Origin of the sequence: Modicisalibacter sp. MOD 31.J (assembly GCF_020147985.1) — a bacterium.
GTDB lineage: Bacteria > Pseudomonadota > Gammaproteobacteria > Pseudomonadales > Halomonadaceae > Modicisalibacter > Modicisalibacter coralii.
In genome coordinates this window covers 338,872-395,938 of sequence record NZ_JAGXFF010000003.1, presented here as the reverse complement: position 1 = coordinate 395,938, position 57,067 = coordinate 338,872, and the positions used below count along the sequence as shown (strand labels likewise).

Annotated in this window: 52 protein-coding genes (2 of these 52 running past the window's edge); 18 read left to right on the top strand and 34 right to left on the bottom strand. The window is 67.5% G+C overall.

Annotated elements, in window-relative coordinates; genetic code table 11:
- Both KGR00_RS12460 and thpR read left to right on the top strand, forming a co-directional pair.
- On the top strand, positions 1-1,795 hold the 3' portion of the coding sequence (locus KGR00_RS12460; RefSeq protein WP_224418437.1) for a multidrug efflux RND transporter permease subunit. Its footprint begins 1,391 nt before the window's first position; the window shows 1,795 of its 3,186 coding nt (coding positions 1,392-3,186); the start codon falls outside the window, past its left edge; it ends in the stop codon at positions 1,793-1,795.
- A 34-nt stretch (positions 1,796-1,829) separates the two neighbouring features.
- A complete protein-coding gene (thpR, locus tag KGR00_RS12455) occupies positions 1,830-2,366 on the top strand; it encodes an RNA 2',3'-cyclic phosphodiesterase (RefSeq protein ID WP_224418438.1) in 537 nt (178 codons plus the stop codon).
- 15 nt (positions 2,367-2,381) lie between these two features.
- Here the strand turns inward: thpR and KGR00_RS12450 are convergent, their stop codons facing one another.
- Positions 2,382-3,257, bottom strand: a complete 876-nt coding sequence (locus tag KGR00_RS12450; RefSeq protein WP_224418439.1) for an SDR family oxidoreductase — start codon at positions 3,255-3,257, stop codon at positions 2,382-2,384.
- Positions 3,258-3,328: 71 nt separating this feature from the next.
- Here KGR00_RS12450 and KGR00_RS12445 point away from each other — a divergent pair, with 71 nt between their 5' ends.
- The 4 genes from KGR00_RS12445 (at position 3,329) to KGR00_RS12430 (ending at position 8,015) form a co-directional block, all read left to right on the top strand.
- A complete protein-coding gene (locus KGR00_RS12445) occupies positions 3,329-4,255 on the top strand; it encodes a hydrogen peroxide-inducible genes activator (protein WP_129139706.1) in 927 nt (308 codons plus the stop codon).
- On the top strand, positions 4,252-6,333 hold the full coding sequence (recG, locus tag KGR00_RS12440; RefSeq protein ID WP_224418440.1) for an ATP-dependent DNA helicase RecG: 2,082 nt from the start codon (positions 4,252-4,254) through the stop codon (positions 6,331-6,333). The genes KGR00_RS12445 and recG overlap by 4 nt, the downstream gene beginning before the upstream one ends.
- Before the next feature lie 66 nt (positions 6,334-6,399).
- Positions 6,400-6,561 carry a hypothetical protein gene (locus KGR00_RS12435; RefSeq protein ID WP_162500838.1) on the top strand — a complete coding sequence of 54 codons (162 nt, stop codon included), beginning with the start codon at positions 6,400-6,402 and terminating at the stop codon, positions 6,559-6,561.
- Entirely contained in the window at positions 6,549-8,015 is a 1,467-nt protein-coding gene (locus tag KGR00_RS12430) for an ATP-binding protein (RefSeq protein ID WP_224418441.1), read from the top strand. Before KGR00_RS12435 ends, KGR00_RS12430 begins: the two co-directional genes overlap by 13 nt.
- A gap of 145 nt (positions 8,016-8,160) precedes the next feature.
- Here KGR00_RS12430 and KGR00_RS12425 read toward each other — a convergent pair whose 3' ends face one another.
- Complete coding sequence (locus KGR00_RS12425; RefSeq protein WP_224418442.1) at positions 8,161-8,349, bottom strand: Lrp/AsnC ligand binding domain-containing protein; 189 nt, start codon at positions 8,347-8,349, stop codon at positions 8,161-8,163.
- Between KGR00_RS12425 and KGR00_RS12420 the strand changes: the two genes are divergently transcribed.
- The gene (locus KGR00_RS12420; protein ID WP_224418443.1) at positions 8,348-9,391 is read left to right on the top strand and encodes a zinc-dependent alcohol dehydrogenase family protein; all 1,044 of its coding nucleotides are present in this window, start codon (positions 8,348-8,350) and stop codon (positions 9,389-9,391) included. The genes KGR00_RS12425 and KGR00_RS12420 overlap by 2 nt on opposite strands.
- Positions 9,392-9,424: 33 nt before the next feature.
- On the opposite strand, the gene yccS is transcribed toward KGR00_RS12420, so the two are convergent.
- The 4 genes from yccS to KGR00_RS12400 form a co-directional block, all read right to left on the bottom strand.
- Positions 9,425-11,644 (bottom strand): YccS family putative transporter, encoded by a 2,220-nt coding sequence (yccS, locus tag KGR00_RS12415; RefSeq protein ID WP_224419839.1) that lies wholly within the window; start codon positions 11,642-11,644, stop codon positions 9,425-9,427.
- Between the two features lie 254 nt (positions 11,645-11,898).
- The gene (locus KGR00_RS12410) at positions 11,899-12,255 is read right to left on the bottom strand and encodes a hypothetical protein (RefSeq protein ID WP_129139710.1); all 357 of its coding nucleotides are present in this window, start codon (positions 12,253-12,255) and stop codon (positions 11,899-11,901) included.
- A 106-nt stretch (positions 12,256-12,361) separates the two neighbouring features.
- Positions 12,362-12,739: an HU family DNA-binding protein gene (locus tag KGR00_RS12405; protein ID WP_267899211.1), complete on the bottom strand. Its 378-nt coding sequence runs from the start codon at positions 12,737-12,739 to the stop codon at positions 12,362-12,364.
- Between the two features lie 7 nt (positions 12,740-12,746).
- A complete protein-coding gene (locus tag KGR00_RS12400; protein WP_224418444.1) occupies positions 12,747-13,907 on the bottom strand; it encodes an FAD-dependent oxidoreductase in 1,161 nt (386 codons plus the stop codon).
- A 90-nt stretch (positions 13,908-13,997) separates the two neighbouring features.
- Between KGR00_RS12400 and KGR00_RS12395 the strand changes: the two genes are divergently transcribed.
- From KGR00_RS12395 to phoR, 4 genes are all read left to right on the top strand, one after another.
- Complete coding sequence (locus tag KGR00_RS12395) at positions 13,998-14,540, top strand: chorismate lyase (protein ID WP_224418445.1); 543 nt, start codon at positions 13,998-14,000, stop codon at positions 14,538-14,540.
- A 30-nt stretch (positions 14,541-14,570) separates the two neighbouring features.
- Positions 14,571-15,470, top strand: a complete 900-nt coding sequence (ubiA, locus tag KGR00_RS12390) for a 4-hydroxybenzoate octaprenyltransferase (RefSeq protein ID WP_224418446.1) — start codon at positions 14,571-14,573, stop codon at positions 15,468-15,470.
- A 142-nt stretch (positions 15,471-15,612) separates the two neighbouring features.
- On the top strand, positions 15,613-16,302 hold the full coding sequence (gene phoB / locus KGR00_RS12385; protein ID WP_129139713.1) for a phosphate regulon transcriptional regulator PhoB: 690 nt from the start codon (positions 15,613-15,615) through the stop codon (positions 16,300-16,302).
- Between the two features lie 9 nt (positions 16,303-16,311).
- Positions 16,312-17,631 (top strand): phosphate regulon sensor histidine kinase PhoR, encoded by a 1,320-nt coding sequence (gene phoR, locus KGR00_RS12380; protein WP_224418447.1) that lies wholly within the window; start codon positions 16,312-16,314, stop codon positions 17,629-17,631.
- A 42-nt stretch (positions 17,632-17,673) separates the two neighbouring features.
- On the opposite strand, the gene KGR00_RS12375 is transcribed toward phoR, so the two are convergent.
- From KGR00_RS12375 to KGR00_RS12340, 8 genes are all read right to left on the bottom strand, one after another.
- A complete protein-coding gene (locus KGR00_RS12375; protein WP_224418448.1) occupies positions 17,674-18,831 on the bottom strand; it encodes an ABC transporter substrate-binding protein in 1,158 nt (385 codons plus the stop codon).
- A 38-nt stretch (positions 18,832-18,869) separates the two neighbouring features.
- Positions 18,870-19,658 (bottom strand): ABC transporter ATP-binding protein, encoded by a 789-nt coding sequence (locus KGR00_RS12370; RefSeq protein ID WP_224418449.1) that lies wholly within the window; start codon positions 19,656-19,658, stop codon positions 18,870-18,872.
- A complete protein-coding gene (locus KGR00_RS12365; protein ID WP_224418450.1) occupies positions 19,658-20,710 on the bottom strand; it encodes an iron ABC transporter permease in 1,053 nt (350 codons plus the stop codon). Before KGR00_RS12365 ends, KGR00_RS12370 begins: the two co-directional genes overlap by 1 nt.
- A 293-nt stretch (positions 20,711-21,003) precedes the next feature.
- The gene (locus KGR00_RS12360; protein ID WP_224418451.1) at positions 21,004-22,800 is read right to left on the bottom strand and encodes an alkaline phosphatase family protein; all 1,797 of its coding nucleotides are present in this window, start codon (positions 22,798-22,800) and stop codon (positions 21,004-21,006) included.
- Positions 22,801-22,832: 32 nt separating this feature from the next.
- Positions 22,833-23,984: a mandelate racemase/muconate lactonizing enzyme family protein gene (locus KGR00_RS12355; protein ID WP_224418452.1), complete on the bottom strand. Its 1,152-nt coding sequence runs from the start codon at positions 23,982-23,984 to the stop codon at positions 22,833-22,835.
- Positions 23,981-25,504, bottom strand: a complete 1,524-nt coding sequence (locus tag KGR00_RS12350; protein WP_224418453.1) for a tripartite tricarboxylate transporter permease — start codon at positions 25,502-25,504, stop codon at positions 23,981-23,983. The genes KGR00_RS12355 and KGR00_RS12350 overlap by 4 nt, the downstream gene beginning before the upstream one ends.
- Before the next feature lies 1 nt (position 25,505).
- Positions 25,506-25,943: a tripartite tricarboxylate transporter TctB family protein gene (locus KGR00_RS12345; RefSeq protein ID WP_224418454.1), complete on the bottom strand. Its 438-nt coding sequence runs from the start codon at positions 25,941-25,943 to the stop codon at positions 25,506-25,508.
- A 34-nt stretch (positions 25,944-25,977) separates the two neighbouring features.
- The gene (locus KGR00_RS12340; protein ID WP_224418455.1) at positions 25,978-26,907 is read right to left on the bottom strand and encodes a tripartite tricarboxylate transporter substrate binding protein; all 930 of its coding nucleotides are present in this window, start codon (positions 26,905-26,907) and stop codon (positions 25,978-25,980) included.
- A gap of 476 nt (positions 26,908-27,383) precedes the next feature.
- Between KGR00_RS12340 and KGR00_RS12335 the strand changes: the two genes are divergently transcribed.
- A complete protein-coding gene (locus tag KGR00_RS12335; protein ID WP_224418456.1) occupies positions 27,384-28,367 on the top strand; it encodes a LacI family DNA-binding transcriptional regulator in 984 nt (327 codons plus the stop codon).
- 121 nt (positions 28,368-28,488) lie between these two features.
- Here the strand turns inward: KGR00_RS12335 and KGR00_RS12330 are convergent, their stop codons facing one another.
- The 11 genes from KGR00_RS12330 to KGR00_RS12280 all read right to left on the bottom strand — a co-directional run bounded on the left by KGR00_RS12330 (position 28,489) and on the right by KGR00_RS12280 (position 41,757).
- Positions 28,489-29,280, bottom strand: a complete 792-nt coding sequence (locus KGR00_RS12330; protein WP_224418457.1) for an ABC transporter ATP-binding protein — start codon at positions 29,278-29,280, stop codon at positions 28,489-28,491.
- Between the two features lies 1 nt (position 29,281).
- Positions 29,282-30,310, bottom strand: coding sequence for an iron ABC transporter permease (locus KGR00_RS12325; RefSeq protein ID WP_224418458.1), 1,029 nt, complete (start codon positions 30,308-30,310; stop codon positions 29,282-29,284).
- Positions 30,303-31,289, bottom strand: a complete 987-nt coding sequence (locus tag KGR00_RS12320) for an iron ABC transporter permease (RefSeq protein ID WP_224418459.1) — start codon at positions 31,287-31,289, stop codon at positions 30,303-30,305. The genes KGR00_RS12325 and KGR00_RS12320 overlap by 8 nt, the downstream gene beginning before the upstream one ends.
- Entirely contained in the window at positions 31,286-32,218 is a 933-nt protein-coding gene (locus KGR00_RS12315; RefSeq protein WP_224418460.1) for an iron-siderophore ABC transporter substrate-binding protein, read from the bottom strand. The genes KGR00_RS12320 and KGR00_RS12315 overlap by 4 nt, the downstream gene beginning before the upstream one ends.
- Before the next feature lie 10 nt (positions 32,219-32,228).
- A complete protein-coding gene (locus KGR00_RS12310; RefSeq protein WP_224418461.1) occupies positions 32,229-34,283 on the bottom strand; it encodes a TonB-dependent receptor in 2,055 nt (684 codons plus the stop codon).
- 281 nt (positions 34,284-34,564) lie between these two features.
- Positions 34,565-35,290 carry a sulfate transporter CysZ gene (gene cysZ / locus KGR00_RS12305; protein WP_224418462.1) on the bottom strand — a complete coding sequence of 242 codons (726 nt, stop codon included), beginning with the start codon at positions 35,288-35,290 and terminating at the stop codon, positions 34,565-34,567.
- Between the two features lie 83 nt (positions 35,291-35,373).
- Positions 35,374-36,102, bottom strand: a complete 729-nt coding sequence (gene phoU / locus KGR00_RS12300; protein WP_224418463.1) for a phosphate signaling complex protein PhoU — start codon at positions 36,100-36,102, stop codon at positions 35,374-35,376.
- A gap of 22 nt (positions 36,103-36,124) precedes the next feature.
- A complete protein-coding gene (gene pstB, locus KGR00_RS12295) occupies positions 36,125-36,898 on the bottom strand; it encodes a phosphate ABC transporter ATP-binding protein PstB (protein ID WP_224419840.1) in 774 nt (257 codons plus the stop codon).
- Positions 36,899-36,985: 87 nt separating this feature from the next.
- The gene (pstA, locus tag KGR00_RS12290) at positions 36,986-38,530 is read right to left on the bottom strand and encodes a phosphate ABC transporter permease PstA (protein WP_224418464.1); all 1,545 of its coding nucleotides are present in this window, start codon (positions 38,528-38,530) and stop codon (positions 36,986-36,988) included.
- Positions 38,527-40,683, bottom strand: a complete 2,157-nt coding sequence (locus KGR00_RS12285; protein WP_224418465.1) for an ABC transporter permease subunit — start codon at positions 40,681-40,683, stop codon at positions 38,527-38,529. The genes pstA and KGR00_RS12285 overlap by 4 nt, the downstream gene beginning before the upstream one ends.
- A gap of 75 nt (positions 40,684-40,758) precedes the next feature.
- Positions 40,759-41,757 carry a phosphate ABC transporter substrate-binding protein gene (locus KGR00_RS12280; protein WP_224418466.1) on the bottom strand — a complete coding sequence of 333 codons (999 nt, stop codon included), beginning with the start codon at positions 41,755-41,757 and terminating at the stop codon, positions 40,759-40,761.
- A gap of 108 nt (positions 41,758-41,865) precedes the next feature.
- Here KGR00_RS12280 and KGR00_RS12275 point away from each other — a divergent pair, with 108 nt between their 5' ends.
- Positions 41,866-42,273, top strand: coding sequence for an acyl-CoA thioesterase (locus KGR00_RS12275; RefSeq protein ID WP_129139726.1), 408 nt, complete (start codon positions 41,866-41,868; stop codon positions 42,271-42,273).
- Between the two features lie 2 nt (positions 42,274-42,275).
- On the opposite strand, the gene KGR00_RS12270 is transcribed toward KGR00_RS12275, so the two are convergent.
- Both KGR00_RS12270 and uvrD read right to left on the bottom strand, forming a co-directional pair.
- A complete protein-coding gene (locus tag KGR00_RS12270) occupies positions 42,276-43,367 on the bottom strand; it encodes a TRAP transporter substrate-binding protein (protein WP_224418467.1) in 1,092 nt (363 codons plus the stop codon).
- 175 nt (positions 43,368-43,542) lie between these two features.
- Positions 43,543-45,765 (bottom strand): DNA helicase II, encoded by a 2,223-nt coding sequence (gene uvrD / locus KGR00_RS12265; protein ID WP_224418468.1) that lies wholly within the window; start codon positions 45,763-45,765, stop codon positions 43,543-43,545.
- A gap of 205 nt (positions 45,766-45,970) precedes the next feature.
- On the opposite strand from uvrD, the gene KGR00_RS12260 reads away from it, so the two are divergent.
- Positions 45,971-47,053 (top strand): glycosyltransferase family 92 protein, encoded by a 1,083-nt coding sequence (locus KGR00_RS12260; protein WP_224418469.1) that lies wholly within the window; start codon positions 45,971-45,973, stop codon positions 47,051-47,053.
- A gap of 6 nt (positions 47,054-47,059) precedes the next feature.
- Here the strand turns inward: KGR00_RS12260 and hexR are convergent, their stop codons facing one another.
- Positions 47,060-47,932, bottom strand: coding sequence for a transcriptional regulator HexR (gene hexR / locus KGR00_RS12255; RefSeq protein WP_129139730.1), 873 nt, complete (start codon positions 47,930-47,932; stop codon positions 47,060-47,062).
- Between the two features lie 304 nt (positions 47,933-48,236).
- Here hexR and KGR00_RS12250 point away from each other — a divergent pair, with 304 nt between their 5' ends.
- Entirely contained in the window at positions 48,237-48,437 is a 201-nt protein-coding gene (locus KGR00_RS12250) for a hypothetical protein (RefSeq protein ID WP_129139731.1), read from the top strand.
- 60 nt (positions 48,438-48,497) lie between these two features.
- On the opposite strand, the gene KGR00_RS12245 is transcribed toward KGR00_RS12250, so the two are convergent.
- Both KGR00_RS12245 and KGR00_RS12240 read right to left on the bottom strand, forming a co-directional pair.
- Positions 48,498-49,838 (bottom strand): sodium-dependent transporter, encoded by a 1,341-nt coding sequence (locus tag KGR00_RS12245; protein ID WP_129139732.1) that lies wholly within the window; start codon positions 49,836-49,838, stop codon positions 48,498-48,500.
- Positions 49,839-50,211: 373 nt separating this feature from the next.
- Positions 50,212-51,090 carry a DUF72 domain-containing protein gene (locus KGR00_RS12240; RefSeq protein ID WP_224418470.1) on the bottom strand — a complete coding sequence of 293 codons (879 nt, stop codon included), beginning with the start codon at positions 51,088-51,090 and terminating at the stop codon, positions 50,212-50,214.
- Between the two features lie 323 nt (positions 51,091-51,413).
- Between KGR00_RS12240 and KGR00_RS12235 the strand changes: the two genes are divergently transcribed.
- Entirely contained in the window at positions 51,414-52,547 is a 1,134-nt protein-coding gene (locus tag KGR00_RS12235; RefSeq protein ID WP_224418471.1) for an MltA domain-containing protein, read from the top strand.
- A 14-nt stretch (positions 52,548-52,561) separates the two neighbouring features.
- On the opposite strand, the gene KGR00_RS12230 is transcribed toward KGR00_RS12235, so the two are convergent.
- From KGR00_RS12230 to KGR00_RS12220, 3 genes are all read right to left on the bottom strand, one after another.
- Positions 52,562-52,906, bottom strand: a complete 345-nt coding sequence (locus tag KGR00_RS12230; protein ID WP_129139735.1) for a hypothetical protein — start codon at positions 52,904-52,906, stop codon at positions 52,562-52,564.
- 220 nt (positions 52,907-53,126) lie between these two features.
- Positions 53,127-53,669 carry a DUF308 domain-containing protein gene (locus tag KGR00_RS12225; protein ID WP_203234823.1) on the bottom strand — a complete coding sequence of 181 codons (543 nt, stop codon included), beginning with the start codon at positions 53,667-53,669 and terminating at the stop codon, positions 53,127-53,129.
- Between the two features lie 90 nt (positions 53,670-53,759).
- Positions 53,760-55,172, bottom strand: coding sequence for a PLP-dependent aminotransferase family protein (locus KGR00_RS12220; RefSeq protein ID WP_224418472.1), 1,413 nt, complete (start codon positions 55,170-55,172; stop codon positions 53,760-53,762).
- 90 nt (positions 55,173-55,262) lie between these two features.
- Between KGR00_RS12220 and KGR00_RS12215 the strand changes: the two genes are divergently transcribed.
- Entirely contained in the window at positions 55,263-55,778 is a 516-nt protein-coding gene (locus tag KGR00_RS12215) for a carboxymuconolactone decarboxylase family protein (RefSeq protein WP_224418473.1), read from the top strand.
- Positions 55,779-56,119: 341 nt separating this feature from the next.
- Here the strand turns inward: KGR00_RS12215 and KGR00_RS12210 are convergent, their stop codons facing one another.
- Complete coding sequence (locus tag KGR00_RS12210; RefSeq protein WP_224418474.1) at positions 56,120-56,272, bottom strand: hypothetical protein; 153 nt, start codon at positions 56,270-56,272, stop codon at positions 56,120-56,122.
- Positions 56,273-56,471: 199 nt separating this feature from the next.
- Here KGR00_RS12210 and KGR00_RS12205 point away from each other — a divergent pair, with 199 nt between their 5' ends.
- Positions 56,472-57,067 carry the 5' portion of a GTP-binding protein gene (locus KGR00_RS12205; RefSeq protein ID WP_224418475.1) on the top strand. Its footprint extends 496 nt past the window's final position, so 596 of the gene's 1,092 nt are visible here — the first part of the coding sequence; the start codon lies at positions 56,472-56,474; its stop codon lies off the right edge, out of view.

Here is a 57,067-nt window from a genome sequence, read left to right as displayed (position 1 = left end):
CGGCCAGTTCTATCGCCAGTTCGCGGTGACCATCGCCATCTCCACGGTCATCTCGACGATCAACTCGCTGACGCTGTCGCCGGCCCTGGCGGCGATGCTGCTCAGGCCCCACGATGCGCCCAAGGATCGCCTGACGCGGGTGATCGACGCCCTGTTCGGCTGGCTGTTCCGGCCTTTCAATCGGCTCTTCAACGCCGGCTCCGAGCGCTACCGGGGCGTGGTGTCGCGCAGCCTGAAACGCCGCGGCGCGGTGTTCGTGATCTATCTGATCCTGCTCGGGGCCACCGGCTATCTGTTCAAGACGGTGCCGCCCGGGTTCATTCCGGTGCAGGACAAGATGTACCTGATCGCCGGCGTCAAGCTGCCCGAGGGCGCCTCCCTCGAACGCACCGACGCCCTGCTGCGCCAGGTCGTGGATATCGCCATGCACACCGATGGGGTCGAGCACGCGATCTCGTTCCCGGGGCTCAATGCGCTGCAGTTCACCAACACCTCCAACACCGGCCTGGCGTTTCTGACCCTGACGCCGTTCACCGAGCGCACCCGCACGGCAGCGGAGATCAATGCCGAGCTCGCCGGCAAGCTCGGCGCGCTCAAGGATGGCATCGCCTTCTCGTTCATGCCGCCACCGATCCTGGGGCTCGGCAACGGCTCCGGCTATCAGCTGTTCCTCGAGGATCGCGGCGGCCTCGGCTACGGCCCGCTGCAGGAAGCGGTCAACGCCTTCCAGGGGGCGGTGATGCAGACCCCGGGGATGTCCTATCCGATCACCAGCTATCAGGCCAACGTGCCCCAGCTCGATGCCGACGTCGACCGCTTGAAGGCCAAGTCCCAGGGGGTGGCGGTGGCCGACCTCTTCGACACCCTGCAGACCTATCTGGGCTCGACCTACGTCAACGATTTCAACCAGTTCGGCCGCACCTGGCAGGTCATTGCCCAGGCCGACGCCCCCTACCGCGACAGCGTCGAGGACATCGCCCGCCTGCGCACCCGCAACGCCCAGGGCGAGATGGTGCCGATCGGCTCGATGATAAAGGTCCACCAGACCTTCGGCCCCGACCCGGTGCTGCGCTTCAACGGCTACCCCGCCGCCGATCTCGCCGGCGAAGCCGACCCGCGAGTGCTCTCCTCGCCCCAGGCGATGGCCGAGCTGACCCGGATCGGCGCCCAGGTGCTGCCGGCGGGGATCGACTTCGAGTGGACCGATCTCAGCTATCAGCAGGCGACCCAGGGCAACGCCGCGCTGATCGTGTTCCCGCTGGCGGTGATGCTGGTGTTCCTGGTGCTGGCCGCGCTCTACGAGAGCTGGACCCTACCGCTGGCGGTGATCCTGATCGTGCCGATGTGCGTGCTCTCGGCGCTGATCGGGGTGCGCCTGGTGGGCGGCGATACCAATATCTTCGTCCAGGTGGGGCTGGTGGTGCTGATCGGGCTGGCGTGCAAGAACGCGATCCTGATCGTCGAGTTCGCCCGCGAGCTGGAGCTCGAGGGTCGCGAGACCGTGGCCGCGGCGCTGGAAGCCTGCCGTCTGCGCCTGCGCCCGATCGTCATGACCTCGATCACCTTCACCGCGGCGGTGATACCGCTGGCGCTGGGCCACGGCGCGGGCGCCGAGGTCCGCCAGGCGCTGGGGGTCGCGGTGTTCGCCGGCATGCTCGGGGTGACCCTGTTCGGCCTGCTGCTGACCCCGGTGTTCTATGTCGCGCTGCGCAAGCTGGCCGGGCCGCTGAAGCACGCCCATGCGTCTACGCTGGAGGGGGAGAACGTCGGGCAGCCGAAGGATGGCCACGCCTGACGCCCCATGCGCGCCAGACACCGGAGTCGACATCGTGACACAGCCCTATCGGCTCTTCTTCGCCCTGTGGCCGGACAGCGAGTTGCGCGACCGCCTGGTGACGCTGGCCCACGAGGCACGGCGCCATTGCGGCGGGCGCGCCACGCCGCCGGACAAGCTGCACCTGACGTTGGCGTTTCTCGGCGAAGCTGGCGCGGCGCAGGCCGAGTCGCTGACGGCGGCCACGCACCGGCTATGCATGGCGCCGGGCACCTGGCGGCTCGACCATGGCGGGCACTTCCGCGGCGGCGGGATCGTCTGGCTGGGCGGCGACGACGGCGCCGAGACACTGACGGCGCTGCACCGTCGACTCGCCGCGCTGGCCGAGGCGGCGGCCGGCCTGTCGGTGCCGTCCGACCGGCCCTTTCGTCCCCACGTCACCCTGCGCCGACGCGCCAAGCCGCCACCCGTCGCCTGGCCGGAGGTCACCCTCGACTGGCACTATCGACGGGTGGCGCTGGTGGCATCAGGCCAGCGAGACGGCCAGCACCGCTATCGGACGCTGGCCGTCTCGGAGACAGCGTCTGGCTGAGGGACCGAGAAGAGATCAGGCCTTGGCGGGCTTGGCCGGGTCGGCGCTGGCCAGCACCTGGGCATAGCCCTCGCGGAAGGTCGGGTAGCGGAAGTGGTAGCCGGTCTCGCGCAGACGGGTATTGTCGCAGCGCTTGCTGGAACGGCGCTTGAGCGGCGACTGCATGGTCTCGCTGCTCTCGATGCCGAGGCGCTGGGCCAGCCAGGTGGTCACGTCGTGCAGCGGCACCGGTTCGCAGTCGCTGGCCAGATACAGCGGCTCGAGCGGCTGGTCGTCCAGGGCCCGGCCGATCAGGTGGGCGAGCACCCCGGCACAGTCGTCGCGATGGATGCGGTTGGTGTACATCGGCGGCACGGCAGCGGCCATGCGACCCTCGCGGACCTGCTGGATCAAGCGGTCGCGGCCGGGGCCGTAGATTCCCGAGAAGCGCACCACGGTGCCCGGCAGGGCGTGCTCGGTCAGCGCGCGTTCGGCGGTCAGCATCAGTTGTCCGGAGAAACCGCGCGGCTCGGTCGGCGAGGTCTCGTCGACCTGTTCGCCGTCCTGCTGGGCATAGACACTGGTCGAGGAGACGAAGAACACCCGCTTCAGCGCCTTGTCGCGCCGCTCGAGTTCGCCGAGTACCGCCTTCAGCCCGTCGGGATAGGCGGCCCGGTAGGCGCTCTCGTCGAAATGATCGGCGCTGGCCACGTAGACCACGATGTCGGCGTCGGGCAGCGACGCCAGCGCGGCCTCGTCGGTGAGGTCGAGAGCCAGCGGCTCGATGCCGGTCCCCTCGAGCGCCTGCGGGTGGCGCCGAACGCCGACCACACGATGGCCGGCATCGACGAGCAAGCGGCCGAGCGTCGTTCCGATGTCGCCACAGCCGAGAATCAGACTGGTATTCTTCACCTTTACCTGGCTCCTTGGTAAAAACGAAAGCATCCATTGTTGCAACAGGACAGCCCATTGCGGGCCACACCATGACTCTAACAGAACTTCGCTATATCGTAACCTTGGCGCAGGAGCGCCATTTCGGCCGGGCCGCCGAGCGCTGCTTCGTCTCGCAGCCGACGCTGTCCGTGGCCGTGAAGAAGCTCGAGGAGGAGCTCGGGGTGGCGCTGTTCGAGCGTTCCAAGTCGACGGTTCAGGTCACGCCGCTGGGCGAGAAGGTGATCGAGCAGGCCCAGCGCGTGCTCGAGCAGGCCAGCCTGATCCGCGAGCTGGCCAACGAAGGCAAGGATCAGTTGAGCAGCCCGATCCGCATCGGCGCGATCTACACCATCGGCCCTTACCTGTTTCCCTACCTGATTCCCGAGCTGTCGCGCAGCGCACCGCAGATGCCGCTGTACATCGAGGAGAACTTCACCGCCGAACTGCGACGCAAGCTGCGCAGCGGCGAACTCGATGCGATCATCGTCGCCCTGCCCTTCACCGAGGCCGACGTGGTCACCCGCGCGCTCTACGACGAGCCCTTCGAGGTGCTGATGCCCAGCGGCCACCCCTGGGCGCAGAAGAAATTCATCGACAAGGACGACCTGGCCCGCGAGCGCCTGCTGCTGCTCGGCGAGGGCCACTGCTTCCGCGACCAGATCCTCGAGGCCTGCCCGGCGATCGGCAGCCAGCTCAACAACCCGTCCAACACGCTCACCGCCGAGGGCGGCTCGCTGGAGACCATTCGTCACATGGTCGCCTCCCGGCTGGGCATCACGGTACTGCCCAGTTCGGCGATCGGCACCAACCACTACGAATCGGGGCTGCTGGAGAGCCGGCCGTTCGCCCCCGAGGCACCCAGCCGCACCGTGGCGATCGCCTGGCGCGCCAGCTTCCCGCGGCCCAAGGCGATCGACGCCCTGATCGAGGCCATCGAACGCTGCCGCCAGCAGCAGGCCGACCCCGTTCCGGCATGAATGATCTGGCGCAACCGGTCACCGAACTGACCGGCGTCGGCGAGGCGCTCGCCGCCAAGCTGGCCCGGCTGCGCGTCCAGACGATCGCCGACCTGCTGTTTCACCTGCCGCTGCGCTATCAGGACCGCACCCGGATCACCCCGATCGGCACCCTGCGCGCCGGCATGGAGGGCGTCGTCGAGGGCGAGGTGTCGGCCGCCGACGTGGTCAAGGGGCGCCGGCGCAGCCTGCTGGTGCGGCTCAAGGACGACTCGGGGATCATCAGCCTGCGTTTCTTCCACTTTTCGCCGGCCCAGCAGCAACAGTTCCAGCGCGGCGCCCACGTGCGCTGTTTCGGCGAGGCGCGGGCCGGCGCCACCGGGCTCGAGATCTACCACCCCGAGTACCGGTTGATCGGCACCGGCGAGGCGCCGGTCGAGGATCACCTGACGCCGATCTACCCCACCACCGAGGGGCTCACCCAACCGCGCCTGCGCGGGCTGATCGGCCAGGCGCTCAAGCGGCTCGCCGAGGCCCCCGAGGCGCTGCCCGACGGCATCCCCGAGCCGCTGCGCGAGCGCTTCCGCCTGCCCGGGCTCCACGAGTGCCTGCGCTACCTGCACGAACCGCCGCCGGACGCCGATCTCGAGCGCCTCGCCGAGGGCCGTCATCCCACCCAGCGGCGCCTGGCCCTCGAGGAGCTGCTCGCCCACCAGCTGAGCCTGCGCCAGGTGCGCCTGCGCATCCAGGCCGACGGCGCTCCCGCGCTGCCCTCGGGCCGCGGCCTGCAGGCGCGTTTCGTCGCCCAGTTGCCGTTCTCGCTGACCGGCGCCCAGCAGCGCGTGCTCGACGAGATCGCCCGCGACCTGGAGACCGAGTGCCCGATGCTGCGCCTGGTCCAGGGCGACGTCGGCTCGGGCAAGACGGTGGTCGCGGCGATGGCCGCGCTGGCCGCCATCGCCGGTGGCTGCCAGGCGGCGGTGATGGCGCCCACCGAGATCCTCGCCGAGCAGCATTTCCGCAACTTCCGCGAGTGGTTCGCGCCGCTGGGCATCGAGGTCGCCTGGCTCGCCGGCAAGCTCAAGGGCAAGGCGCGCCTCGATACCAAGGCGGCGATCGCCGACGGCCGCGCCCAGGTGGTGGTGGGCACCCATGCGCTGTTCCAGGAGGACGTCCACTTCCAGCGCCTGGGCCTGGCGATCGTCGACGAGCAGCATCGCTTCGGCGTCCACCAGCGTCTGGCGCTGCGCCAGAAGGGCGAGGCCGGCGGGCTGACCCCGCACCAGTTGATCATGACCGCCACGCCGATCCCGCGCACCCTGGCGATGAGCGCCTACGCCGATCTCGACCTGTCGGTGATCGACGAGCTGCCGCCGGGACGCACCCCGGTGCAGACCGTGGCGGTCCCCGACGAGCGCCGTCCCGAGGTGGTGGCGAGGATCCGCAACGCCTGCGCCGAGGGGCGCCAGGCCTATTGGGTCTGCACCCTGATCGAGGAGTCCGAGGCCCTGCAGTGCCAGGCCGCCGAGGCGACCCGCGACGCCCTGACCGAGGCCCTGCCGGAACTCGCCGTGGGGCTGGTCCACGGGCGCATGAAAGCCGCCGAGAAGGCAGCGGTGATGGCGGCCTTCAAGAGCGGCGAACTCGACCTGCTGGTCGCCACCACGGTGATCGAGGTGGGCGTCGACGTGCCAAATGCCAGCCTGATGATCATCGAGAACCCTGAGCGCCTGGGGCTGTCGCAGCTTCACCAGCTGCGCGGGCGGGTCGGACGTGGGAGCACCGAGAGCTTCTGCGTGCTGCTCTATCATCCGCCGCTGTCGGCCCACTCCCGGGAGCGCCTGGCGGTGATGCGCGAGAGCACCGACGGCTTCCGCATCGCCGAGAAGGATCTCGAACTGCGCGGCCCCGGCGAGGTGCTGGGCACCCGCCAGACCGGCCTGGCGCAGATGAAGATCGCCGACCTGGAGCGAGACCGCGACCTGCTCGAACGGGTCAGCCCGCTGGCCCGGGCGCTGCTCGAGGAAGCCCCGGATGCCAGCGAGCCCTTGATCCGGCGCTGGCTGGGCGACGAGGCAGGGCGCTATGGGCAGGTGTGAGGCATTTGCCTCGATACGCCATCACCCGCCTACAAGCCTCCCGCTGACCGATCCACAGGAGCACGCATGAGCGCGACCGAGCAATGCGACATCATTGAGCACAGTGTCAGCCCGCCACTGAGTGACCAATCATTTGCGGACACATTGCCCGCCGATGTCGTCATCGGTATGTCCTTGAGACCCACCGCCAATGACACGAACAACGGAGGCAAGGTATGCAGCCCGTGAATCGTGCTCGGGATATCGATCTGGTCGATGAATTACGCAGCCACCCCGAAGAATTGCCTTGGCTGGAGTTCAAGCAGGACAACATCGATCCGGACGTAATCGGCAAGCGCTGTTCCGCCCTCGCCAACGCGGCGCGCGTCGAGGGGCAAGATTGCGGCTATATGCTCTGGGGTATCGACGATGCCACGCATGCCGTGGTGGGCACCCGTTTCCAGCCCGACGGCCAGCGCGTCAAGGGGCAGGAGTTGCAGCTCTGGCTCGCCAATCAGCTGCAGCCCAGTATTGCTTTCACCTTTCGCGTGATCGATCATCCGGAAGGTCGAGTGGTCATGCTCGAGATCCCCGCCGCTACGACAGCGCCGATCGCTTTCAAGAATATTGCCTATATCCGCGTCGGTAGCACGACACCCAAGCTAGCCGACTATCCCGAGCGCTATAAGCAGCTCATCGAGTCTCTCCGTCCTTATGTCTGGGAATACGGCGTGGCACTGTCTTACCAGACGGGCGACGACGTACTGGCACTGATCGACTATGCCCAATATTTTCGCTACACGCGTCAGCCCCTGCCGGACAACCGGGCGGGGATCTTCGAACGCCTGTCCGCGGATCGGCTCATCGAACGCGATGTCGGCGAGCGATGGAACATCACCCACCTGGGTGCGATGCTTTTTGCCGTGCGCCTCGAGGACTTCGAGGCGTCGCTATCGCGCAAGGCGGTGCGCCTGGTCGTCTACGATGGCCACAACCGCGCCGCGACAGTCACCCACCGCCTGGATGGCAAGAAGGGTTACGCCTGTGGCTTCGAGGGGCTGGTCGACTATATCAACGATGTCGTACCGCATAACGAACACATCGGCCGAGCACGCCGCGAATCTCGACCACTGTTTCCTGAACTGGCCGTTCGTGAGCTGGTGGCGAATGCGCTGATTCACCAGGACATGACGATTACTGGAGCAGGCCCGCAGATCGAGATATTCCGTGACCGGATGGAAATCACCAACCCGGGGCGGCCATTGATCCAGGCAGAACGCATGATCGATCTGCCGCCGCGCTCTCGCAATGAAACGCTGGCTTCTCTCATGCGACGGATGAGATTCTGTGAAGAACAGGGCAGCGGCCTGGACAAGGTCGTTGCCGAGGTCGAGCTGTACCAGTTACCGCCCCCGCTGTTTCGAGAAGAGGGCGACGCCACGCAGGTAGTGCTCTATGGGCCGCGGAAATTCGCTGACATGACGCCTGACGAACGCGTTCGAGCCTGTTATCAGCACGCCGTGCTGAAGTTCTTGAGTGGCGGGGAGCGGATGAAAAACGCCACGCTTTGCCAACGTTTCGGCATCGATCCCAGAAACGCATCGCAGGCCTCGGCCGTGATCAGGAAGACGCAGGCAGCAGGACTGATCAAGGTTGCCGACCCCGATCACCCACGCGCCGGGTACGTCCCGGGCTGGGCGTGATTTCTTGATCGAGTTTTCATTCTGGGCGATACCGGCCCTTTCAACCCCTTTTAAAATTCATATAAAACAAAGACTTAAATACACCATCCATAGCAAATTTTCTTGATCGGGTTTTGATCGACGGGAAGCAGCACGGGCGTCTGTCTCAATCCAGCGGCAGCCGGTTGGTCGACTTCACCTCGCGCAGCGACAGGCTGGAGCGGATATTGGTCACCCCTGGCAGCCGTCGCAGCTCGCGCTCCACGAACTGGCTGTAGTCGTCCAGGTTCTTGGCCACGATGATCAGCAGGAAGTCGTCGCCCACTAAACCCTCCAGCGTACGAGTCATCGCCATGAAAGCCGTGGTCTTCGAAAGCTTCCAGACACCTCCCAGTATCCAGACCGTTCCCGATCCCTCTCCTGACCCCCACGGCGTGGTGGTGCAGGTGGAGGCATCGGGGCTGTGCCGCAGCGACTGGCACGCCTGGATGGGGCACGACAGCGACATCGTGCTGCCCCACGTCCCCGGGCACGAGCTGGCCGGCACCATCGTCGCGGTGGGCAAGGAGGTCACCCGCTGGCAGCCGGGGGCGCGGGTCACCGTTCCCTTCGTCAGCGGCTGCGGCGCCTGCAACGAGTGCCGCAGCGGCCACCAGCAGGTATGTCACCACCAGGTGCAGCCCGGTTTCACCCAGTGGGGCTCCTACGCCGAGTACACCAGCCTGCAGCATGCCGATCTCAACCTGGTCGCGCTGCCCGAGAGCATGGACTTCGCCACCGCCGCGGGCCTCGGCTGCCGTTTCGCCACCGCCTTCCGCGCGGTGGTCGATCAGGGCCGGGTCAGCGGCGGGCAGTGGGTCAGCGTCTACGGCTGCGGCGGGGTCGGGCTGTCGGCGATCATGATCGCCAGCGCCCTGGGCGCCCAGGTGGTGGCGGTGGATATCGACGACGCCAAGCTGCGCCTGGCGCGGGAACTCGGCGCCACGGCGACGCTGAATGCCACGCAGTGTGCGGATGTCGTCGCGGCGGTCCGCGAGCTGAGTCAAGGTGGCGCCCATGTCTCGCTGGATGCGCTGGGCAGCCGGCTCACCTGCCAGAACTCGATCCTGAGTCTGCGCACCCGCGGCAAGCACGTGCAGGTAGGGCTGATGGCGGGGGACCAGCAGTCGCCACCGCTGCCGATGCATCGAGTGATCGCCGAGGAGTTGGAGATTCTGGGCAGCCACGGCATGCAGGCGCACCGCTACGGCGCCATGCTCGACATGGTGCGCCACGGCCGGCTCGATCCGGCACGGCTGGTCGGCCAGCGTATTGGCCTGGCCGAGGCGCCGGCAGCGCTGATGGCGATGGATTCGTTCCAGGGTGTGGGGGCCACGGTGATCACCGACTTCCGCTAGGCCTGTCTGAAAAGGACGGTCCGAGAAGCCCCGTCAGGCCGGCTCGGCGGCCGGCGTCTCATCGTCGGCCTCGACCGGCCGGGCCACCAGCCGCGCGGCGGCCTCGCTCAGCGGCACCAGTTGCCGGCTGAGATGCAGCAACTGGGTCTGGACCACGCGACGTTCGTCGTCGGCGTCGTCCCGGGCGGCGGCGGGCTCGCGCTCGAAGATGGCGACCAGGGCGTCCTGCTCGTCACGCGGGTCGGCGATGGGCTCGCGGGCCTGCAGCCGGGCGGCGATGGCATCGAGGTCGTCGGCGAGTCGCCGCGCGGCGGCGTAGAGCTCAGCGTCGTCCGCACTGGCCACCAGGGTGCCGCGATGGGCCCCCAGCGCGGAGAGATACCCCAGCAGGGTGTGCGAGACGACCAGGAAGCGAAAGCCCTCGTCGGCGTCCTTCTTGCGATAGTGCCCGGGTTCCTGAAGCATGTTGCCCAGCACCGTGGAGAGCGCGGCGTCGGCATTGTGGGCGTTGCGTCGCGCCAGCCGGTAGGCGAGATCGTCCTGCTTGCCGCTCTCGTACTGGTGGATGATCTCGCGCAGGTAGGCGGTGCTGTCGGCGAGCGCCCTCGACGCGACCTTGTGCAGCCGGCGCCCCTGCCAGTCCGGCAGGATGAAGAACACCGCCAGCCCGGCGATCAGGGCGCCGACCAGGGTATCGAACAGGCGAGGCAGGATCAGGTCGAAGCCATCACCGACCTGGTTGAAGCTCGCCAGCACCAGCGTGGTGATGGCCGCGGTGGCGACGATGTAGTGGCGTTCGCGGTTGGCGAAGAACACCACGCCGGCGATGACCGCGATCAACGACTGCACCAGCGGGTCGGGAAACAGGCTGATCAGCGCCCAGCCGACCACCAGCCCCAGCACCGTGCCCTGGATCCGCTGGCGCAGGAAGCGCCGTGTGGCACCGAAGTTGGGCCGGCACACGAACAACGTGGTCAGCAGGATCCAGTAGCCCTGGGTCGGGTGCACCAGGTGCAGCACGGCGTAGCCCGCCAGCAACGCGATGGGCAGGCGCAGGGCGTGGCGAAAGGTCGGCGATCCCGGCGTCAGCTGCAGGCGCACGCGCTCCCAGGCGTCCGTGATGCTGCGCGGCGAGCGATCGAACAGACTGGCGTCCTGCTCGTCGACCGCCGCGTCCGGGTTCTGGGCGCTGGAAAGCTGATTCTCCAGCGTCGTCAGATTGCGCGCCAGGGCCTGCAGCGAGCGCAGCAACGGCGTCCAGTCCGGGTTGCGCTGCGCGCGCAGGTAGACGATCGAGGCGTGCAGATCCTCCAGGGCCTGTTCGCTCTGGTCGTGATCGAAGGGCTGGCGCAGCAGCAGGGCCCGGGCCAGCCGCTTGCAGGCGCGGCCCTGCTGGTCGAGCAGGCGCTGGCAGCGGAACAGCACGTCGTGGTGGAAGAAGGCCTCGGCCAGCGCCGAATAGGGGTAGTGCGAGGCGCTGACCCGTTCGTGGATGTCCTGGGCGATGAAATAGAGCCGCAGGTAGCGATTGAGCTTGCGGCTGCCGCGCTGGCCTTCCAGGCGCCGGAAGATCATCTCCTTGGCCTGGTTGAGGGCGGTGACGACGCGGCCGTTCTGGCGCGCCAGCGCCACCCGGCGCTCCTCGACGTCGAGCCCGCGCAATGGCTCGAACAGGGTCGCCTTGATGATCAGGTACTCGCCCAGCTCGCGATAGAGCTGAGCCATGCTCTGCTTGAGCGGCTGGCGCGAGAACAGCGCGCACCAGATCACCGAGATCAGCCCGTACCAAGCCGCCCCGCCGACCAGCAGCAGCGGCTGACGCCAGACATTCTCGCTGGTCCCGCCGTGCTGCTCGATGCTGATCATCGAGTAGACCGACAGGATCAACGTCGCCGAGGCGATGGTCGCGTAACGCGGTCCCACGGCGCCCAGCATGATGAAGACGAAGGCGGACAACGCCAGGCCGGGCGCGAACAACCATGGCCAGGGAAACAGCAGCTCCACCGAGAGCGAGGCGACGGCGAAACACACCAGCGTGACCAGCAGCGCCCGGACCCGCCCCTCCCAGTTGTCGTCGGTCTCGGCCAGGGCGCTGGCGATGATGCCGAGGAACAAGGGTATCGTCAGCGCGATCCGGTCCAGATGCCAGCCGAGGGCGATGGCGCCGCCGAGGGCGAGGAACACGCGCAGGCTGTAGGCGAACTTGTCGAGCGTCCACAGGCGACGCAGGGATTGGGCGAGCGAATCGGGAATCTCGGTATCTCCGGGTCGTGACCGTGGGGCACGCTTGCCTGCCGGGGCGGTGGCAGACACCTGGCGCGGCGCTGATGATCTTAGACTTTAGTATAACGTCTTGTGGCTTATCGGCGGCAACAGCGAGCGCTTTACCCGGGGCGGACACGCTGGGCGGGGACGCAAGGGTACCCAGTCCCACCTGAGCCGTGCGGTCTCGGCCGTCGGCCCGAGCCGGTTCCAGCGGCTCGGGCGCGCGGCCGCCAGGCGATTGGTCAGAGGTGCTTGAGCAGTGCCTGGAGGCGATTGAGATCCCGGGAATCGCCGACCAGCCGCAAGCGCCCGTCGATCAGGCCCTCGCGGAAGGCCCGCTGGGAGGGCTTCTTCAGGACCGCCAGGGCGGCCTCGGCGTCGCGAAAGCGCAGTTCCAGGTCGAGATCCACCGGCAGGCCCGGGGCGCTGGCGACCCGCTCGGCGTTCATCCGGTAGTGTCGGGCGATGGACAGATCCTCGGTGGCGATGCCCCAGTCCAGCCGACCGCGTTCGCGCAGGGCGTCGCGAAACGCCGTCCGGCGCCGCCGCGCACGCTTGAGCATCCAGCCGAGCAGCCACAGCATCAGTCGAAGCTTCATGGCGCATCCATGACGTCAGAGGAGGAAGGGAGAGCCGTCGCCTGGGCGACGGCTGGCGGGAGGGCCCGGACACGCTGACGGTACCGGGCTCTCTCCCGCGGCGGTCTTACTTGGAGACGGCGTCCTTGAGAGCCTTGCCGGCCTTGAAGGCAACGGTCTTGCTGGCCGGGATGGTCAGCGACTCGCCGGTCTGCGGGTTCTTGCCGGTACGGGCCGCCCGCTCGCGCACGGTGAAGGAGCCGAAGCCGATCAGTGACACGTCCTGCCCCTTGGCCACGCTGCCGGTGATCTCGTCGAGAATCACGTTGAGCACCTGACTGGCCTTGTCCTTGGAAAGATCGGCACGCTCGGCAATCGCCGCCGCGAGTTCTGGCTTGCGCATATAGCCCTCCTGAAATGTGGCAGTGAAGACGGCAGCCTCGACTACCGTGGGTCTTGTTGTTCGTGACTTAGGTCGACGCGAACCCGCAGGTCTGCGGGGTATGACGCAACTAGATTAGCAACGGCGGCGCGGCCCGCGCCAGTTCGACTTTCCGCCGCACGCAGCGTCCTGTCAACGCAAAGCCCAACAAACGTCCGTTCTCGTCTTCCGCCAGGGCACTGAGATCGACGTCCTCGCCCTCGATCCGCCAGCGGTGAGGAACTTCCCGCGGGGGCAGGGCGACCACCGGGCAACAGGGGGTCTTGACGATCACCGGCCAGGGCCCGTAATTCACCGCGGTGGGCGTGCCGGAGAGCGTCGCCGCCAGCGCCTTGGCACTCGCCTGCAGCGGCTGGACATACATGGCATTGACGCCGTCCACGCAGGCCACGTCGCCCAGCGCGTAGATCCCCGGCGCCGAGGTGCGCAGGTAGCGGTCGGTGTGAATGCCCGCCGCACTGCTGGTGATGCCCGCCCGCTCGGCGAGCGTCGTGCGCGGTGCGAGGCCGGTGGCCACCAGCACCAGGTCGGCATCCAGCGCATGGCCGTCGTCCAGGGGCAGGCACACGTCGCCACCGTCGAGTTTCGGGGCCGTCACGTGGCGCCCCAGATGCAGCGCGATACCGGCGCCGGCGAGCTCGCCGGCCAGCGCGTGGCCCAGCGGCTCGGGGAGCAGGCGCGCCAGTGGCGCGCGCTCGGGGGCGATCATCGCCACCGCGTGGCCGGCGGCGGCCAGGTCGTTGGCATATTCACAGCCCACCAGCCCGGCACCGACGATCGCCACCCGGGCCGGCCGGCCGACGGCCTCCAGCGCGGCGTGAAAGGCGCGGTAGTCGTCGAGATCGTTGATGGTGAAGACCCGTCCGGCGAGCGCCGCGTCGATGGTGAAGGGCGGTTGCGGCGCGGCGCCGGTGGCGAGCACCAGCTCGTCGAAGGCCAGCCTCTCGGTGCCGAGCTGCAGCTCGCACGCCCCCGGGTCGACGGCATCGACCCGGGTGTGGGTACGCACCACCAGGTTCAGTTCGTCGGCGAGCGCCAGCGCCGAGCGGCTGGCCAGGGCGTCGGGGGCCAGCCCCTTGGCGAAGCCGGTGGACAGCAACGGCTTGGAATAGTCGTCACCGCTGTCGGCGGTGATCAGGGTGATCGGCCGTTGCGGCTGGTGGCGACGCAGGGCACGCGCCAGGCCGAGACCGGCCATGCCGCTGCCGAGCAGGATCAGAGGTGAGCTCATGCGGTTCCCTGGCATGATGATTCGAGGGTGACGGGCAATGAATGCCGCCATGGTACACTATCGCGTCCCATTTCCGACCCGGAGGCCGCCGTGCCCGAGGCGACATCCCTCCCGGCGAACGTCCCCCACTGGCGCCCCGCCGCGGCCTGGCGACCGGCGATGAGCGCCGCCTGGTGGCGCTGGCTGGCCTCGCGCGACTCGCTGACCCGGCGGCTGATCGCCGCGGCGCCACAGGGCTTCGCGGTACGCCTGCTCGCCCAGCGGCTCACCTGCCCGCGCCGCGACGAGGCCGTCGCACTGGGCATCCCCGCAACGCGCTACGTATGGTGCCGCGAAGTCGCGCTGTGCAACGGCGACACGCCCTGGGTCGTGGCCCGCTCGGTGGCCCCGCTGGAGCGCCTGGGCGGCCAGCGTCTCGGCCAGCTCGGCGAGCGCTCGCTGGGCAGCTGGCTGTTCCGCCAGCCGGGTCTCGAGCGCGGGCCGATCGAGATCACCCGCAGCGCACCGCCCTTCCATCCCGCCACCGGCCCCTGGGGGCGCCGCTCGCGGTTTCGTCACGGCCGCTTCGAGGTACTGGTCCAGGAGTTCTTCCTGGCGCGCATGGCGGATGAACTGGCGCTACCCAGACGCTAGACTGGGCGACGTTTGCCACCGGAGATCACCATGTCAGACAGCCCGCGTCCCACGGGGGCGGCGCGTTTTCATCCCGCGCGCCTGCCCGCCTTCCTGCATTTGACCCGGCTCGATCGGCCGATCGGCACCTGGCTGTTGATGTGGCCCACGCTGTGGGCGCTGTGGATCGCCGCCGAGGGCCTCCCCGAGCGCGCGACGCTGCTGATCTTCGTCGCCGGGGTCTACCTGATGCGCGCCGCCGGCTGCGTGATCAACGATTACGCCGACCGTCACTTCGACGGGCACGTCAAGCGCACCCGCGACCGCCCGCTGGCCACCGGTCGCATCGGCGAAGGCGAGGCCCGGGCACTGTTCGTCGCGCTGGTGGCCGCGGCCTTCGTGCTGGTCTGCTTCACCAACGCCTTCACGGTGATGCTCTCGGTGGGTGGCGTGGCGCTGGCCTTCGTCTACCCGTTCATGAAGCGCTACACCCACTGGCCGCAGGCGGTGCTCGGCGCGGCCTTCTCGTGGGCGATCCCCATGGCCTTCGGCGCCGTCCAGCAGCAGGTGCCGGTCGACGCCTGGCTGCTGTTCTTCGCCAACGTGGCCTGGACGGTGGCCTACGACACCGAATACGCCATGGTCGACCGCGACGACGACCTGACGATCGGCATCAAGTCCACCGCGGTGCTGTTCGGCGCCTACGACAAGCTGATGATCGGCCTGCTGCAGCTCGTCACGCTGACGCTGCTGGCGGTGGTCGGCGCGCGCCAGGCGCTGAACGGCTACTTCTGGGTCGGCCTGGCGGCGATGGCGGCGATCTTCGTCTACCAGCAGTGGCTGATCCGCGACCGCTCGCGGGAGCGCTGTTTCCGGGCGTTTCTCAACAATCACTGGGCGGGGCTGGTGCTGTTCGCGGGGATCGGCCTGGCGCTGTGGCCGGTGGTGTGAGGCCGGCGTCGTGGCCAGCATTGCGCCCGCGGCACGTTTGTCACAAGCTTGTCACATTAGCGCGTTGTAATCGTCATCGTCCTGTCACTGCCGGATGCTCGCCAATGGAGGACGAGATCCGCCACCGCACGAGGCCAGGGGAATGACATCCAAGACCGTGCTCATCGTCGACGACGAGCCCTCCATTCGCGAGATGATCGCCGTGGCGCTGGAGATGGCCGACTACCGGGTACTGGAGGCCGACAACGCCCAGGACGCCCACGCCCTGATCGTCGACGACCAGCCCGACCTGCTGCTGCTCGACTGGATGATGCCCGGCACCAGCGGCATCGAACTGGCGCGTCGCCTCAAGCGCGAGGAGACCACCGCCGAGTTGCCGATCATCCTGCTCACCGCCAAGAGCGAGGAGGACAACAAGATCCTCGGTCTCGAGGCCGGTGCCGACGACTACATCACCAAGCCGTTCTCGCCGCGCGAGCTGGTGGCCCGGCTCAAGGCCGTGCTGCGCCGGACCACGCCGCGTGGCATCGAGGACGCCGTCGAGGTCGAGGGGCTGATGCTCGATCCGGCCAGCCATCGGGTGTCGTCCCACGGCCAGGCCCTGGAGATCGGCCCCACCGAGTACCGTCTGCTGCAGTTCTTCATGACCCACCAGGAGCGCGCCTATACCCGCGGTCAGTTGCTCGATCAGGTGTGGGGCGGCAACGTCTACGTCGAGGAGCGCACCGTCGACGTGCACATCCGCCGCCTGCGCAAGGCGCTGGGCGAACCCCACCAGCATCTGATCCAGACCGTGCGCGGCACCGGCTACCGCTTCTCGGCAAGAGGCTGACCCCGGCCGATGTACTACTGGACCAACGAACTCTGGCGACTGGCCTATCTGGTCGGTGGACTGGGGGCGTTGGGCTGGGTGCTCGATGCCCCCGGCTGGGGGCTGGCCGGCGGCCTGGGGCTGTTCGTGTTCATCCACCTGCGTCACCTGCGCGAACTCTACGTCTGGCTGACCTATCACCCCGGCCGCGAGCCGCCGGTGGGCAGCGGCGTGTGGGGGGACCTGTTCGACCGGCTCTACAAGTACCAGAAGACCCAGCGGATGACCCAGGAACGGCTGCGCGACGTGATCCGCCGCGTCCAGGAGTCCTCCGAGGCGATGCGCGACAGCGTGGTGATGCTCGACAGCCGCGGCGACCTGGAGTGGTGGAATACCGCCGCCGAGAGGATGCTCGGCTTTCAGACCCGCCACGACCGCGGTCAGCACATCACCAACCTGCTGCGCGATCCGCGCTTCGTCGACTACTTCTACGCCCGCGACTATCGCGAGCCGCTGACCCTGCCCTCGCCGATCCGCGACGACCTGGTCCTGCAGTTCCAGATCACTCTCTACGGCGACGACGAACGCCTGGTGATGGCCCGCGACATCACCCGCCTGCACCGCCTGGAGCAGATGCGCCGCGACTTCGTCGCCAACGTCTCCCACGAGCTGCGCACGCCGCTGACCGTGCTCGCCGGCTATCTCGAGACCTACACCGAGTACGCCGATCAACTACCGCCGCGGTGGCAGCGCGGGCTCACCCAGATGCAGGAACAGACCACGCGCATGCAGAATCTGGTCAACGACCTGCTGCTGCTCTCGCGGCTCGAGACCGATCACCAGACCGAGCGCTCCACGCCGGTGGCGATCGACGACCTGCTGGAAAGCGTGCGCCGGGATACCGTCGCGCTCTCGGAGGGGCGCCACAGCATCCATGTCGAGATCGAGGATCCGCGCCGGCTCTCGGGGGTCGAGCAGGAACTGCGCAGCGCCGTCTCCAACCTGGCGTTCAACGCCGTGCGTTACACCCCCGAAGACAGCACCATCACCCTGCGCTGGCGCGCCTGGCAGGACGGCGCCGCGCTGGAGGTCGAGGACGACGGCGAGGGCATCGATCCGGTGCACATCCCGCGGCTCACCGAACGCTTCTACCGCGTCGACAAGGGCCGCAGCGCCGCCACCGGCGGTACCGGCCTGGGTCTGGCGATCGTCAAGCACGTATTGCTGCGCCACGACGCACGCCTGGAGATCGACTCCAATCCCGGCGAGGGCGCGCTGTTCCGCTGCGTGTTCCCCGCCGAGCGGCTGATCGAGGCCGACCCGGCGCTGGCCGACGCACAGCGGGCCTGATGACCGTCGCTGTACTGGCGGCGATTCCAGCCATGGAGGAGATCACCTTGGTGTTGTCGGAGGAGTGGAAAGCGATGCTGCCGCGGGCAGGCGCCCCCAGAAGCGCCCGTCGCCACGGGTCAGCCCCGCCTCGTCGAGCAGGGCCGTGAAGGTGGCATCAGGATCGAGATCCTGGAAACGGCGTGGATGCAGCCACTTGGCGATCCGCTCCAGGGCGACGATGCCGAACGGTCCCTGGTGAAAGCCGTGCCACAGGGCATAGCAGCGCCCCTGGCGCACCGCGGTCAGTTGTGTCCAGCCGGGCAGCGTCTCGCTCAGATGGCGCAGATCGTCCGCGATCTCATCGGCCGAGACACCGATGCCGACGCGTATGCCGTCGCCGGCCGCCCACTGACCGGCGGTGTTGAGGATCACCTCCGGTGGGTGAGCGAGCACCCACTCCTGGCTCAGGGTGGCGCCGCTCACCGGTGCCAGCTCGGCGGCCAGATTGCGCCCGCCGGCCCGCTCGACCAGATCGGCCAGCCCGCCGTCGAGGTTAGTGCGACAGCAGTCGACCTTGAGCCCGGGGGCGATGCTGATCAGCACCTCGGGGCGATGCTCGATCCCGGTCAGGCGCCGGTCGATGCGCGCCAGATGCCGCTCGATCAGCCGATCGACCGCCTCGGCGCGAGACTCTACGCCCAGCGCTTCGCCCAACAAACGCAGGCTCTGTGGCGTGTCGCGCAGGGGATGACGATTGAACTCGGTGTACAGGTAGGGAATGCCCACCCCATCGAGCACATCGGCCAGTGCCGAGCCCTCGATGCGCGAGCGTCGCGAGAGATCGAAGATCACCAGGTCCGGGGACAGCGCCAGCAGCGCCTCGGCATCGAGTTCCGGCGTCGAGGTCCGACTCAGGGCCGGCAGCGCCTCCAGCGCCGGCCAGCGTCGCACCAGCCGCGCCGCCATGGCGGTGTCGAAGACGCTCAGCGGATAGGCCCAGCCGGCGAGCCGCTCGGCCGGCGCATCGAGCAGCGTGAGCAGCGAGTAGAGCTGGCGCGGCTGGGCCAGGAAGATGCGCTGGGGTGGCGCCTCGAGGCGCACCTCGCGCCCGGCGAGATCGGTGACCCGACGCGGCCAGGCGCCCGAGGCATCGGCAGCGAAGGAGGAGGAGCAGAGCCCGAGCAGCAGCCAGGCGAGGATAATCGGCACGAAACGCATGGATGACTCCGTCGAGCACAACAAGAAAGGCGCCTCTCCTATTCGGCGACCCCATCGGTGAGCACGACCGGACGCCCCTGGGAGCAGGTCTCGAGGCGCGCCTCGATGCCATAGGCGGCGCGCAGCGACTCGGGGGTGATCGCCGTGCGCGGCTCACCCTCCGCCAGCAGGCCGTCGGGGCCGAGCAGCAGCACCCGGTCGCAGTGACGCAGGGCCAGGTTGATATCGTGTAACGCCATCAGGCAGGTCGCCCGCCGTCGGGCGATGGCATCGCGCACCGCCTCGATCAGCGCCAGCTGCCAGCGCAGGTCCAGCGCGCTGGTCGGCTCGTCGAGCAGCAGCAGTTCGGGCTCGCGCACCAGTACCTGGGCCAGGCCGACCATCTGGCGCTGGCCGCCGGACATCGCCGCCAGCCGCTTGAACGCCAGGGCTCGCAGCGAGAGGCGATCGAAGACCGACTCGATCAGCGTCTCGACGGCCTCGCGGGAGAGCTCCGGCCGCGCCACCCGGCAGGCACTCGCCACCGCCTCATAGGCCACCAGGCTGGTGGCCTGCGGCAGGGTCTGGGGCAAATAGCCGACGTGGCGCATGCGCTGCACGCCGCGCAGGGCCGACAGCCCGATCTCGCCGAGACGGATCTCGCCCCCGGCGGGGCGCAGGCCGGCGAGGGCCTGCAACAGGGTCGACTTGCCCACGGCGTTGGGGCCCAGCACGCCGACCAGCGAACCGGCCGGCAGCGTCGGCAGGTCCAGCCCCTGGAACACCCGGCGGTCCCGATAGCCCGTCGTCAGCCCGCTGACCGTCAGTCCCGTCATCTTGATCGCCATCACCCCCCCTTGCGCTGGCCGAGCAGCAGGGCCAGGAAACAGGGAATCCCCACCAGCGAGGTGACGATGCCCACCGGCAGCGCCAGACCGGGCACCAGCGACTCGCTGGCCACGGCGGCCAGGGTCAGCATCAGCGCCCCGGCCAGGACGCTGCCCGGCAGATAGAAGCGGTGATCCTCGCCCAGGGCGAGGCGCGCCATATGCGGCGCCACCAGGCCAATGAAGCCGATGGTGCCGACGAAGGCCACCGCGGCCAGCAGGCTGACGCGCAGCAGCGCCGTGCGCCGCAGCCGCGTGACCGGCACGCCGAAGCTGCGGGCATGCTCGTCGCCGGCGCGCAGCGCGGTCATCGCCCAACTGCGGCGCATGGCGAACGGCAGGCACAGCGCCAGCACCGCGGCGAGAATCGCCACCCGATCCCAGGAGGCCCGGGACAAGCTGCCCATGGTCCAGAACATCAGCTGCTGCAGGGCATCGGGGCTGGCCACCAGCTGTACCAACGCATTGACGGCGTTGAGCACGAAAACCAGGGCGATGCCGAACAGCACGATGATCTCGCGGCTGGCGCCGTAGAGGCCGGCGACCGCGTCGATGGCCAGGATCGAGACCGTGGCGAAGACAAATGCCATGGTAGCGATGGCGTAGTTGGACGGGATGCCGAGGGTATCGACACCGAGCACGATCACCAGCGAGGCGCCCAGCGTCGCGGCGGCGCCAACACCGAGCGTGAAGGGGCTGGCCAGCGGGTTGTTGAGCACCGTCTGCATCTCGGCCCCCGCCAGGCCCAGGGCAGCACCGACCAGGGCCGCCATCAGCGCCCCCGGCAGGCGGATCTGCCAGACGATCGCCTCGTCCAGCGGGCCCAGGGCGCCGGGATCGGCCAGTACATCCAGCAGCGAGTGGAAGCTCAGCCCGGCCGGACCGGTCGCCACATCGATCGCCAGTGCCGCGAGCACGCCCATGCACAGCCCTGCCAGGATCAGGGTCCGCCCCAGGGTGAAGCGTCCGTACGCCAGCGCCAGTCGGGAGGTCCGCTGCGGTCGTCGTAACACGAAAGGTCTCTCATCGGTCAGGGAGCCAGGGGGCAGCACAGACCTTGCCCCGGCAAAGCCGGTCGGATGATAAATATTATCAAATGCAATTGCAAAAAATCATGAAAATGTGCCCCGCTCGCGAGGCACGAGCGGGGCGCGAGGTCAACGCAGCGGTGGGCAGCGCGACCCGCACCGGGGGTCAGCCGGCGGTAGGGGTTGTGCCACATCCGTACCGCGCCGGCCCGATGATCGAGGTTTCGACCGAAAGCAGGGCCAAGATGCCATCATTCTCGCAGCGCTGCGAAAGCCGCTCACGAGAGAGGTCGCCCGGATGGGGCTCGGCTCTCCCCGAGAATATCGAGCGGCTTGCCATCCAGTGTCGCGGTCTCCAGACCGAGCACCCGGGCGAAGGTCGCGCCGGGATCGTCCATGCGGCGCAGGCCGTTGGCGGGCAGGGCCTGGCCGGCACGCACCCCCGAGCCATGAAAGATCGCCAGCCCCAGGTTGGAGGCAAAGTCGGTACTCGCGGACGGAATCTGAGGGCCGTGATTGGCGCCGGCGCTCTGCACCGGGGCGACGGTGTCGCCACGCCGGTTGACCCCCCACACGAAACCCGAGGCATAGGCGAACAGCACGTCGCCCCGATGCTCGCCCCAATAGCCCAGTATACCGGCATCCTCACCCTTCACGGCCAGTGCCACCACGTTGCGCTCGCCGGCGGGCGTGTCCACGTACCAGGTCGTCAGGGCCTTGAGGATCCGGGTCTGGACGTCGGCGACGTCGGGCACCGCGACGAGATCACGGTTGACGAAGATCTCCAGCCCCCCGCGTTCGTCCTTGAGAAAGGCGCGGCTGCGCTCGATGACCGGCCGCCCCCGGTCATCGAGCGTGCACAGATCGAATTCGGCCAGTCGGCGATGAATGTCACACAGGTAGTGATTGGGCACGTCGCCGTGGTCGGAGGCGAGCACCAGCAGCGTGTCCTCGCGGCATCCCGCCAGCAGCCGCCCGACCGCATCGTCGAGCAGCCGGTAGGAACACCGGATCGCCTCCAGATACTCGGCCTGCCGGGTCGCCGAAAAGAACGGGGAAGCCGGGTCACAGTAGGCCAGGCACGTGTGGTGGGTCTCGTCGTTGAGACGGAACACCGTGGCGAACAACGAGAAGTCTTCCTCGTCGAGCAACGTCAGCGCGCTGTCGACCAGCCACTCCAACTGATAACGCCCCTCCTCGAAGCTGGTCTCGTGATAGAGGGTGTCGGGGTCGGCGGATACCGCCCACTTGGCGATGAACGGGCCATGACGCCGAATCAGGCGATCCGCCAGGGCCGGTTGATTGCTCAATTGCTCCGGGATCGTGATCTGCGACTGCAGCAGGTCGAGCCGGCCCGTGGCGATGTCGTGAGCCAGCAGCTTGAAACGCACCTGACCGGCCCCGTGCGCGGTATCCACCGGCAGCCAGCCGCTCCATTCCCCGACGTCCAGTGTCGTGTGCTGCGCATCCAGGCTCAGCGACACGCGGCCATCGCCTTCAGGGGTCAGGGTCACCGGCAGGGACCCCCCGCCATTCAGGCGAATCGCGGCGTGGTATTCCCCGGCGGAACGCTCGATGGGCAGCCGGTTGTGTTTCTGATGGTGCGCCAGGGTGCCACTCGGTGGCCAGCCCAAGGCTTCGTGCTGGGGGACCTCGGGCCATGCCGCGGGGTCACTGGTGTGCAGGCCCGCCGAGGCCAGTTCCATCGGTGCCGGCCCCTGACCGCTCCAGTATGGCGCCAGGCAGAGGTCGTGCTCACCCGTCGGCACGAGAGACTCGGGAAAGTGTACCAGGGCACACTTCTTCCCCGCCTCGTTCATCAGTTCCAGCAGATGGCGCGTGTCTCGCGGCGGCATGCGCTGCCCGACCCAACTGTTACCCGGCGCCTGACCGCTGAGGAAGGTCACGAAGTTGGTGTCTCCCCAGGTCGAGATATAGGGCATCAAGCGGGTCGTGGTGCCCTCGTCGCGCAGGCGCTGGATATTGGGCAAGGCCCCTTCGTCGCAGAACCGGTCGACGAGCTCGGGAATGAGACCGTCGACCCCCAACAGCAGAACTTTCTCGAGATGACTCATCGACTACTCCGTGGCGGTGATAGGGAAGGCTTTCAGGCGTCGAGGCGGTAGCGTTCGATGACCTCGGTATCGACCTCGATGCCCAGCCCGGGGCTGTCGGGAACCGCCACGCAACCCCGCTTATTGAGGGCGAATTCGCCGCCGATCAGTGCCTGACGGAACGGGTGCGCCGACTGGTCGTATTCGAGCATGGGCTCGTCGGGCGTCAGCGATAGCGGCTGCGGGGGCAGACTGGCGATGAACTGCACCGCCGCGGCCAGACCGATGCCGGTGCCCCAGACATGCGGGATCAACGGCACATGCCAGGCCTGGGCCAATGCGGAAATCTTGCAACACTCGGTGATGCCGCCGGCGGCACCGAGATCGGGCTGCACGACGTCCAGCGCGCCGTCACTGATCAAGTCGCGAAAGCCGATCTTGGAATACTCGTTCTCGCCGGCGGCGATGTAGGTCCGCGAAAGTCCCTTGAGCTCACGATAGCCATGGCGATTTTCCGGGCTCAACGGTTCCTCGAAGAGATGTACCCGAGTTTCTTCCAGCTCCATGAGGATGCGCCGCGCCGCCGGCACGCTATAGGCGCAGTTGGCATCCATCATCAGCATCACGTCATCGCCCACCGCCTCGCGCACGGCGCGCATGTCGCGAATGTCCGACTCGATGCCGAAGCCGGTCTTGAGCTTCATCGCCCGATAGCCATTGGCTTGATGACGCAGTGCCTCGTCGATCAATTCCTCGGGGTAGCGCCCTCCCTCGCGACGATAGAACCCCGTGGCATAGGGACGAATCTCCTGGCGGTAGGCACCGCCCAGCAGTCGATGGATAGGCTGACCGAGCGCCTTGCCGGCCAGGTCCCACAAGGCGATATCCACTGCGGCGATACCAAACAGTGCCGCCCCCTTCTGGCCGTAGGGACGCGTGTGGTTGTACATCGTCTCCCACAAGACTTCGCGGTCGAATGCCGATCGCCCGATCAACAACGGCTTGAGCGCATGCTCGACCACCGCCTGAGCGACCTGGGGCGGTTGCAATCCGTGGTTGATCGACTCACCCCAGCCGACCAGGCCATCCTCGGTACGTATCTCGACGAGCATGGCCGTGCGCCGATGGGCCCAGCCTTGCGAGAAGGCGAACGGCTGGTCCAGCGGCGCCGCCAGCACATGGGTCTTGATCTCGGTGATGATCATGTCTTTCGCTCATTCAAGGAGTGACTGTGGCGATGGCGCTTCTCCGACCGTCGATTAGCGATGGCCGACCAGAGCGTCCAGGCGATGAACAAGCCCAGCAGCGAGAACAGCGTCATCGAGATGCCGCTATGGGTGAAAAAGCCCAGGAAGTCGCCGCGCTCGATGAGCAGGCCGCGACGCAGAGAACTCTCCAGTTCAGGCCCCAGCACCATGCCGATCACCAGCGGTGCCAGCGGGTAATCGGCACGACGCAGGGCATAGGCGAGCACGCCGGTCAGCGCGGCGACCACCAGATCGAGCGGGTTGCCGCGCACCGTTGCGGCGCCGATGAAACTGAACATCACGATGGCCGCCATCACGTAGCCCTGATGCAGCCGGAACAGGTAACGGAACAGACCGATGGAGGGCTTGCTGAGGATCAGCATGGCCACGTTGACGATGATCAGTACCACGAACAGCGAATAGACCGTCTGTGCCTGATCGACCATCAGCCGCACCCCCGGCGTGATGCCATGGATCACCATCGCGCCCATCATCATCGCCGTCACCACGTCACCGGGGATGCCCAGCGCCAGGGTGGGAATGAACGAACTACCGGTCACCGCGTTGTTGGAGGACTCCGAGGCGATGATCCCGTCCGGCTCGCCCTGTCCCAGACGCTGGCGGCGCGGCGACAGCTTCTGGGCAGTCGCGTAGCTGATGAAGGCCGCGGCCGCCGCACCGGTTCCCGGCAAGGCGCCAATGAAGCTTCCGATGCACGAACCCCGCACCAGCTCCACCAGTCGACCGAAAATCAGTCCCGGGCGGGGCAGGCGCAATCGGGCTTCGGGGATCTGGGCACCGGGGTCGTCCCGGGTATCGAAACGCACGAACACTTCCGACAGGGCGAAGGCACCGACCACCACCGGAATCAGCGTCAACCCGGACGACAGCGCGTAACTGCCGAAGGTGAAGCGATCGGCGCCGGTGATTGGATCGGCGCCGATCATCGACAGGAAGAACCCCACCATGCCGCATAGCAATCCCTTGAGGACGCTGCCCTTGGAGACCCCGACGATGCACATCATGGCCAGGCAGATCAGCGCAAAGACCTCTACGGAGCCGAAGTTGACGGCAAACTTGGCAAGCTGAGGGGCACAGAAGATCAGGATCACGCAGGACAGCACGCCACCGAAGAAGGAAGCAAAGGTCGCCCAGCCCAGCGCCTCGTCGACACGCCCCTGCTGGGTCATCGGGTAGCCGTCGAAGGTGGTCGCCGCCGATTGCGGCGTCCCCGGCGTATTGATCAGGATCGCAGTGATGGATCCACCATACACCGAGCCGCAGTACACACCGATCAGCAGCGCCATGCTGGTAATGGTGTCCATTCCGAACGTGAACGGCAGAAAGATCGTCAGGCCCACCACCGAGCCGAGCCCCGGCAACCCACCGATGATGATGCCGGCCCAGGTGCCGACGGCGATCGCCAGCAGCGCCTGCCAGGTAACGGCATCGCCGATCGCGGCAAGAATCACGTCCATCTCAGAGTCCCCCGTTGGTCATCAGGGTCGGCAGCCGGATCAGCAGCACGTGGTGGAAGAGGAACCACAGGCCACCGGCGATCACCAGCGTGCCCATCAGTAGCGACACTGGCCGACGCACCCGGAACAGCCATAGCGTCAACGCCACCAGCGGCAGCGACGGCACCAGGAAACCGAGACTGGCCACCGCCACGGCAGCGGCCAGTACAGACGCCATCAAGAGTGGCAAGGGCGACAGGTAGCGCATGTCCCGAGACTGGTGACTCGCCAGTTCCATGACGGTGATCGCCAGGGCGATAACACTCCATAGCGTCAACACCACCCGCGGTACCAGCATGGCATTGGCGGGGCCGCTCCAAGCCTGGCCCGCCAGAACGACGCCGACGACCAGCAACAGTACGGCGACCAGGACACGGGGTTGAATCACGCGCGAAGACATGACGCCCTCCTCACTGATGGGCTGCATTGCCGGTTCATTCGGTCAATCCGGCATCCTTCAGCACCTTCTTGTTGGCCTCGAAGCGCTGCTTGACGAAGCTTTCGAAATCCCGCGGCCCCAGATAGGCGATGTCGACGTTGGCCTTCTTGGCGAAGGACTTGAACCGATCGGACGTCACGGTAGCCTTGCAAGCCTCGGAGAGTTGATCGGCGCGCTGCTGCGAAATGCCCTTGGGAGCGACAACGCCCTGCCAGACCGAGAAGGACAGTGCCGGCAGACCCAGCTCCCCGATGGTCGGGACGTCGTCGTATCCTTCCAGCCGGTGATCGGCGAAGACCGCGAGTGGCCGTAGGTCGTAATTGGAGAGAACGATCTCGGTATCGGCGAAGATCTGGATTTCGTTGCCCGCCAGCGCGTTCATCGCCGGCCCGGTCCCGCTGTACGGCACGTGCGAGGCTTGCAGATCGCTCTCGCCGACCAGCGCCGCCACCGCCAGTTGCGGCAGTGTGCCAGGGCCGGAGGAGCCGTAGAGTAGCGGCTGCTGTCGTGAGGCGGTGACGAGTTCCTCGAAGGAGTGGATATCGGATGACTTCGAGACCAGCAGGAACATGGGGTTGGAGGTCGTCCGGCAGACATACGTGAAACTGTCGGTGTCGTAGGGTAGTTTCTTCAGCGACGGCTGGATGCTCAGCGCCCCGGCCGGTTCATAGCCGACGATGTTCGGGTTGCCCTGACTCTTGGCGACCTCGGCGGTACCCACGGTGGCGCTCGCTCCGGCGATGTTGCGAACGACCGACGTGACGCCGAGCTGTTTGGAAAAGCCCGGCTCGAAACTGCGGGCAACGATGTCGGTGGCCCCACCGGCGGCGAACGGTACGATGATGTCCATCGTGTCCTTGGCGATCGCTGAGTGAGAGGCACCGACGAGTAGCGAGAGGAGCAGTGAACGGCGTACGAATCGCATTGTTGTCTCCATTATCGTAGCGCTACGAAATTTAGGGAAACCACTGCCGATGCATCGACTCATTCCGCCTGTGGCAACCCGATTTGTGTGCTGCCAATTTATCGTAGCGCTACGATTTTTACGTTACAATCGCTACTGACTTATGCTTTGGTCGTATGGTTGGGCCGACGCCCTCTCCCGCAACGTTCGAAGCGGCTCTCAGAAGGCGACACGCTGAGGCGCCCCTGCCGCTCAGGTAGCACCAATGGCGACTCGCTGACGCTAACATTCGCCTAGGAAAGCGCTGAATAAATCGGCGAGCGACGCACGGCAACCGGAGCCCATGGGGTATCGGTGAGGGTTCCGCCCGGGCTGGCATCCCAGCACCGCACAACGACATGGTTGGCCCGCGCAGCCATTTATGCAGTGTTTCACTAAATCGGGATGGGAAATCGACGACAGTGGCAAGACAACGACGCAGTTCACAACGGGTGACCATGGGTGAGGTCGCCCAACTGGCAGACGTCTCTCCGAGCACGGTGTCTCTCTATCTGAGACGTCCCGATGAAGTCTCTAACCACCGTGCCGAACGCATCCAGCGAGCGATCGACCGCCTGGGCTATCTGCCCAATACCATGGCCGGTGGTCTGGCCTCGTCGCGCTCCAATGTGATCGGTGTCATCGTCCCCACCATCACCAACTCGTTTTTCTCGGCGACCCTGGAAAGTCTCGAGCGTCATCTCAGGTCGGCCGGGTATCAATTGTTGATCGGCAATACCGAATTCGACGAATCCCGTGAAGAGGAATTGATTCGCTCGATCATGAGCTGGAATCCGGCCGGTCTGGTATTGACGGGCTTCCTGCACAATCGCAAGGCGATCTCGCTGCTCGCCAGGGGCGACACGCCGATCGTCGAAATGTGGGACTTCGGCCGGGATGGCCTGGACATGGTGGTGGGCTTTTCCCATCGCACCTGCGGCCGGCTGGTGGCCGAACACCTGATCCAGAAGGGCTACCGCAAGACCGCCTTCCTGAGCACCAACTTCCAGCGCGACGTGCGTGCCAGCGATCGTTTCCAAGGCTTTCGCGACGCTGTGGTCCAGTCCGGCGGGACGGTCATGCTGCGTGAGTTGAGCGATCGCAGCAATACGGTCGAAACCGGCCACTTGCTGAACGCCTTGATCGATGACCATCCCGATATCGAGGCAGTGTGCTGTTCCAACGACATGGTCGCCCTCGGGGTGATGTTCGAGTGTCAGCGCCAGGGCTGGGCCGTCCCCGAAAGACTGGCGGTGGCCGGTTTCGGCAATCAGGATTTCACCGCCAGCACCGTACCGCCGATGACCACCATCGAACCACCGCGCCAGGAGATCGGCCGCCACATCGCCCGTCTCTTGCTGTCGCGTCTGAACGGCGATCTGGCGGATCACGAGAAAAATCTCGATCTCGGTGTCGAGCTGGTGGTCCGGGGTAGCACCTGACCGTGCGAGCGACCGGGGGCACCATCACTGGCGACGAGGACGTGGCGGCCCGGTTCGCCGGCTCGAGCCACGGCATCTCGGTCAGGTAGTCGCCCATGTTCGGCAGCGAGGATCGAGCCACTCACGTGTCCCTCTCCTTGCCGAAGGGTATGCACAGCGGCGTGTGAAAGAACGGATCCTCGATCACCCGGCATTCCAGCTGGAAGATCTCGCGTACCCGCTCGCGGGTGATCACCGCCGGCGGCGCCCCCTGGGCATGAACCCGGCCATCGCGAACCGCGACGATGTGATCGGCGTAGCGACACGCCAGATTGAGATCGTGCAGGACCATGACGATGGTCTTGCCGGCCTCGCGGTTGAGCGACTTCAGCAACTCCAGCACTTCCATCTGATGGGTCAGGTCGAGAAACGAGGTGGGCTCGTCGAGCAGCATCAGCGGGGTGTCCTGGGCCACCGCCATGGCGATCCAGGCCCGCTGGCGCTGGCCACCGGAGAGGGTTTCGACCCGACGTTGCGCCTGGTCGCGCATGGCGGTGCGTTCCAGCGCGTCATCGACCCGGCGCTCGTCCTCCTCGGACCACTGCGAAAGCCAGCTCTGATGCGGGTGACGCCCGAGGCACACCAGCTGGCGCACGCTGATGCCCTCCGGCGCCACTGGATGCTGCGGCAGCAGCGAGAGGACCCGCGCCACGGCCCGGGTCGAACGCCGGCGAATGTCGTGGCCATCGAGGCTGACCTGGCCCTGCCAGGGATCGAGCAGGCGCGCCAGCGCCTTGAGCAGGGTGCTCTTGCCGCAGCCATTGCTGCCGACCAGCACCGAGATGCGTCCCTCCGGCAGGTCCAGCGACAGGTCGCGCAGGATGGTCCGGCGCTGATAGCCCAGGGTGAGTCGGCGTGCGGAAATCGTCGTCATGCTAGCTTGCCTGTCGCAGCAGGAGTCCCAGGAAGAACGGCGCCCCGATGGCCGCCACGAAGATGCCCGCCGGCAGGTCCAGCGGCAGGAACAGCGTGCGCCCGGCCAGGTCCGCCAGCATCACCAGGCACGCACCGAGGACGCACGCCATGACCACCTGCGCGGCGCCGGGGGCCCTCACCAGGCGCCGCGCCAGGTGCGGCGCGACCAGGCCGACGAAGGCCATCGCCCCGCCCCAGGCCACCGCGATACCGGCCAGGCTCGCCGCCAGGATCATCAGCGCGGCGCGCACGACCTGCACTCGCACACCGATGCCGACCGCCAGGGCGTCGTCCAGCGCGGCCAGCAACGCGAAGCGCACCAGCGGTGCCATGACCGCCACGGCGAGGGCGAACCACAGCGCCAGTTGGCCGACATCCGGCCAGTTGCCGCCGTAGACGCTGCCGGTCAGCCAGACATAGGCCGACAGCGTGGTCGACAACGGGCTGGAGACCAGCACGAAGGTGGTCACCGCCCCCAGCAGCGCGGAAAGGCCGATACCCGTCAGCACCAGCCGCAGCGGCGTCACGCCGCGCCGCCAGGCCATCAGATAGACGACGCCGGCGGCGAACAGCGCGCCGCTGGCCGCCGCCAGCGGCAACCACCGGCTGCCCAGGTCGGCGGCCAGAAACGCGAAGTAGCCGACCGCCGCGGCGCTCGCGCCACTGGTCACGCCCAGGGTGTCGGGCGAGGCCAGCGGATTGCGCATCACCTGTTGCAGCAGCCAGCCGGACAGCGCCAGCGCACCGCCCACCAGGGCGCCCAGCAGGGTCCGGGGCAGGCGCAGTTGCCAGACGATCAGGCCAAGATCGCTGTGCGGCGCGGCCAGTGCCGAAGCCAGCGCGCCCGGGGCCAGCGGAATCCGGCCCAGCGCCAGGCAGGCGAGCAGCGTCAGCCCCGCCGCTCCCAGCACGATCAGCACGCGCCGCCAGGGTCGCCAGACGACGGCCCGCGAGAAGCCCCCGAGTCGCAGCGCGCCGACCTCAGCCATGCGCCGCCCCCTGGCGTCTCACCAGCGCCATGAACACCGGCGCGCCGACCAGCGCGGTCATCACCCCGATCGGCACCTCGCCCGGCAGGATCAGCGTGCGCGCGGCCACGTCGGCCAGCAACAGCAGTATCGCGCCCAGCAGGGCGGCGACCGGCAGCCAGTGACGATGGTCCGGCGTCGACACGCGTCGCGCGACGTGCGGCACGATCAGTCCGACGAAGGCGATGTTGCCGGCCATGGTCACCGCCGAGCCGGCCAGCGCAACGACCAGCACGATCGACACGAGCTGCAGCCGGCGTACCGCCACCCCGGCGCCGATCGCCACCGCCTCGCCGGCGGCCAGCACGTTCCACGGTCGCAGGCACGGGCCGCACGCCAGCAGCGCGGCCAGCGCCAGCAGCATCAGCGGCCAGACATCCGCCAGCGGCCGCCCGGACACCGAACCGGCCAGCCAGAACAGCACCGCGTCCAGGCCCTGCTGGTCGATCACCAGCAATGCCTGACTGAAGGCCTGAAAGAGCGCGGTCAACGCGGCGCCGGCCAGGATCAGCCGCAGCGGGCTCGACTCGCCGGGCCGACGCATGGCGATCCAGCCCACCAGCAGCGAGGCCAGCGCGGCGCCGGCGAAGGCACCGACGTTGGCCAGCCATCCCGGCAGCGCGCCGCCCAGGATGACCAGGACGACCACCGCGAACAACGCGCCGGCGTTGATGCCCAACAGGCCGGGCGACGCCAGAGGGTTGCGGGTCAGGGTCTGCATGATGCCGCCCGCCACGCCCAGGGCGGCGCCCACCGCCAGGGCCACCAGCGTGCGCGACAGGCGGGTGGTGCGAACCAGCAGGGCGTCGACGTCGGTCGGCGACGGCGCCCACAGGGCCTGCCCGACCGTCAGCGGATCGAGCCAGCGGGCGCCGGCCATCAGGCTCAACAGCACCGCGCCCACCAGGGCCGCGATCAGCAGACACAGCCGTCGACTCATGCCCGGCCCTCGTCGGCCGCGTCCAGCCAGGCCGCCACGTCGTCGAGCATCGCGAACACGCCGAGGATGCCGCCCGAAAGACTCCACGCCACCGGATCGACCGACCACACCCGGCCGTGGCTCGGCGCGGACAGCCGTTGCCACAAGGGATGGCCGCGCAGGCGCCGGTAGTGCGCCACGGCGGCCTGACTGCGCGACCGGTCGAGCACGAAGAAGACGTCGGCATCGAGCGCCGGCAGGCTCTCGACCCCGCCCACCTCGAGGATCACGCCGTCGGCGTCGCGCGCGGCCCGGTTCCAGACGAAGCCGAGATCGGCCAGTACCGAGCCGCCGAAGCTCGAGGCCAGATAACTGCGGATCGCATTGCCGCGAATGTCCAGCAGCGACACGCTCAGCGGCCAGCGATCCGCGAAACGCGCCTGCAGGCGACGACGCAGTGCCGTGATGCGGATCGCCAGGCGCGCCTGCAGGTACGCCGCCCGCGGCTCGCGATCCAGTACGCCGGCCAGGGTCGCGAGGGTGCGCCGGTAGTGGTAGATGTCGTCGAGCATCGCCACCGGCGCCAGCGCCGAGAGCAACGGCGCGATGCGCTGGTGACGAAAGCGCGAGGCGACGATCAGGTCGGGCTCGAGCAGCGCGATGTCCTCGAGACTGGGCTGGGTTTCCAGCCCGACCAGGGTCACGCCGTCGAGCGCCTCGCGCAGGTAGGGGTAGATCGGCTTGTCCTGCCATGACTCGACCACCCCCACCGGTGTCACCCCCAGCGCCACCAGCGTGTCGGTCGCCCCCTGGAACAGGCTCACCACGCGGACCGGCGCGGCATTCGAACGGCCCCCGGCCAGCGCCGGCAAGGCGCCCAGGGCCATCAGCAGGCCCAGGAAACGCCGTCGCGACGGCGTTTCCGGCAAGACGTCATCACAGCGACTCATGGGAGCGGACTCAAAAGTCGACGCTGTAGCCCACACGCAGCGTCCGGCCACGACCGGCAAAGTAGCGATCGTTCATGTAATCCGCATTGGCGCTGTCCAGGGCGCTCTGGGAGTAGTAGGTGATGTAGCGCTTGTCGAACAGGTTGGCCACGGCGAGATCGACGCGCCCGACCGGCAAGCGATAGCCGACCGCCGCGTCGACCAGGGTGTAGCCGTCGAAATCCAGATCCCAGCCGTTGGCGCTGTCGTCGAAGTCCTTGTCGAAGGCATGGTTGACCTGGATGAAGGTCGACCACCGGGGCGTCCAGTCGGCCGACCAGCTGGCCACCAGACGATCCGGCGCCACGTTCAGGCCGTTGAGCCGGGCGTCGAGGGTGCCGTCGTCGTTGCTGTCATAGCGGCCACGCATGTGCGAGTAAGCCAGTCGCGAGCGGTGACGCTCGTTAAACCGGTAATCGAGCGAGGCTTCGATACCCTCGATCTCGGTCTTCTCGCGCTGCATCTCGAAAACGCCGTCGTTGGTCGTCAACCGCGAGCCGAAGTCGGAGGAGGAGAGGTAGTAGCTCAACTCGCCGCTGAGGCGCCCGTTGTCGTAGCGGACGCCGGTCTCGATGTTGTCGGTGACGATCGGGCGCAGGTTCTCGATGTCACCGACCGAACTGCCCGGCGTGTCGATGCCGCGCAGTACCCGGCCGACGTCGGGAATGGTGAACCCTTCCGAGTAGTTGGCGAACAGGCTCCAGTCGTCCACCGGTCGCCAGATCACCCCGGCGTTGAACAGGGTGTCGTTGAAGCTCGGCGAACCGCCTTCGACATCGATGCCGTTGTTGGCCGCCACGGTACGGTAGCCGTCGATGTCGAGCTTAGCATATTCATAACGCGCGCCGGCCGAGAAGGTCAGGGCATCGACCGGACTGAAGTCGACCTGCATGAAGGGGGACAGATCAGTGTAGTCCACCGGTGGCACGTAGGTGCGGTCGGTAAGCCACAGATATTGCTCGGTCTCGTCGCGCAGGACGTCGAAACCCAGGGTCAGTTTGATTCGATCGGCCCACAGGTCGTCCCTGGTCAACGACGACTTGATGCCGTACTTGCGGGTCTCCGCCATGGACTGGTCGTAGAGCGTGCCCACCGGGGCAATGGCGGGATCCTGGAAGCTGCCGGAGTCGGTGGCACCGAACAGCGATTCGTAATCCTGGTAGAAACCGAGCACGTTCAGATGCATACCCGCGAGATCGTAGTCGTCCCAGGTCAGGCCGGTGGTCCACACCCGGTTGAAGGGGGCGTCCCCCGGCGGATCGCCGCGCTCCGAGGTGGTGGCGATGTCTGCCTGGCGATCGCCGGTGACGCTGAGGTACTCGTCCTCGCCCTCGATGCGATAGTGATTGACGCTGAACTGCAGACGGCGGTCGTCGCCGAACCAGTAGGCGACCTTGCCGAACAGGTCGTAGGCCTCGGAATTCATCAGGTCGCCCTGAGTATTGTCGACGCCGACCGGACGATCGTCGCCATCGAGGTACAGCCCGCGGTCCTCGTAGCTCATGGAGAACACGTAGTCGGCCGCTCCCCGGTTGCCACTGAAACCGTAGTCGGTGCGATAACTGGCGGTGTCGGCATCGAATTCCGAGGTCGGCGTGGTGACCCGGGTCTCGAAGTGCTGATTGAACGAACCGGGTTCCGGGCGCCGGGTGACCAGATTGATCACGCCACCTGCCGCCCCCAGGCCGTTGGTGGCATTCGCCCCCTTGATCACTTCGATGTGGTCGACCATCGAGAAATCGATGGTATGCAGTTCGCGGCCGGTGGGACGCAGCGGATTGGACTGCGGAATGCCGTCGATCAGGACCAGCGGCGTACGCCCCCGCAGGGACTCGCCGCTGCCGCTCATCTTCTGACGGGGCGGCGCATAGCTCGGCAGCAGGTTGCTGAGTATCTCGGACGAATCCGAGGTGATGCGCTGTTGCTGTTCCAGTTCCTCTCGGGTGATGAGCCGTATCACCTGAGGGGTGTCTTCTTGAGTCTCGCCCGAGCGGGTCGCCGTCACCACCAGTGGGTCCATCGCCATGTCGCTGGCCGCCTGCGCCATACCGCCGCCCGTGAGAAGGCCACAGCCGACCACGAGAGGAATTGTCGTCTTTCGCATGATCCTTGCCCTGTGTCGCATTCTTGGCGCTCTTCGTGGGGTCGCGTCGCGACGACAACCCTACCAGGCAAGAAGCGAACATCAAGACAAATGATAACAATTTTTATTCAAATAAAAGCCATGAGTGACATTGACTTCAGACGACCCGCCATCACCAACGGCATGAGCCGGCAAGCACGGCGGCGTGCCGCCGCGCCCACACCTCATTGCGCGACCGGCAGATCCCGATAATGCTGCTGCCACATCAGTACCGCGCCGGCCACCGCGCCGGGCAGCAGCAACAGGTTGAGTACCGGCACCCAGCTCGCCGCCATCACCCAGCCGCCGAAGGTCAGCGTCGGCCACCAGCGCGCGCGCAGGCGGCGCTTCATGTCGGCGAAGCTGACCAGGTTGTTGTCCATCGGGTAGTCGAGGTAGGTGATCGCCATCATCCACGCCGAGAACGCCGCCCACAGAAAGGGCATCACCAGGTTCAGCCCGGGGACGAAGCCCAGCAGGAACAGCAGCGCCATGCGCGGCAGGATGTAGGCCAGCTTGACCAGCTCGCGGCCCAGGGCGTCGATGGCGGTACGCGCGAAGCCGCGATCGTCGAGCGGGGCGCGCCCGGTGACCCGGTGCTCGACCTTCTCGGCGAGAAAGCCGTAGAAGGGCGCGGCGATCAGGTTGGAGACCAGCGTGAAGGTGAAGAACACCACCACGGCGAGACTCACCACCAGCAGCGGCCAGATCAGCCACTCGAGCCAGTTCAGCCACTCGGGGACCTTGAGCATCCAGTAGTCGAGCCAGCCGCCGAAATTGTCGAGCAGATAGACGATGGTGCCGACGTAGAGCAGCAGGTTGGCGACGATCGGCAGAAAGACATAGCGCCGCAGGCCCGGCGAGAGCACCAGACGGGTGCCCCGGGACAGGGCGGTGAGAGCATTGAGCATAGCGCGTGATCCGAGCGGCCTGACGAAACGGCCGTCGCACGGGCGACGGCCGGAAGACGCTGGCGGGCTCGCCCGCCAGGCCGCTAACCTTTGCGCTTCAGGGTCTCGTCGTCAAGCGACTCGACGTCGCTGTGGCGGATGTCGAGCCCCTTGACCAGGTAGATCACGTACTCGGCGAGGTTGTCGGCATGATCGCCGATGCGCTCCAGGGCACGCAGGATCCACATCACGCTGAGGATCGAGGTGATCGAGCGCGGGTCCTCCATCATGAAGGTCACCAGCGAGCGCATCGCGGTGGAGTACTCGCTGTCCACGGCGTCGTCCTCCTGGACCACCTTGAGCGCCAGCTCGGTGTCGAAACGGGCGAAGGCGGTCAGGGCGTCGCGCACCATCTTGCGCACGTGTTCGCTGATGTGACGGACCTCGACGAAGCCGCGTGCAGTGAGGCCCGACTCGGCCAGCGACAGGGCGTTGCGGGCGATCTTGCTGGCCTCGTCGCCGATCCGCTCGAGATCCGAGGTGGCGCGGATCACCGCCAGCACCAGCCGCAGGTCGGAGGCCGCCGGCTGGCGGCGTGCCAGGACCCGCGTGCACTCCTCGTCGATCTTGAGCTGCATGTCGTTGACCGCCCGGTCGTTATCGGTCACGCGCTCGGCCAGGCGGCTGTCGCTGTCGAGCAGCGCGGAAATCGCATCCTGCACCTGCTTCTCGACCAGCCCGCCCATCGCCATCAGATGGGTCTTGAGCTCCTCGAGCTCCTGGTTGAACTGGTTGGAAATGTGCTGGCTGTGGGTATCGCTGGTGATGTCCATGATTCCTCCGGGGCCGCGCCGCTCAACTCATGCGGCCGGTGATGTAGTTCTCGGTCCGCGCCAGGCGCGGGTTGGTGAACAGACTGTCGGTGGCGCCGTACTCGACGAGTTCGCCGTCGTGCAGGAAGGCTGTGTAGTCGGAGACCCGCGCGGCCTGCTGCATGTTGTGAGTGACCAGGACCAGGGTCAGCCGTGACTTCAGCGAGCGGATCAGTTCCTCGATCTTGAGCGTCGAGATCGGGTCCAGCGCCGAGGCCGGCTCGTCGAGCAGCAATACCTCGGGCTGCACCGCCAGCGTGCGGGCGATCACCAGGCGCTGCTGCTGGCCGCCGGAGAGCCGCCAGGCCGAGGTGTGCAACTGATCCTTGACCTCGTCCCACAGCGCCGCCGAGACCAGCGCCCATTCGATCACCTCGTCGAGGGCGCGCTTGCGCTTGATGCCCTGCAGGCGCAGCCCGAAGGCGACGTTGTCGTAGATCGACATGGGAAAGGGGTTGGGGGTCTGGAAGACCATCCCCACCCGCCGGCGCAGCTCGGCGACATCCACGTCCGGCGCATGGATGTCCTGGCCCTCGAGCCGGATTTGCCCCGCGCGGCCGACCGCGTCGTCGAGGTCGTGCAGCCGGTTCAAGGCGCGCAGCAGCGTCGACTTGCCACAGCCCGAGGGCCCGATGAAGGCCGTCACGGCGTGGCGCGGAATCGCCAGCGTCAGATCGCGCAGTGCCGGTCTACCGTCGTAGGCCAGGCTCAGGCCGTCGATCGCGAAGCAGCTCGCCGCCGCGTCGAAATCGGTGATCTCGGCGGACGCGCCGCGTGGACTCAGGGTCACGGACAAGACGATCCCACCTCCCGGGCAAGCACGGATATCCGCGGCGACGCGCGATCAGTGGCGCAGGGCACGATGCCGCTGGCGCAGATGATGCCGCAGAAAGATTGCAGTTAGATTAAGCACCACGATGACCGCGACCAGCAGCAGCGCGGTGGCGTAGACCAGCGGCAACGCCTGCTCGGCGTCGGCGCTCTGGAACCCCAGATTATAGATATGGTAGCCGAGGTGCATGAACTTGCCGTCGAGGTGCAGGTAGGGAAACTCGCCGTCGACGGGCAACTGCGGCGCCAGCTTGGCCACCCCGACCAGCATCAGCGGCGCCACCTCGCCGGCGGCCCGCGCCACGGCCAGGATCACCCCGGTGAGCATCGCCGGCATGGCCATCGGCAGCACCACCCGGGTCAGCGTCTCGTAGTGAGTCGCGCCCAGCGCCAGGGCACCCTCGCGCTGGTGATCGGGAATCCGCGCCAGGCCCTCCTCGGTGGCCACGATCACCACCGGCAGGGTCAGCAGCGCCAGCGTCAGCGCGGCCCACAGCAGCCCGCCGGTGCCGAAGGTCGGCGACGGCAGCGCCTCGCTGAAGAACCAGCGGTCGAGCGTGCCGCCGATCCCGTAGACGAACACCCCCAGCCCGAACACGCCATAGACGATCGACGGCACCCCGGCGAGATTGCGCACCGCGATGCGCACCGCCCGGGTCACCGGCCCCTGGCGGGCGACCTCGTGGAGATACACCGCGGCGAGCACGCCGAACGGCGTGACCAGCAGCGACATCAGCAGTACCAGCAGCACGGTGCCGAAGATCGCCGGCCACACGCCGTCGCTGCCGTTGGCCGAGCGCGGCCCCTCGCTGAGGAAGGCCCAGACCCGTCGACCCCACAGTCCAAGCTTGTCGAGAGTCCCCATGGCGTTGGGCCGCCAGGCATCGAGCACCGTCGCCAGCGGCTGCTCGAGCCGGCGCCCATCGACGCTTTCCAGCACCAGGCTGTCGCGGGCCAGCGCCTCGCGCAGCCCGGTCAACGCATCGCGGGCCCGCTCGAACGCCGCCCGCTGCTCGGCGCTCGCGGTGCCCGCCGCCAGCTGGCGGGCCAACGGGGCAATGGTCTCCCGGCGGCGGGTCTCGATCGTCTCGCGCAGCGCCCGGGCGCGGGCCAGGCGGGTTTCCAGCGCCTGCCAGCGTCGGGCGCTGCCGGCCGTGGCATCGATCACGGTCGTGTCCGCTTCGCGCACCGCGACCAGCCGGCCGATGAAGGGTCCCCAGCGTTCGCGCTGGAGTTCGAGCAGATCCCCCGGGCGGGTGCGCGAGACGATGTCGCCGGCCTCCAGCCAGCGCCAGGTGCGGCCGTCGAGGTCGCGATTGCCGGTGCGATAGAGCCACTCGTCACGCCCGTCGCGGGTCGTGACATGGCGCACCGGCTCGCCGGCGATCACCGAACCGTCGGCGAGCGTCACCCGCTCCAGCGATGCCGGCCAGAAATGCGCCAGCCCGCGCCCGGCGATCAACATCAGCAGGGCCACGACCATCAGCAGCGACACGGCGACCCCACCCGCCGCCAGCCACGGCCAGCCGCCCTCGCCGCTCGTCCGCCAGCGTTTCATCCCACGGCTCCCAGCCGCCGCCAGCGGCGCCGCAGCCGCTGGCGCACCAGCTCGGCCAGGGTGTTGACGCAGAAGGTGAAGACGAACAGCACCAGGGCACTCAGGAACAGCACCCGGTAATGGCTGCCGCCGACGGCGGCCTCGGGCAGCTCGATGGCCAGGTTGGCGGCGATCGAGCGCAGTCCCTCGAAGGGGCTGACGCCGAAGATCGCGGTGTTGCCGGTGGCCATCAGCACGATCATCGTCTCGCCCACCGCACGCCCGGCACCGATCATCACCGCCGAGAAGATGCCGGGACCGGCCGCCGGCAGCCAGACCCGCGTCAGCGCCTGCCAGCGGGTCGCGCCCAGTGCCTGGGCGCCCTCGTCGAGGCTGCGCGGTACGTCGGAGAGCGCATCCTCGGCCAGGGCATAGATGGTGGGAATCACCGCAAACCCCATCGCCAGCCCGACGATCAACGCATTGCGGCTGGCATAGTCCAGTCCCCAGCGATCCTTCAGCCAGCCCGGCAGGTCGCCGGCGAACAGCCAGCCCTCGATCAGCGGTGACACGCTGAACGACAGCCAGGCCAGCAGCGCCAGCCAGGGCACCAGCCAGAGCCCCGCCGCGGCCAGCGGCAGGCACCGGCGCGCGACGGCCGGCAGGCGGGCCTGGAGCATTCCGGCCACCAGGGTCCCGACCGGCAGCACGACCAGCAGCAGCAGGGAACCGGCCAGATGGCGGTCGACCCAGGGGGCGAGCACCAGCCCGGCGACGAAGCCGATCACCACCCCGGGCAGCGACTCCATCAGCTCGAGTGCCGGGCGGACCCGGGCGCGCAGTGCCGGGCCCATGTAGGCCGCGGTATGGACCGCCGCCGCCAGCGCCAGCGGAACGGCGAATACCAGCGCCCAGAAGGCCGCCTTGAGCGTCCCCCAGGCCAGCGGGGCGAGCCCGAAATGCACCTCGCTCTCGGGGCTGCTGACGTTGGCCTGCCAGCGCTGCCGGGGGTGCGTATGCCCCTCGTAGAGCACCGGCGTCCACAGCGTGCGCCAGGAGACCTCGGCGTGCCCGGCAGCGAGTGTCAACGTCTTCAGGCCGTCGGCGGCCAGCCACCACAGGCGGCGGCCGTCCGCCGACACGGCCAGCGCGAGCGGCGACTCGGCGGCGGCCGGCGCCCCCTGCCAGACGCGGCCGTTGAGGGCCTGATAGAGCGCCAGCCCGCCGTCGGCGTGCAGCGCCACGGCCAGGCGCCGGCCGGGCACGGGCACCAGGCGCGTCACGGCGGTGGAATCCCAGGAGACGGCGTAATCCGGCGCCGCCAGCAGCGGCGCGGCGTCGTCATGCCGGTCGAGCCAGCGGTGCACACCGCCACGGCTGTCGCCGACGAGCAGGGTCTCGCCGCCGGTCAGATAGCTCAGGGCGGTGATCCGGCGCTCGTCGGGCAACGCCGGAAGGCGGCCCAACCTGCGCGGCTCGCCCGCTGCCAGCGACCACACGACGAGTTCGTGCCCATCGCCCAGCACCAGTCGACCGTCGGGGTCGAGCGCCAGCGCCGAGGCGGCGTCGGGCAGGCCGAAACGCTCGACCGCCTCGCCGTCACCGCGCAGCACGGCGACACGGCCCGCGGCGTCGCGCCCCGCCAGCCACCAGCGCTCGCCATCGCCGGCCGACGCCAGGGCAGCGATGGTCTCCCTGGCGAACAGCGTGTAGCGCCGGGCGCCGGGCCCGTCGGGACGCGCATCGACGCGTCGCGGGACGCGTAACACCTCGCCGCCGGACAGGGCCAGCACGAGGGCATCGGGCCCCGCGCTCAGCCCGGTCACCGAGCGGCCATCGAGCCGCTCGGCGGGGATCCGTGCGACATCGATGGCGCCCGCGCCCGGGGCGATGCGGCGATAGCCGCCGTCACGATCGATGACCAGCACACGCCCGGCCGTCGTGGGCACCAGACCCACCGCCCCGCCGGCGCCTTCGAGATCACGCGAGGCCTCGGTCGTCACGCGGGCCGGCGCGAACAGCGGCACGACCTCCACGGCGAGGAACACGCCGATCGCCAGCACGGCGACGATCACGCCCAGGCCCCCCGCCCGGATCGCCCCGGCGGCGAGACGATCGCGCAGACGACGCCAGCGGCGATGCAGGCGGTGGGACGGGGTCGGAAAATCAGGCATGCATCACGAGGTGGGTGCGGACGAGGGTAAAACGCGACATTACGACAGACGCATGACAAAACGATGACAATCGGTTCATGGCGAGGCCTCCGAGGGGCTTTCCCACGCCCCGTTGCGTTCCCTCGGCAAGCCCAGTCGACGCCGCCACGCCCGGCGTTGCGCCTCGGGCAACGGCACGAACCCCGCCTCGACGACGCGTGCCTGGCCGTCACGGGAGAGCACCAGGTCGAGAAAGGCCCGCTCGAGTGGCGCCAAGGGGGCTTCGGGGTCCAGGTCGACGTAGAGCAGCAAAGGCCGCGTCAGCGGATAGCGGCCCTCGCGGGCGGCCTCGAGCGAAGGCGGCACCGCTCGACCGTCGGCGTCGATCAGCGCCAGAGGCTTGACCGCCGCGGTGAGATAGCCCATCCCCGAGTAGCCGATGCCGCCGAGACTCTCGCCCACCGCGGCGACCACCGCCGCCGAGCCGGGGTACTGATTGACGTCGGGACGGAAGTCGCCGTGGCACAGCACCACCCGCTTGAACAGGCCATAGGTGCCCGAGGCGCTGTTGCGACCGTGTCGGGTAATCGGCCGCTCGCGCCAGGGCCCGTCGAGGCCCAGTGCGCCCCAGCGGTCGATCGCGCGTGGTTCGCCGCAGCGGCGGGTATCGGAGAACAGCGCATCGAGCTCGCTGAGGGAGATGGCGTCGAGCGGATTGTCGCGATGCACGAACACGGCCAGGGCATCGAGCGCCACCGGCAAGGCGGTGGGCGCGTACCCCCGGCGGGCGATGAAGTCGGCGCGCTCGGCGTCGGTCATGCGACGCGACATGGCGCCGATCCGCGTGGTGCCCTGGGCGAGCGCCGGCGGCGCGGTGGCCGACCCGGTGGCCTGCAGCTGCAGGCGCACCCCCGGGTAGCGGCGTTCGAACTGCTCGCCCCAGCGCATCATCAGCCCGGCCAGGGTGTCCGAGCCGATCACGTCGAGGGTACCGACCACCGGCGCGGCGCGGACATCACCGCCGACCAACGCCGACGCCGCCAGGATCAGCATCGCCAGCCTGCCCATCAACCATCCTTTCCAGGCACCACCCATCGCGGCCCTCCGAGCGGAATGCATTCGGCGCTGGTCGCGGCACCGCAGCGACGTTTAAGATGATCGCCATCGACCCTGATAACAACAAGCGCCGGAAATGAATCGACCATGACCGATCTCGACGACGTCCCCGCCCCGCAGGGCGATCTGACCCTCAAGGTCCTGGCCACCCGTCAGGATACCAACTTCTACGGCGACATCAGCGGCGGCTGGCTGGTCAACCAGATGGACCAGGCCGCCGAATTGTGCGCCGGTCGCCAGGCCCACGGGCGCACCGCCACGGTCGCCATCGAGGCGATGGACTTCCTGTGCCCGGTACGCATCGGCTCGGTGGCCAATATCTTCACCGCGGTGCGCGAGATCGGCCACAGCTCGATCACCATCGACGTCGAGGTATGGATCCGCCCGCCCCACGAACGCAACCCCGACGAACTCCACAAGGTCACCGAGGCGCGTTTCGTGATGGTGGCACTGGACGACAATGGGCGGATACGGCCGGTGCCCGACAACGACTGACGTCAGCCCTTGTCCACCATCGCCCGGTTTTTGAGATAGGCGAATTCGCCGATGTCGGTGAAGCGCCGTACCTGCTGCTGGAAGGCCTGATAGGAGTCGAAGATCTTCTTCGACGCCGGATCGCCGGCGGCCTGTTCGGCGAGCACGGTCTGTGAAGCCTCGGCGAGCGCCTCGATCACGTCGTCGGGCAGCGAGCGCAGCTTGACGCCATGCTCGTCGACCAGCGTCTCGAGCGCTTCGGCGTTGCGCAAGGTGAACTCGTCGATCATCGCCAGGTTGGCCGAGCGGGCGGCCTCGCTGACCACCACCTTGAGATCGTCGGGCAGCGCCTTCCAGGCATCGAGGTTGACCGTGCCCTCGAGGATCGCGCTGGGCTCGTTCCAGGCCGAGGTATAGTAGTACTCGGCGACTTGATAGAGGCCGAAGGCCAGGTCGTTGTAGGGGCCCACCCAGTCGGCGGCGTCGAGCACGCCGGTCTGCATCGAGGTAAAGATCTCCGAGCCGGGGATGGTCAGGGCGGTGGCGCCGATACGGTTCATCACCTCGCCGGCCAGCCCGGGCAGGCGGATCTTCAGGCCCTGCATGTCCTCGAGGGAGTTGATCTCCTTCTTGAACCAGCCGGCCATCTGGGTGCCGGTGTTGCCCACCGCGAACGGCTTGAGGTTGAAGCCGGCGTAGAGCTCGTCCCACAGTTTCATGCCGTCGCCCTGGTACAACCAGGCGTTGGTCTCGGTGGTGTTCATGCCGAACGGCACGGCGGTGAAGTACTGTGCCGCCGGCACCTTGCCGCGCCAGTAGTAGGACGCGGAGTGCCCCATCTGGGCGGTGCCCTCGGAGACCGCATCAAACACCTCGAGGGCCGGCACCATCTCGCCGGCGCCGTAGACGTCGACCTGCATGCGCCCGCCGGAGAGTTCGCCGATGCGCTTGGCGAAGTCATTGGCCCCGGTGCCCAGTGCCGGGAAGTTCTTGGGCCAGGAGGTGACCATCTTCCAGCGCACGGTGTCCTGGGCGCGGGCGGTGGAAACGAAGGGCGCGGCCACGGCGCCGGCGGCCCCGGCCCCCAGCGTCGTGAGGAACTTGCGACGTTGCATGCAGACGTATCTCCGATTTGGTGTTCTTGTGCCCCGTGGGGTCTGTGTCCTGTCCCGGGCACGGCGCGGCCGCGACCGAAAGGCCACAGTATGCGTTAGGGCTTAATTGACCGGCAAGGCAGGAAAGGCCGCCGCCGCGGACCGGCAGACGACCGTCAGGCGGCGGCGGACGAGGTCACAGCGGCGTCAGCTTGGCGAACCCCAGCACCAGCCACTTGTTGCCCTCTTCCTCGAAGCTGACGTGGACCCGGGCCCGCTCGCCCTGGCCCTCGGCGTCGAGGATCACGCCCTCGCCGAACAGCGGATGACTCACCCGCTGGCCCAGCGACAGGCTCGGCAGGTCGTCGCCGGCGGACACCGACTCCTGCTGCGACAGCCCGCGCGCCGGGCGCGTGGCGGTCACCGGACGCGAAACCTGACCGCGCAGGCGAACCTCCTCGAGCAGTTCCTCGGGCAGCTCGCGCAGAAAGCGCGACGGCCGCTGGAAGGTCTCCTTGCCGTGCAGTCGGCGCAGTTCGGCATGGGTCAGGTAGAGCTTGTGCATGGCACGGGTCACGCCGACATAGCAGAGCCGGCGCTCCTCCTCGAGACGCCCGGGCTCCTCCAGCGACATCTTGTGCGGGAACAGTCCCTCCTCGACCCCGGCGATGAACACCACCGGAAACTCCAGGCCCTTGGCCGAGTGCAGGGTCATCAGCTGCACGCCGTCCTCGAACTCGTCGGCCTCGTGATCACCGGCGTTGAGCGCCGCCTCGGCGAGAAACGGCTCGAGGGCCGCACTGCCCTCGCCGACTTCCTGTATCGCCAGCGCCTCGCCCTGGGTGAAGGCGCGCGCGGCATTGACCAGTTCCTCGAGGTTCTCGACCCGGGCCTGGCCCTTCTCGCCCTTTTCGTTGCGGTGATGCTCGACCAGACCGGTGATCGCGTTGACGTGCTCGATGATCTCGTGCAGCGCCATGCCCGAGGTATCGTTGTCGAGCTGGTCGATCAGGTTGGCGAAGGCGCTGACGGCATTGCCGGCCCGCCCCTTCAGCGTCCCGTCGCTGACGCTGTCGTGGAGTGCCTGCCACAGCGAGACGCCGGTCTCGCGGGCGCGCACGCGCAGGATCTCCACGGTGCGCGTGCCGATGCCCCGCGCGGGCACATTGATCACGCGTTCCAGCGAGGCGTCGTCCTCGCGGTTGAGCAGCAGGCGCAGGTAGGCCAGGGCATTCTTGATCTCCAGGCGCTCGTAGAAGCGCTGGCCGCCGTAGATGCGATACGGCATGCCCTGGCGGATCAGGGTCTCCTCGATGACCCGCGACTGGGCGTTGGAGCGGTAGAGGATGGCGATCTCGCGGCGGTTGAAGCCCTCGTCGACCTTCTCCTTGATGGTGTCGACGATGAAGCGCGCCTCGTCCAGGTCGTTGAAGCCGGCATACACCGAGATCGGCTCGCCCTTGGCCCCGGCGGTCCACAGCTCCTTGCCCATGCGCCCGGCGTTGTGGCTGATCAGGGCATTGGCGGCGTCGAGGATCGCGCTGGTCGAGCGGTAGTTCTGCTCGAGACGCACGGTGCGCGTGTCGGCGAACTCCTCCTCGAAGCGGCGGATGTTCTCGACCCGCGCCCCGCGCCAGCCGTAGATCGACTGGTCGTCGTCGCCGACCACGGTGAGGCCGGCACTGTCGCCGGCGAGCAGCTTGAGCCAGGCGTACTGCAGGGTGTTGGTGTCCTGGAACTCGTCGACCAGCAGATGGGCGAAGCGTTCGCGATAGTGCGCCAGCAGCCGCGGGTTGTCGCGCAACAGCTCGAGGCTGCGCAGCAGCAGTTCGCCGAAGTCGACCAGCCCGCCGCGCTCGCAGGTCAGCTGGTAGCGCTCGTAGAGTTCGACCATCTGGCCCAGATAGGCGTCGCCGTGGGTCTGCACCTGCTGCGGACGCAGGCCCTCCTCCTTGCAGCCCGAGATGAAGTACTGCACCTGACGCGGCGGATAGCGCTCGTCGTCGATGTTGTAATCCTTGAGCAGGCGCTTGATCAGGCGCAGCTGGTCGTCGCCATCGATGATCTGGAAATGCTGCGGCAGGCGCGCATCCTGCCAGTGGGTGCGCAGCAGGCGGTGAGCGATGGAGTGGAAGGTCCCCACCCAGATGTTGCGCAGCGAGAGGCCCAGCAGCGCCTCGAGGCGGGTGCGCATCTCGCGGGCCGCCTTGTTGGTGAAGGTCACGGCGAGGATCGCGTAGGGCGAGAGCCGCTCGACCTGCATCAGCCAGGCGATGCGGTGCACCAGCACGCGGGTCTTGCCCGAGCCGGCGCCGGCCAGCACCAGCATGTTGCCCAGCGGCGCGCTCACGGCCTCGCGCTGGGCCGGATTGAGATCGTCGAGCAGCGACGAGACGTCGCCCGGTGAAACGTCGTCCATGGAGGGTCAATCGGGTCTCGAAATGAGCGCCCAGCTTAGCATATCGCGGCCGCCACGGCGCCTGCCCGAGGGGCAGGCTCGGGCCGATCCGGGCAACCGCGAGCGATTCGCCGCGTTGTCTCGGGCCCCCGGCCCGCGAGCCGGTTGACAGCTCAGCGGCGTCCCGCTTTCATGCGGGCTTCCCGCACGCAGAGACACGACAGCCATGCATCCATCGCTCAACCCCGTGGTCATCCCGGATTCGGTGGCCGTCTCGCGCCGGCCCAACCCCCGCAATCCGGTGGAACCCGAGGCCATGGCACGCTTCGACGGCAAGACGCTCTTCTACGATGTCTTCGTGGATGACCAGCGTCGCCGCCTGGTCGCGATCGGCCCCCCGGCGCTGAATCTCGCCGACTACGTCGATGCGATGACCCTGAGCATCGATGGCCGCGAGGTCGCCTTCCAGCGCCAGGAGTGGGACGAACAGCGCCTCTCGCTGCTCACCGCCGCGTTGCCGGCGGCGGCCACGCACCGCGTGACCTTCAGCTTCGCCGATTTCACGACGACCCTCGACCTCGCCGGTGACGGCGAAGCGCCGCCGCCGCGCAACGTGCTGGCCGCCATCTCCAAGAACAACCGTACGCGCTGGATCTCCGAGTGGGTCGACTTCTACCGCGCCCGCTATCCGCTGGACGCGATCTATCTCTACGACAACGGCAGCGACAACGTCGACGAACTCGAAACCGTGCTCGCCGGCCGGGCACAGGTGATCCGCTGGCATTTCCCTTACGGCCCGCCCGGCAAGGTGTTCAACAAGTTCGCCCAGGCGGGCGCCCTGAATCATTGCCTGCGTCGCTTCGTCGGGCGCGGAGTGCTGTTCAACTTCGACATCGATGAGCTGCTGATCGCCGATCCCGAGCGGATCCTGGCGGACGTGGCGCGCCAGGGGACGCTCTATTTCGACAGCTACAACGTGCCTTACGTCACCCCGGCGAGCGACGACTACTCCTACGGCGATTTTTGCCACCGCTATGCACAGCGCAAGACCACGGCACGCAAGTTCATCTGCCGGGCCGAGGCGGTCGACGTCATATCCCAGCACAACACCTGGCGCTATCGCGGGCCCCGCTTCTGGAAACGCCTCAAGCGCAACAAGCCCGACACCCGCACCAGCCGCGACGGTCACTTCCTGCACTTTCTCGGCATCACCACCAACTGGCAACCCTGGCTCAACAAGCTCGAACCGGTCTCCCCGCAGGATCTGGTCTTCGACGACAGCCATTGCCGGGGCCGGACCGACCCCTGAAGCGCCTCACGCCGGCCCTTCTTCCTCGCCCGGCTCGGGAAAGCGCAGCGGCGTGAGGCTGCGCTTGACCGCCTTCAACTGCTCGGCGAGCCGGGGCCCGCGGGTCTTGGCCACCCCCACCGCGAGCACGTCGATGATCACCAGATGGGCGATACGCGAACTCATCGGGGTGTAGATCTCGGTGTCCTCGTGGACGTCGATGTACAGCGCCAGGCTGACCTCCTCGGCCAGCGGCGAGCCGCTGGGACACAGGCCGATCACCGTGGCACCGCTCTCCCGCGCCAGACGCACGCTGTCGACCAGCGCCCGGGTGCGCCCGGTCTGCGAGATCGCCACCACCACGTCGCCCTCCTTGAGGGTCGCCGCGGACATGTTCTGCATGTGCGGGTCGGCATAGGCCGAGGTGGAGATCTGCAGGCGGAAGAACTTGTGCTGGGCGTCGAAGGCCACCGCGCCGGACGCCCCGAAACCGTAGAACTCGACCCGGTCGGCCATGGTCAGGGCGTTGACCGCGCGGCCCAGCGCGTCGTTGTCGAGCCGGTCACGCACCGACAGCAGGGTGCCCACGGTGGAGTCGAAGATGCTGTGGGAAAACTCGGCGATGCTGTCGCTGTCGTTCATCGAGAACTGGGCGAACTGGCTGCCCGAGGCCAGCATCTGCGCCAGCTTGAGCTTGAAGTCCTGGAAGCCGTTGCAGCCCAGCGCCCGGCAGAAGCGCACCACGGTGGGCTCGCTGACCTTGGCCTCGGTGGCCAGGTCGACGATGCGCATGTGAATGACTTCGTCGGGATTGCGCAGCACGAAGCGCGCCACCTTCTGCTCGGAGCGGCGAAAGTGCTCCATGCGACGTCTCATTTCATCGAACAGGGCACGGCTCACGGCTCGCTCCTCGTTGCGGTTGGGGTGCGGCGCTCGTCACCCGCGAGGGGCGAATCCTCCCGCAGGCCGCGACGGCGACTCCAGTATGCCCAATCTGCGTTAAAAACGGCAGCCGGGCCCTCAATGTCACGATTTTGTCAACTGGGGTATAGTAAGAAGTGACGTGTTCAGGTCTCGTTGGCAATACCGGCTGGCGACGGTCGGGCTGGACTCACGTCCACTTGGTATTCTCGTCGCATGGTCGAATGCAACCCGTTGCCGGCAAGGCCTGGGGGCACCTCTCGTACTGCAAGGAGAGTCGATCATGCGCAACGAAGAACAGCTCGGCGCCGTCAAGAGCGAGCTCATGGATATCTTCATGACCCTCGAGGTCAACGAGCACGAGACCCGCAAGAAGACCGCCGCCGTGCGCTACCTCCGCGCCCGCCGCGGCATCGAGATGCACCGCGAGATCAAGCAGCTCGAGCGGGAGATCACCGACTACGAGGACGACGCCTTGCAGTAGCCCGACACACGGACGCCCCGGCCGATGGCCGGGGCGTCTCGCTTCGCGCAGGCGGTCGCCTCACAGGCTGCCGATGAAGACCACGATCACCCCCAGCGGGGCGATGAAACGGGTCACCACCTGCCAGACAGCGGCACTGCCGCCGACCAGCCCCAGTTCCTCCTGAACGCTGCGCCGATCGAGGCACCAGGCGGTGAACAGGATCACCCCCAGCCCGGTCAACGGCAGCATGAACTTGCTGGTCAGGGTGTCGAGCAGGTTGAACACATCGAGCCCGAACAGCACCGGACCGCTCCAGACGTTGAACGACAGCAACGCGGCGATGCCCAGCGCCCAGGCCGCCACGCCGGAGACGAGCGTCGCGGCGGCACGTGACAGCGGCGTGCGCTCCTCGACGAATTCCACCACCGGCTCGAGCAGCGAGATCGCCGAGGTCAGCGCGGCGAAGGTCAGCAGCAGGAAGAACATCAGACCGAGGATCACGCCCCCGCCCATGTTGCCGAAGGCCAGCGGCAGGGTGACGAAGATCAACCCCGGCCCGGAGTTCAGGTCGAGCCCGTTGGCGAAGACGATGGGGAAGATCGCCAGCCCCGCGCCGAGGGCGATCACCGTGTCCATGATCACCACGGTGCGCGCGGTGCGCAGCAGGTTGACCTCCTCGCCCAGGTAGGAGCCGTAGGCCATCATGATGCCCATGCCCAGCGACAGCGTGAAGAAGGCGTGACCCAGCGCCGCCAGCACGGTGGTGCCGGTCAGCTTGCTCCAGTCGGGCTGGAACAGGTAGGCGAGCGCCTCGCCGAAATGCCCGGTGGTCATGCCGTAGCCGATCAGCACCACCAGCAGGATCGCCAGTGCCGGCATCAGGGTACGTACCGCCCCCTCCAGGCCCTTGGTCACGCCGCGGGCGACGATGCCGATGGTCAGCAGCATGAACACCGAGTGCCAGCCGAGGAGCCGGGCCGGATCGCCCAGCATGCCATTGAACAGACCCCCGATGCCGTCGGCGTCCAGGCCGCTGAAATCGCCGGTGACCGCGCCCAGGGTATAGGACAGCGACCAGCCGCCGATCACGCTGTAGAACGACAGGATCAGAAAGGCGCCCAGCACGCCGCTGATGCCCACGGCCACCCAGCCGGAGCTGAGGCGGTTGGTGCGGGTCAGTTCACTCATGGTGGAGACCGGGTTCTTCTGGCCGCGCCGGCCGAGCAGCCATTCGGCGACCAGGATCGGCAACCCGATGAGCGCGATGCAGACCAGATAGACGAGCACGAAGGCCGCGCCACCGCTCTGGCCCACCATGTAGGGAAATTTCCAGATGTTGCCGAGGCCGACCGCCGAGCCCGTCGCCGCCAGGACGAAGGCCAGCCGGGACGACCAGTGCGCATGAAGTTGTTTTGACATAATTCACCCTGAGTGTACGTGTCGTCATCGATCGATCGGATGCGATGACGGCTTGTCCTTGTTGGGCCACGTCCCGCGCGCCGTGGGTCGCACGACGCAGACCAGGGGCATGGCAGGATCCTTGAAACGCCAGCAGGATCACTGCCGCCGAGGCGGACCGACGACGTCGCATCGGGTGAGACGCGGCATCGCCGGCCCTGCCGGGTATTGCCGGACAGCAGGCGCCATCGGTGGTATCGGCCGCTGCTGCCAGCAAGAAACGCCATGATGACGAAAATGACCGACAAAACTATCCGATAGCGCCGCCGTTGGCCAGCCTGCCGGGGTGGATTGACCAGGCGCCATGGCGTCGCTAGCTGGTGCTCCACCGCACTCAGAACAGCGCGGCCTGGCGCTCGCCGGGGAAGGCCGGCAAATCGCCCATGGCAAGCCGCTCGTGGAGCCTTCGCGCAAGCTGCGGTGCCTGACGATTGTCCGGGGTATGCACAAACAGGAAAGGGGTTTTCCCCTGTTTTATCCACAACGTGAGCCGCTCGATCCACGGCGTGAAGCGTTCGTTGTTGAGCGCCTCGTCGAGATGCCCGATGAAGCGCACGATCGGCCTATCTGCCGTGGAGAGCACGTGTAGCGGGCGTCTGGGTTTCTCGGCCTGGGCCTTTTGCAGGCGGCGATCGTCGCCGGCCGGGGTCGCGAACAGCGGGCGCACGTCGAGCATCACCCGATCGACGCCATGAGTTATCAACAACCGGTTGAGTTGCTGTTCTGCCCTTCCCTTGTGGAAAAATTCACTGGCCCGGACCTCGACACTGCAGGGAATGTCACTGGGCCAGCGGCCGAGAACACCTTCCAGTCGCGGCAATTCGTCCTCGCCGAAGTCCCGTGGCAACTGGATCATCACCGGCCCCAATCGGGGGCCGAGCGGCGCCAGGCGCGTCAGGAAGTCGTCGAGCTCGGCATCGACGCCCGCCAGGCGCTGCTCGTGGGTGAGCCGCGCCGGCAGCTTGAAGCAGAAGCGGAAGTTCTCCGGCGTCTGCCGGACCCAGTTGGCCACCGTTGCCTCGCGCGGCGCGCCGCTGTAGAAAGTGGTGTTGCCCTCGACGCAGGAGAACACCCGGGCATAGTCGCCGAGGAAGTCCTCCGATGTGGCGTGACGCGGGTAGAGACCACCACGCCAGTCGCCATTGGCCCACATCGGCAGGCCCAGGTAGAGCGACGGCGCACGAGGCTGGGGGGCGGCGGTTGAGGTCGACATGGCGCTCCCGTTAGGGAAACACTGCATAAATGCCTGCGCGAGCGAATCGCTTCGTTGCGTGGTACTCGAAAACTCGCCTAACTTCATGTTATGTCTCGTTTTCTGCGTTCCATGCGCCTCGCGCTTCATCTCGCTCGTCGATTTATTCAGCATTTCCTTAGGCGGATCAGGCGGTCATGATACGCCACGCGCTTCTCCGCGTCCGCTGCCCGGATTCGACCGCAGCGCGCCGCGAGCGCTGCCATGAGGAGCGGCGCTTGCCTATAATCGAGCCAGCGCCGCCACGACGGCGCCTTCAAGGAACGGAAAACGAGGTGCCTTGCGTGATCGTCGACAGCCCGCGTCGTCATGGACGATGGTTGCCCCCCAGCGGCCGGTACTGGGCCGGCCTGATCGTGCTGCTGCTGCTCGCCGCGTGCAGCAGTCAGCGCCCCGCCCCGGAGCCGGCATCGCCGGTGGAACAACAACTGACCCGCAAGATGCATCCGATGGGCTGGCGGGACCTGCCGGGCTGGTCACAGGAGAACGCCGTGGCGGCCTGGGGCGCCTTCCGCGACAGTTGCACCCGGCTCGCCCGGCGCGATGGCTGGGCCGCGGTGTGCCGAGATGCCGACCGGGTCGATCCGCTGGACAGCGCCGCCATCCGCCACTTCTTCGAGAACCGCTTCAATCCCTACCTGATGGTCAACGACGACGGGACCACCACCGGCTTGATCACCGGCTACTACGAGCCGGTACTGCACGGTTCGCTGACCCGCCACGGCGAGTATCAGGTGCCGATCTATCGCCTGCCGCCGGCCTGGCAGGGTTCCCCCGGGGCGACGCGGCCCGGACGTGCCCAGTTGCGCCGCAGCGGCGTGCTCGACGGCCACGAGCTGGTGTGGGTCACCGATCCCATCGAGGCGGCCTATCTGCAGATCCAGGGATCGGGGCGGATCGAACTCGCCGAAGGCGGCACGCTGCGCGTCGGCTTCGCCGGCACCAACAACCAGCCGTTCCGCTCCTTTGCCCGGGCACTGATCGACAGCGGCGAGATCACGCCGGGTCAGGCGACCCTGCCGGGCATCCGCGCCTGGGCACGACGCCATCCCGGGCAGGTGGACAGCGCGCTCGACGTCAATCCCCGGGTGGTGTTCTTCCAGATCCGTGACGGCGACGACGCCACCACCCGGGGCGACGGCCCGGTCGGCGCCCTCGGCGTCCCGCTCACCTCACGGCGCAGTCTCGCCGTGGATCCCTCGCACATTCCGCTGGGGGCACCGGTCTTCATGGCCACCACCCGGCCGCTGTCCAACGAGCCGATGCAGCGACTGATGGTCGCCCAGGATACCGGCAGCGCGATCAAGGGCGCGGTGCGCGCGGACCTGTTCTGGGGGCAGGGGGATCAGGCCGGTGAACTGGCCGGTCGCACCAAGCAGCCCGGCCAGTTGTGGGTGTTGATGCCGCGGGGCCGCTGACTCACCCGCGGCGTTCACACGTGCGGCTGGCCGGACTCGTCGACGCTCTCGAAGGTCACGTTGCCTTGGGCGTCGACGCCACAGGTCACGTTGTAGTAGACGTTGCCGTGACCGTGCAGGTTGATGCGCAGAGTGTAGGGCTGGCCCGGCTCGTAACCGGGTGCATTGGTCGACTCCTCCAGCGGCATGCCCTCGAGCCGATCCCCGGCCGGCCCCTTCAGCGCCTGCTCGTGGCACTGTTCGACCAGCCCCTTCGAGCCCGCCTCCCCGTCCTGCGCGGCCAGGGCGTCGGCACAGGCCAGCAGCCCCAGCGTCGCCGAGGCGACGACGATGCCGGATACCATCCATTGACGTGACATGATTGCTCTCCTTGGGAAACGCTGCATAAATGCCTGCGCGAGCGAATCGCTTCGTTGCGTGGTACTCGAAAACTCGCCTAACTTCATGTTATGTCTCGTTTTCTACGTTCCATGCGCCTCGCGCTTCATCCCGCTCGCCGATTTATTCAGCATTTCCCTTGATCGTGCGTTTGTCATCCCTGTATAGGCCGTGGGCCTGCCCGAAAGTTCGCCTCGGCGGCTACAGCAGTCGGCGCAGGCGCAGCGCCGCCATCACCTGCACGACCCCGTAGAGCAGCGCGATGACGCCGATCCAGATGGCGGTGACCGCCAGGCCGCTGAGCGGGCTGACCACGAAGATGACGCCCAGGATCAGCGCCAGCACGCCGCTCAGCACGGTCCAGCCCTCGCCGGGCACGTGGCGGCGCACCCGCAGCCCCAGCAACAGGCGATGCACGCCGGCGACGATCAGCCAGAGTCCCAGCAGCACCAGCAGTGCGCTGGCCGCCGAGAGCGGGTCGAACACGGCGATCAACCCGAACAGCACCGAGATCACCCCGTAGAACACCAGCCAGCCCCGAGCGAAGCCGCCCGAGCCGGTCGCCAGGGTAAACAGGCTGGTGATGCCTTCGGCGAGCGCCATGATCCCCATGATCCAGGTCAGCGCGGCGATCGCGGTGAGCGGCTGGAAGACGGCGATCACCCCGAAAACGATGGCGATGACCCCGTAGACCATCAGAATCCACCAACTGCGTCCCAACAGACTTCTCACCCCATTGACCATCGATTCACTCCTTGTCAGTGCCATCCCAGAATAGCAGAGCGTCCGAACCCGTCGTCCTCGGTGCTCAAGCGCGCCCGGCAAGGTTTCCTGTCACCCTCTCCAGACGCCCTGCAACCGCCCGACGAGTCGCTCGGCCTCGTCGGCGTCCTGGACGTTCGTGAATCCCAGCAACAACCCCGAGCTCGTTTCCTGCCCCAGATACCAATCCGACAGTGCCTTGACCGCCAGGCCTCGTCGTTGCGCCCGTGCCGCCAGGCGCACATCGTCATCATCGTCGATCAGGCGAGCCAGCAGTTGCATGCCGCCCGCCGGCAGGTCGACACGCAGGCGAGCGGCAAGCCGCGTCTCGAGGGCTCGCCTGAGGCAGTCGCGACGCTCGGCGTACAACGCACGCATGCGTTTCAGATGGCGAGAAAAATGCCCCTCGCTCATGAAATCGGCAACCACCGCCTGGGGCAGTTCGGGACAGCCATGTCCGAAAGCGACCAGGGTATGGCAAAAACGCTCGACCTCCGCTTCCGGTACCACCAGATAGGCCAATCGCAGATCGGGGAAGAGCGCCTTGCTGAACGTCCCCGTGTAGAGCACGCGACCTCGCCGATCGAGACTCTTCAATGCCGGCAACGGTCGGCCACGGTAACGGAACTCGCTGTCGTAGTCGTCCTCGATGATCCAGGCCTGATTGTCCGCGGCCCACTCGAGCAGCGCCAAGCGACGTGGCAGCGTCAGTGTCACGCCCATCGGGCTTTGATGGGACGGCGTGACCACCGCGAATCGGGCATCCTCGGCTCGGCGTCGCCCCGCGGCGACGTCCAGCCCTTCGGCATCCACGTCGATCGGGACGAGCGACATGCCGGCGGCCTGCAACATGTCCCGGGCCATGAAGTAACCTGGCTCTTCGAACCAGCCTCGATCACCGGGTCTCAGCAGCGTCCGACAGATCACACTCAGGGCATCCCGATAGCCGGCGGTGATGATGATCTGGTGCGCATGGCAATCGATGCCCCGCGACACGCCGAGATAGGTCGCCAGTGCCTCGCGCAACGCCCTCATCCCCCGGGGATCGGGATAACCGAGTTGCGCGGCGTTTCGGCGTCTCAACCGACGTGTCGTCAACCGTGACCAGAGCTTGCCGGGAAACGCATCCAGCGCCGGCAGGCCCAGTTGAAACGGCAAGGGAGACCGAGGTTCGCCGCCCGGTGTCGATATCGCGACGTCCCGTCGCTCGACGAGATCCGCGGTTCGCCCCATCGCCAGCGCCGGCGAGACGAAGGTGCCCGCCGCGCCGCGCGACAGGAAATACCCCTCACTGACGAGGAGCTGGTAAGCCAGCTCCACCGTGCCGCGTGACAGATTGAGTTCGCTGGCCAGGCTACGCACGGAGGGCACACGGTCATCGGGCCGCAATCGCCCGGTGGCGATCGACTCGCGAAACCGCTGGTAGAGCTGGCGATAGAGCGGCACGTTCTGGCGACGATCGGGTTCCAGATGACGATTCGACATGGTGATGTCCCAGTCAATTCAGTGAATCTTGGCCCTATTGACTATGCCATACCCCCGCTATGTTGGATGTCCCGAAACGAGGCGTTCGACATGGCGTCCTCCCCGCTGCAGATCGCCGCGACGCTCACCGCTTCCCCGGCCCCCGAGGGGTCCCCGACCCAAGAGAATCCCACCATGGAAACACTGCGCCTGCCCTATTCGACCCTGTCGGCCGACACCTACCGACACTTCCTGGGCGCCAAGACGGCACTCGAGAATGGCCCCCTGGATGCGGCCACACTCGAACTCATCAACCTGCGGGTTTCCCAGCTCAACGGCTGCGCCTTCTGTACCCAGATGCATGCCGCCCGGCTACGCGAGCAGGGAATCGATAACGGCAAGATCGACAGCATTGCCGGCTGGCGGGCCAGCCGGCATTTCACGAGCCGCGAGCGCGCCGCCCTGGCCTGGGCCGACGCCTTGACCCGAGTGGACGAAACCGCCGCGCCCGACGAGACCTATACGCCGTTGCTGGCCCATTTCAGCGAGACGGAGGTTTCCGACCTGACGTTCGCCATTGCCCTGATGAACGCCCTCAATCGCATCGGTGTCGGCATGCGGCTATGACCCAATACCCGGTATGCCTCGAGCTTGCCGTATCAGCTGCAGCGGCCAGCGCAACACGAAGCGGGTGCCGCCGCTCTGGCGCGAGCGCGAGGGCTCGGTCAGGGTCAGCGCCTGCCGTTGGCCATCAACCTCGACGCTGGCCTGCTGGCAGTTGTGGCGATCCTGGTGTGCCATCTGCTGCGGGGATATCGCCCGGCGTCAGCAGGTCAAGATCGGGCTCCAGAATCAAAAAGAAAGAATCAGAAAAATAGTGGCATCACCACAGGCCGCTCTCACGCCAACGCCCGACTCCAATGAGCCGGGCGTCGTTGCGATCTAGACCTGAGCGCAGGCGCTCGCGATCAGGCGGGCTCGGGGGTCTTCTTGCTGTCGCCGAGGGTCACCCCGGGTAGATCCCCGGTCATCGTCTCCTGCGGCTGGTAGTGGATCACCGAGCGGATCGCCTCACCGCGATGGAGCAGATCGAACGCCGTATTGAGCTGATCGTGCGTCATGTTGTGGGTGATGTAGGGGGTGAGGCAACGTCATATCGACCCCGTGGGTGTCATCGCGACGGGCCGATACACCAGCGGCGTGGCGAGGCCGACATGACACATTATTGTTATGTTATAACATAACAATAATGATATACTATGATCTCCCGACACAAAGTTTCGCATCGACGACATGCATCCACCCTCTGGCCCGACCGCCATGCCCAAGACCGCGACGACACCCATCTCCGTCACCCTGTTGACCGGCTTTCTCGGCAGCGGCAAGACCACCCTGCTCAATCGTCTGGTGCGCCAGCCCGCCATGGACCGCACCCTGGTGATCATCAACGAGTTCGGCGAGATCGGGCTCGATCATCGCCTGTTCAGCGCCACCGACGAGACCGAGGTGGTGGCGCTGGACAGTGGCTGCCTGTGCTGCACCATCCGTGGCGATCTCGCCCGGACGCTGCGCGATGCGCCCTGGCGCTATGCACGGGAAGGGCGGCGCCAGTTCGACCGCGTGGTGATCGAGACCACCGGCCTGGCCGACCCGGCGCCGATCCTGCACACGCTGATGACCGAGCCCAGGCTGGTCCGCCAGTACCGGCTCGATGGCATCGTCACCACCATCGATGCCGTCCACGGTGGCGCCACCCTCGACCAGCACGCGGAAGCGCTCAAGCAGGCCGCCGTGGCCGACCGCCTGCTGCTGACCAAGGCCGACCTGGCATCCTCAGAGGCGCTGGCGGCACTCGCCCGGCGCCTGGCCGAGATCAACCCGGGGGCCGGCCAGCGCCAGGTGGTCCAGGGCGAGAT

Bases quoted from the DNA above. Each gene is read 5' to 3' on its own strand.
- KGR00_RS12445 (WP_129139706.1), top strand. From the start codon at position 3,329: ATGACTCTAACAGAACTTCGCTATATCGTAACCTTGGCGCAGGAGCGC.
- recG (WP_224418440.1), top strand. From the start codon at position 4,252: ATGAATGATCTGGCGCAACCGGTCACCGAACTGACCGGCGTCGGCGAG.
- KGR00_RS12435 (WP_162500838.1), top strand. From the start codon at position 6,400: ATGAGCGCGACCGAGCAATGCGACATCATTGAGCACAGTGTCAGCCCG.
- KGR00_RS12430 (WP_224418441.1), top strand. From the start codon at position 6,549: ATGCAGCCCGTGAATCGTGCTCGGGATATCGATCTGGTCGATGAATTA.
- KGR00_RS12420 (WP_224418443.1), top strand. From the start codon at position 8,348: ATGAAAGCCGTGGTCTTCGAAAGCTTCCAGACACCTCCCAGTATCCAG.
- KGR00_RS12425 (WP_224418442.1), bottom strand. From the start codon at position 8,349: ATGGCGATGACTCGTACGCTGGAGGGTTTAGTGGGCGACGACTTCCTG.
- KGR00_RS12410 (WP_129139710.1), bottom strand. From the start codon at position 12,255: ATGAAGCTTCGACTGATGCTGTGGCTGCTCGGCTGGATGCTCAAGCGT.
- KGR00_RS12400 (WP_224418444.1), bottom strand. From the start codon at position 13,907: ATGAGCTCACCTCTGATCCTGCTCGGCAGCGGCATGGCCGGTCTCGGC.
- ubiA (WP_224418446.1), top strand. From the start codon at position 14,571: ATGTCAGACAGCCCGCGTCCCACGGGGGCGGCGCGTTTTCATCCCGCG.
- phoB (WP_129139713.1), top strand. From the start codon at position 15,613: ATGACATCCAAGACCGTGCTCATCGTCGACGACGAGCCCTCCATTCGC.
- phoR (WP_224418447.1), top strand. From the start codon at position 16,312: ATGTACTACTGGACCAACGAACTCTGGCGACTGGCCTATCTGGTCGGT.
- KGR00_RS12375 (WP_224418448.1), bottom strand. From the start codon at position 18,831: ATGCGTTTCGTGCCGATTATCCTCGCCTGGCTGCTGCTCGGGCTCTGC.
- KGR00_RS12370 (WP_224418449.1), bottom strand. From the start codon at position 19,658: ATGGCGATCAAGATGACGGGACTGACGGTCAGCGGGCTGACGACGGGC.
- KGR00_RS12360 (WP_224418451.1), bottom strand. From the start codon at position 22,800: ATGAGTCATCTCGAGAAAGTTCTGCTGTTGGGGGTCGACGGTCTCATT.
- KGR00_RS12355 (WP_224418452.1), bottom strand. From the start codon at position 23,984: ATGATCATCACCGAGATCAAGACCCATGTGCTGGCGGCGCCGCTGGAC.
- KGR00_RS12350 (WP_224418453.1), bottom strand. From the start codon at position 25,504: ATGGACGTGATTCTTGCCGCGATCGGCGATGCCGTTACCTGGCAGGCG.
- KGR00_RS12345 (WP_224418454.1), bottom strand. From the start codon at position 25,943: ATGTCTTCGCGCGTGATTCAACCCCGTGTCCTGGTCGCCGTACTGTTG.
- KGR00_RS12340 (WP_224418455.1), bottom strand. From the start codon at position 26,907: ATGCGATTCGTACGCCGTTCACTGCTCCTCTCGCTACTCGTCGGTGCC.
- KGR00_RS12335 (WP_224418456.1), top strand. From the start codon at position 27,384: ATGGGTGAGGTCGCCCAACTGGCAGACGTCTCTCCGAGCACGGTGTCT.
- KGR00_RS12330 (WP_224418457.1), bottom strand. From the start codon at position 29,280: ATGACGACGATTTCCGCACGCCGACTCACCCTGGGCTATCAGCGCCGG.
- KGR00_RS12325 (WP_224418458.1), bottom strand. From the start codon at position 30,310: ATGGCTGAGGTCGGCGCGCTGCGACTCGGGGGCTTCTCGCGGGCCGTC.
- KGR00_RS12320 (WP_224418459.1), bottom strand. From the start codon at position 31,289: ATGAGTCGACGGCTGTGTCTGCTGATCGCGGCCCTGGTGGGCGCGGTG.
- KGR00_RS12315 (WP_224418460.1), bottom strand. From the start codon at position 32,218: ATGAGTCGCTGTGATGACGTCTTGCCGGAAACGCCGTCGCGACGGCGT.
- KGR00_RS12310 (WP_224418461.1), bottom strand. From the start codon at position 34,283: ATGGCGATGGACCCACTGGTGGTGACGGCGACCCGCTCGGGCGAGACT.
- cysZ (WP_224418462.1), bottom strand. From the start codon at position 35,290: ATGCTCAATGCTCTCACCGCCCTGTCCCGGGGCACCCGTCTGGTGCTC.
- phoU (WP_224418463.1), bottom strand. From the start codon at position 36,102: ATGGACATCACCAGCGATACCCACAGCCAGCACATTTCCAACCAGTTC.
- pstA (WP_224418464.1), bottom strand. From the start codon at position 38,530: ATGAAACGCTGGCGGACGAGCGGCGAGGGCGGCTGGCCGTGGCTGGCG.
- KGR00_RS12285 (WP_224418465.1), bottom strand. From the start codon at position 40,683: ATGCCTGATTTTCCGACCCCGTCCCACCGCCTGCATCGCCGCTGGCGT.
- KGR00_RS12280 (WP_224418466.1), bottom strand. From the start codon at position 41,757: ATGGGTGGTGCCTGGAAAGGATGGTTGATGGGCAGGCTGGCGATGCTG.
- KGR00_RS12275 (WP_129139726.1), top strand. From the start codon at position 41,866: ATGACCGATCTCGACGACGTCCCCGCCCCGCAGGGCGATCTGACCCTC.
- KGR00_RS12270 (WP_224418467.1), bottom strand. From the start codon at position 43,367: ATGCAACGTCGCAAGTTCCTCACGACGCTGGGGGCCGGGGCCGCCGGC.
- uvrD (WP_224418468.1), bottom strand. From the start codon at position 45,765: ATGGACGACGTTTCACCGGGCGACGTCTCGTCGCTGCTCGACGATCTC.
- KGR00_RS12260 (WP_224418469.1), top strand. From the start codon at position 45,971: ATGCATCCATCGCTCAACCCCGTGGTCATCCCGGATTCGGTGGCCGTC.
- KGR00_RS12250 (WP_129139731.1), top strand. From the start codon at position 48,237: ATGCGCAACGAAGAACAGCTCGGCGCCGTCAAGAGCGAGCTCATGGAT.
- KGR00_RS12245 (WP_129139732.1), bottom strand. From the start codon at position 49,838: ATGTCAAAACAACTTCATGCGCACTGGTCGTCCCGGCTGGCCTTCGTC.
- KGR00_RS12240 (WP_224418470.1), bottom strand. From the start codon at position 51,090: ATGTCGACCTCAACCGCCGCCCCCCAGCCTCGTGCGCCGTCGCTCTAC.
- KGR00_RS12230 (WP_129139735.1), bottom strand. From the start codon at position 52,906: ATGTCACGTCAATGGATGGTATCCGGCATCGTCGTCGCCTCGGCGACG.
- KGR00_RS12225 (WP_203234823.1), bottom strand. From the start codon at position 53,669: ATGGTCAATGGGGTGAGAAGTCTGTTGGGACGCAGTTGGTGGATTCTG.
- KGR00_RS12220 (WP_224418472.1), bottom strand. From the start codon at position 55,172: ATGTCGAATCGTCATCTGGAACCCGATCGTCGCCAGAACGTGCCGCTC.
- KGR00_RS12215 (WP_224418473.1), top strand. From the start codon at position 55,263: ATGGCGTCCTCCCCGCTGCAGATCGCCGCGACGCTCACCGCTTCCCCG.
- KGR00_RS12210 (WP_224418474.1), bottom strand. From the start codon at position 56,272: ATGACGCACGATCAGCTCAATACGGCGTTCGATCTGCTCCATCGCGGT.